The sequence below is a fragment of the Rhodovulum sp. BSW8 genome (assembly GCF_003314725.1).
In the GTDB taxonomy this organism is placed as follows: Bacteria; Pseudomonadota; Alphaproteobacteria; order Rhodobacterales; family Rhodobacteraceae; genus Rhodovulum; species Rhodovulum visakhapatnamense.
In genome coordinates this window covers 171,498-228,300 of record NZ_QNVX01000027.1, presented here as the reverse complement: position 1 = coordinate 228,300, position 56,803 = coordinate 171,498, and the positions used below count along the sequence as shown (strand labels likewise).

Annotated in this window: 45 protein-coding genes and 1 pseudogene; 18 read left to right on the top strand and 28 right to left on the bottom strand. The window is 69.6% G+C overall.

Annotation, left to right across the window (positions count from 1 at the left end):
* From DSD19_RS13145 to DSD19_RS13135, 3 genes and pseudogenes are all read right to left on the bottom strand, one after another.
* Positions 1–191, bottom strand: a pseudogene (locus DSD19_RS13145) (acetyl-CoA carboxylase biotin carboxyl carrier protein subunit); the annotation flags it as partial.
* Positions 188–574 carry an OadG family transporter subunit gene (locus DSD19_RS13140; RefSeq protein ID WP_113669909.1) on the bottom strand — a complete coding sequence of 129 codons (387 nt, stop codon included), beginning with the start codon at positions 572–574 and terminating at the stop codon, positions 188–190. The gene DSD19_RS13140 and the pseudogene DSD19_RS13145, both read right to left, overlap by 4 nt.
* Before the next feature lie 8 nt (positions 575–582).
* The gene (locus tag DSD19_RS13135; protein ID WP_113669908.1) at positions 583–2,136 is read right to left on the bottom strand and encodes an acyl-CoA carboxylase subunit beta; all 1,554 of its coding nucleotides are present in this window, start codon (positions 2,134–2,136) and stop codon (positions 583–585) included.
* Positions 2,137–2,417: 281 nt separating this feature from the next.
* Here DSD19_RS13135 and glgB point away from each other — a divergent pair, with 281 nt between their 5' ends.
* Both glgB and gghA read left to right on the top strand, forming a co-directional pair.
* Complete coding sequence (gene glgB / locus DSD19_RS13130) at positions 2,418–4,628, top strand: 1,4-alpha-glucan branching protein GlgB (RefSeq protein WP_113669907.1); 2,211 nt, start codon at positions 2,418–2,420, stop codon at positions 4,626–4,628.
* Positions 4,625–7,066, top strand: a complete 2,442-nt coding sequence (gghA, locus tag DSD19_RS13125; protein WP_113669906.1) for a glucosylglycerol hydrolase — start codon at positions 4,625–4,627, stop codon at positions 7,064–7,066. Before glgB ends, gghA begins: the two co-directional genes overlap by 4 nt.
* On the opposite strand, the gene uvrB is transcribed toward gghA, so the two are convergent.
* The gene (gene uvrB, locus DSD19_RS13120) at positions 7,063–9,252 is read right to left on the bottom strand and encodes an excinuclease ABC subunit UvrB (protein WP_075787554.1); all 2,190 of its coding nucleotides are present in this window, start codon (positions 9,250–9,252) and stop codon (positions 7,063–7,065) included. The genes gghA and uvrB overlap by 4 nt on opposite strands.
* A 156-nt stretch (positions 9,253–9,408) precedes the next feature.
* On the opposite strand from uvrB, the gene DSD19_RS13115 reads away from it, so the two are divergent.
* Entirely contained in the window at positions 9,409–9,720 is a 312-nt protein-coding gene (locus DSD19_RS13115) for an ETC complex I subunit (RefSeq protein ID WP_075785641.1), read from the top strand.
* 342 nt (positions 9,721–10,062) lie between these two features.
* Here DSD19_RS13115 and arsH read toward each other — a convergent pair whose 3' ends face one another.
* On the bottom strand, positions 10,063–10,773 hold the full coding sequence (gene arsH, locus DSD19_RS13110) for an arsenical resistance protein ArsH (RefSeq protein ID WP_113669905.1): 711 nt from the start codon (positions 10,771–10,773) through the stop codon (positions 10,063–10,065).
* An 809-nt stretch (positions 10,774–11,582) separates the two neighbouring features.
* On the opposite strand from arsH, the gene DSD19_RS13105 reads away from it, so the two are divergent.
* Positions 11,583–12,566, top strand: a complete 984-nt coding sequence (locus DSD19_RS13105; RefSeq protein WP_113669904.1) for an aldo/keto reductase — start codon at positions 11,583–11,585, stop codon at positions 12,564–12,566.
* Here DSD19_RS13105 and DSD19_RS13100 read toward each other — a convergent pair.
* Positions 12,544–14,166: an acetamidase/formamidase family protein gene (locus DSD19_RS13100; protein WP_207802459.1), complete on the bottom strand. Its 1,623-nt coding sequence runs from the start codon at positions 14,164–14,166 to the stop codon at positions 12,544–12,546. The two genes, DSD19_RS13105 and DSD19_RS13100, sit on opposite strands and share 23 nt — an antisense overlap.
* A gap of 663 nt (positions 14,167–14,829) precedes the next feature.
* Positions 14,830–15,345 carry a LysR family transcriptional regulator gene (locus DSD19_RS13090; RefSeq protein ID WP_113669902.1) on the bottom strand — a complete coding sequence of 172 codons (516 nt, stop codon included), beginning with the start codon at positions 15,343–15,345 and terminating at the stop codon, positions 14,830–14,832.
* A gap of 293 nt (positions 15,346–15,638) precedes the next feature.
* Between DSD19_RS13090 and DSD19_RS22365 the strand changes: the two genes are divergently transcribed.
* The gene (locus DSD19_RS22365) at positions 15,639–15,890 is read left to right on the top strand and encodes a hypothetical protein (protein ID WP_243627945.1); all 252 of its coding nucleotides are present in this window, start codon (positions 15,639–15,641) and stop codon (positions 15,888–15,890) included.
* An 818-nt stretch (positions 15,891–16,708) separates the two neighbouring features.
* Here DSD19_RS22365 and DSD19_RS13075 read toward each other — a convergent pair.
* The 5 genes from DSD19_RS13075 to DSD19_RS13055 all read right to left on the bottom strand — a co-directional run bounded on the left by DSD19_RS13075 (position 16,709) and on the right by DSD19_RS13055 (position 21,536).
* Positions 16,709–17,347, bottom strand: a complete 639-nt coding sequence (locus tag DSD19_RS13075; RefSeq protein WP_075786079.1) for an aspartate/glutamate racemase family protein — start codon at positions 17,345–17,347, stop codon at positions 16,709–16,711.
* Positions 17,348–17,350: 3 nt separating this feature from the next.
* Positions 17,351–18,190 carry an ABC transporter permease gene (locus DSD19_RS13070; RefSeq protein WP_113669900.1) on the bottom strand — a complete coding sequence of 280 codons (840 nt, stop codon included), beginning with the start codon at positions 18,188–18,190 and terminating at the stop codon, positions 17,351–17,353.
* Between the two features lies 1 nt (position 18,191).
* Positions 18,192–19,025 (bottom strand): ABC transporter permease, encoded by an 834-nt coding sequence (locus DSD19_RS13065; protein WP_165828128.1) that lies wholly within the window; start codon positions 19,023–19,025, stop codon positions 18,192–18,194.
* Positions 19,026–19,249: 224 nt separating this feature from the next.
* Positions 19,250–20,524 (bottom strand): PotD/PotF family extracellular solute-binding protein, encoded by a 1,275-nt coding sequence (locus DSD19_RS13060; protein ID WP_113669898.1) that lies wholly within the window; start codon positions 20,522–20,524, stop codon positions 19,250–19,252.
* 28 nt (positions 20,525–20,552) lie between these two features.
* Complete coding sequence (locus tag DSD19_RS13055) at positions 20,553–21,536, bottom strand: ABC transporter ATP-binding protein (protein ID WP_113669897.1); 984 nt, start codon at positions 21,534–21,536, stop codon at positions 20,553–20,555.
* Between the two features lie 253 nt (positions 21,537–21,789).
* On the opposite strand from DSD19_RS13055, the gene DSD19_RS13050 reads away from it, so the two are divergent.
* Both DSD19_RS13050 and DSD19_RS13045 read left to right on the top strand, forming a co-directional pair.
* Positions 21,790–22,488: a GntR family transcriptional regulator gene (locus DSD19_RS13050; protein ID WP_371412601.1), complete on the top strand. Its 699-nt coding sequence runs from the start codon at positions 21,790–21,792 to the stop codon at positions 22,486–22,488.
* Positions 22,485–23,312, top strand: a complete 828-nt coding sequence (locus DSD19_RS13045) for a GNAT family N-acetyltransferase (RefSeq protein ID WP_113669896.1) — start codon at positions 22,485–22,487, stop codon at positions 23,310–23,312. The genes DSD19_RS13050 and DSD19_RS13045 overlap by 4 nt, the downstream gene beginning before the upstream one ends.
* A gap of 9 nt (positions 23,313–23,321) precedes the next feature.
* On the opposite strand, the gene DSD19_RS13040 is transcribed toward DSD19_RS13045, so the two are convergent.
* The 10 genes from DSD19_RS13040 to DSD19_RS12995 form a co-directional block, all read right to left on the bottom strand.
* A complete protein-coding gene (locus DSD19_RS13040) occupies positions 23,322–24,410 on the bottom strand; it encodes a DUF1513 domain-containing protein (RefSeq protein WP_113669895.1) in 1,089 nt (362 codons plus the stop codon).
* Between the two features lies 1 nt (position 24,411).
* Positions 24,412–25,422, bottom strand: a complete 1,011-nt coding sequence (locus DSD19_RS13035; protein WP_207802458.1) for an imelysin family protein — start codon at positions 25,420–25,422, stop codon at positions 24,412–24,414.
* Positions 25,419–26,837, bottom strand: a complete 1,419-nt coding sequence (locus DSD19_RS13030; RefSeq protein ID WP_113669894.1) for a di-heme oxidoredictase family protein — start codon at positions 26,835–26,837, stop codon at positions 25,419–25,421. The genes DSD19_RS13035 and DSD19_RS13030 overlap by 4 nt, the downstream gene beginning before the upstream one ends.
* 52 nt (positions 26,838–26,889) lie before the next feature.
* Positions 26,890–27,375 carry a bacterioferritin gene (bfr, locus tag DSD19_RS13025; protein WP_075786072.1) on the bottom strand — a complete coding sequence of 162 codons (486 nt, stop codon included), beginning with the start codon at positions 27,373–27,375 and terminating at the stop codon, positions 26,890–26,892.
* Positions 27,342–27,617: a bacterioferritin-associated ferredoxin gene (locus DSD19_RS22090; RefSeq protein WP_075786071.1), complete on the bottom strand. Its 276-nt coding sequence runs from the start codon at positions 27,615–27,617 to the stop codon at positions 27,342–27,344. The genes bfr and DSD19_RS22090 overlap by 34 nt, the downstream gene beginning before the upstream one ends.
* A gap of 62 nt (positions 27,618–27,679) precedes the next feature.
* Complete coding sequence (locus tag DSD19_RS13015) at positions 27,680–28,951, bottom strand: imelysin family protein (protein ID WP_113669893.1); 1,272 nt, start codon at positions 28,949–28,951, stop codon at positions 27,680–27,682.
* 14 nt (positions 28,952–28,965) lie between these two features.
* Complete coding sequence (locus DSD19_RS13010; RefSeq protein ID WP_075786069.1) at positions 28,966–29,439, bottom strand: hypothetical protein; 474 nt, start codon at positions 29,437–29,439, stop codon at positions 28,966–28,968.
* 300 nt (positions 29,440–29,739) lie between these two features.
* Positions 29,740–30,843, bottom strand: coding sequence for an S-methyl-5-thioribose-1-phosphate isomerase (mtnA, locus tag DSD19_RS13005; protein ID WP_075786068.1), 1,104 nt, complete (start codon positions 30,841–30,843; stop codon positions 29,740–29,742).
* Positions 30,844–30,927: 84 nt separating this feature from the next.
* Positions 30,928–31,869, bottom strand: a complete 942-nt coding sequence (locus DSD19_RS13000; protein WP_075786067.1) for a glucokinase — start codon at positions 31,867–31,869, stop codon at positions 30,928–30,930.
* Positions 31,866–33,203: a GH1 family beta-glucosidase gene (locus DSD19_RS12995; RefSeq protein ID WP_113669891.1), complete on the bottom strand. Its 1,338-nt coding sequence runs from the start codon at positions 33,201–33,203 to the stop codon at positions 31,866–31,868. Before DSD19_RS12995 ends, DSD19_RS13000 begins: the two co-directional genes overlap by 4 nt.
* Before the next feature lie 300 nt (positions 33,204–33,503).
* Between DSD19_RS12995 and DSD19_RS12990 the strand changes: the two genes are divergently transcribed.
* From DSD19_RS12990 to DSD19_RS12960, 7 genes are all read left to right on the top strand, one after another.
* Positions 33,504–34,868 (top strand): ABC transporter substrate-binding protein, encoded by a 1,365-nt coding sequence (locus DSD19_RS12990; protein WP_113669890.1) that lies wholly within the window; start codon positions 33,504–33,506, stop codon positions 34,866–34,868.
* 75 nt (positions 34,869–34,943) lie between these two features.
* The gene (locus DSD19_RS12985; protein ID WP_113669889.1) at positions 34,944–35,924 is read left to right on the top strand and encodes a carbohydrate ABC transporter permease; all 981 of its coding nucleotides are present in this window, start codon (positions 34,944–34,946) and stop codon (positions 35,922–35,924) included.
* The gene (locus DSD19_RS12980) at positions 35,924–37,063 is read left to right on the top strand and encodes an ABC transporter permease subunit (RefSeq protein WP_113669888.1); all 1,140 of its coding nucleotides are present in this window, start codon (positions 35,924–35,926) and stop codon (positions 37,061–37,063) included. The genes DSD19_RS12985 and DSD19_RS12980 overlap by 1 nt, the downstream gene beginning before the upstream one ends.
* Positions 37,064–37,079: 16 nt before the next feature.
* Positions 37,080–38,708, top strand: a complete 1,629-nt coding sequence (locus tag DSD19_RS12975; RefSeq protein ID WP_113669915.1) for an alpha-amylase family glycosyl hydrolase — start codon at positions 37,080–37,082, stop codon at positions 38,706–38,708.
* Positions 38,708–39,802, top strand: a complete 1,095-nt coding sequence (locus DSD19_RS12970; protein ID WP_113669887.1) for an ABC transporter ATP-binding protein — start codon at positions 38,708–38,710, stop codon at positions 39,800–39,802. Before DSD19_RS12975 ends, DSD19_RS12970 begins: the two co-directional genes overlap by 1 nt.
* A gap of 120 nt (positions 39,803–39,922) precedes the next feature.
* Positions 39,923–40,477: a hypothetical protein gene (locus tag DSD19_RS12965; protein WP_113669886.1), complete on the top strand. Its 555-nt coding sequence runs from the start codon at positions 39,923–39,925 to the stop codon at positions 40,475–40,477.
* A gap of 108 nt (positions 40,478–40,585) precedes the next feature.
* Positions 40,586–41,131, top strand: coding sequence for a hypothetical protein (locus DSD19_RS12960; protein WP_113669885.1), 546 nt, complete (start codon positions 40,586–40,588; stop codon positions 41,129–41,131).
* 9 nt (positions 41,132–41,140) lie between these two features.
* On the opposite strand, the gene DSD19_RS12955 is transcribed toward DSD19_RS12960, so the two are convergent.
* The 3 genes from DSD19_RS12955 to dctP form a co-directional block, all read right to left on the bottom strand.
* The gene (locus DSD19_RS12955) at positions 41,141–42,541 is read right to left on the bottom strand and encodes a TRAP transporter large permease (protein ID WP_113669884.1); all 1,401 of its coding nucleotides are present in this window, start codon (positions 42,539–42,541) and stop codon (positions 41,141–41,143) included.
* A 9-nt stretch (positions 42,542–42,550) separates the two neighbouring features.
* A complete protein-coding gene (locus tag DSD19_RS12950) occupies positions 42,551–43,183 on the bottom strand; it encodes a TRAP transporter small permease subunit (protein WP_075786058.1) in 633 nt (210 codons plus the stop codon).
* Between the two features lie 127 nt (positions 43,184–43,310).
* Positions 43,311–44,315: a TRAP transporter substrate-binding protein DctP gene (dctP, locus tag DSD19_RS12945; RefSeq protein WP_113669883.1), complete on the bottom strand. Its 1,005-nt coding sequence runs from the start codon at positions 44,313–44,315 to the stop codon at positions 43,311–43,313.
* 141 nt (positions 44,316–44,456) lie between these two features.
* Here dctP and DSD19_RS12940 point away from each other — a divergent pair, with 141 nt between their 5' ends.
* The 4 genes from DSD19_RS12940 (at position 44,457) to guaB (ending at position 48,123) form a co-directional block, all read left to right on the top strand.
* Entirely contained in the window at positions 44,457–45,434 is a 978-nt protein-coding gene (locus DSD19_RS12940; RefSeq protein WP_113669882.1) for a tellurium resistance protein, read from the top strand.
* A 43-nt stretch (positions 45,435–45,477) separates the two neighbouring features.
* Positions 45,478–46,107: a Crp/Fnr family transcriptional regulator gene (locus tag DSD19_RS12935; RefSeq protein WP_075786055.1), complete on the top strand. Its 630-nt coding sequence runs from the start codon at positions 45,478–45,480 to the stop codon at positions 46,105–46,107.
* Between the two features lie 74 nt (positions 46,108–46,181).
* Positions 46,182–46,460: a N(2)-fixation sustaining protein CowN gene (cowN, locus tag DSD19_RS12930; RefSeq protein WP_075787587.1), complete on the top strand. Its 279-nt coding sequence runs from the start codon at positions 46,182–46,184 to the stop codon at positions 46,458–46,460.
* 214 nt (positions 46,461–46,674) lie between these two features.
* Positions 46,675–48,123 (top strand): IMP dehydrogenase, encoded by a 1,449-nt coding sequence (gene guaB / locus DSD19_RS12925; RefSeq protein WP_113669881.1) that lies wholly within the window; start codon positions 46,675–46,677, stop codon positions 48,121–48,123.
* A 70-nt stretch (positions 48,124–48,193) separates the two neighbouring features.
* On the opposite strand, the gene DSD19_RS12920 is transcribed toward guaB, so the two are convergent.
* From DSD19_RS12920 to DSD19_RS21480, 3 genes are read right to left on the bottom strand one after another with little or no spacing between them, the layout of a single operon-like run.
* Complete coding sequence (locus tag DSD19_RS12920; RefSeq protein ID WP_113669880.1) at positions 48,194–51,478, bottom strand: hypothetical protein; 3,285 nt, start codon at positions 51,476–51,478, stop codon at positions 48,194–48,196.
* Entirely contained in the window at positions 51,475–52,833 is a 1,359-nt protein-coding gene (locus DSD19_RS12915; protein WP_113669879.1) for an ATP-binding protein, read from the bottom strand. The genes DSD19_RS12920 and DSD19_RS12915 overlap by 4 nt, the downstream gene beginning before the upstream one ends.
* Complete coding sequence (locus DSD19_RS21480) at positions 52,826–53,803, bottom strand: contractile injection system tape measure protein (protein ID WP_133260431.1); 978 nt, start codon at positions 53,801–53,803, stop codon at positions 52,826–52,828. Before DSD19_RS21480 ends, DSD19_RS12915 begins: the two co-directional genes overlap by 8 nt.
* Between the last annotated feature and the right edge of the window lie 3,000 nt (positions 53,804–56,803).

Sequence of the window (56,803 nt, the reverse complement as noted above, 5' to 3'; positions counted from 1 at the left end):
GGCTCGGCCGGGGCTGCGGGGGCGGCGGCGGCGGCCGGGGCGGTCGCGCGCGGGGCGGCTGCGGGGGCCGTGGCCGGACGGGCAGTGGCAGGAGGGGCCGGGGCCGCCGGGGTTTCGGCCGCGCCGGTTTCGATCTCTTCCACCGTCACGTCATAGGCGGTGCCGTCCACGGTGATCCGCAGGCGCTTCATGGCTTGGGTCCTCTCATGATGTCCGGGGTCTCGCCGCCCAGCCGCGGCAGGGTCGGGCCCCATCCGGTGCGGATGCGATGGGCGGCGAAGGTCTCGATCCGGCCTTCCAGCGGCCAGCCATCGACAAGATGGGCGGGGGCGGCGACGCGGGTGATGCGATGGCCGGGCCCGAGGGTTTCGGCCACCGCCGCCGCGATGGCCGCGAGGTGATGGGGGGGCACGCCCGGCGCGACGGGCGGCTCTGGCGCCACAACGGGCCTCTCGGCCTTGCGCGCGGCCAGGATGAAGGCCCGCCCGATCAGCGCGCAGGCGCCCCAAAGCGAGGCCAGGACCAGCAGCACCACCGCAAAGCCGGTTCCGATCAGGGACAGGTTTTCCAGCATGATCGGACCTAAAGCGGGATGTTGCCGTGTTTCTTGGGCGGCCGGGTCTCGCGTTTCGACAACAGCCCGCGCAGGGTCAGCGCGATGGCGCTGCGGGTCTGGCGCGGCTGGACGATATCCGACACGAAGAGCCGCCCGGCCGACAGATAGGGCGAGGCGAATTCGGCGCGGTATTCGGCGGCCAGCTCGCGGGCGCGCGCGGCGCGGTCCTCGGCCTCGGCCAGATCCTTGCGGTAGAGGATGTTGACCGCGCCCTCGGCCCCCATCACCGCGATCTCGGCGGTGGGCCAGGCGATCACCCGGTCGGCCCCCATGTCCTGGCTGCACATCGCCAGATAGGCGCCGCCATAGGCCTTGCGCATGATGACGGTGATCTTCGGCACCGTCGCCGAGGCATAGGCGAACAGCATCTTGGCGCCATGCCGGATGATGCCACGCCGCTCCTCGGCGACGCCCGGCAGAAAGCCCGGCACGTCGACCAGCGTCACCAGCGGAATGTTGAAGACGTTGCAAAGCCGCACGAAACGCGCGCCCTTGTCCGAGGCGTCGATGTCAAGCGCGCCCGCCTTGACCATGGGCTGGTTGGCGACAAAGCCCACCACCACGCCGCCGATCCGGCCGAAGCCTACCACGATATTGGCGGCAAAGCCTGCCATCACCTCGAGGAAATCGTCCTCGTCGGCGAGCCGCGCGATCACCTCGCGCACGTCATAGGCCGATTTCGGGTCTTCGGGGATCAGCGCGTCAAGCGCGGGGTCGTCCTCGACCGTCAGGTCCGGCTCGATCCGGTGCGGCGGGTCCATCATGTTGTTCGAAGGCAGGAAGGACAAGAGCCGGTGGACCAGCGCCACCGCATGGGCGTCGTCCTCGGCGATGAAATGGATGTTGCCCGCGACCGAGGCATGGGCCTCGGCCGAGCCGATCTCGTCCATGGTCGTGGCCTGTCCGGTGACCGCGCGGATCACCTCGGGGCCGCAGATGAACATCTGGGCATGTTCGCGCGTCATGATCACGAAATCGGTCAGGGCGGGGCTGTAGGCCGCGCCGCCCGCGCAGGGTCCGGCAATGACCGAGATCTGCGGCACCACGCCCGACAGCTGCACGTTGCGGTAGAAGACCTGGCCATAGGCCGAAAGCGCGCCCACGCCCTCCTGGATCCGCGCGCCGCCGGAATCGTTGAAGCCCACGACCGGCACGCCCGCCTTCAGCGCATGGTCCAGAACGAGGCAGATCTTGCGCGAATGCATCTCGCCCAGCGTGCCGCCCACGACGCCGAAATCCTGGCTGAAGGCCGCGACCGGGCGGCCGTCGACAAAGCCCGTGCCGGTGATGACGCCATCGGCCGGGATCGACTTCTTCTCCATGCCGAAATGGCGGGTGGCGTGCTGGGCGTGCAGCCCGGTTTCCTGGAACGTCCCGGGAGAATAGAGCGCCTCGATCCGTTCGCGCGCGGTCAGCCGTCCCTTGGCGTGACGATCCTCGGCCTTGGCAGGCCCGCCGCCCTCCATCGCGGCCGCGCGCCGCTTGTCCAGTTCATCCGCAAGGGATCGGGAAATCGCCATGGCACCCTTCCGCTTCGGGGCCGTGCCGGGGACCGGCGCGGCCTGTTTCAGGACCGCGGCCCGGCCCTCCTGCCGGGTATACCGGAAGGTCTTCCGGCACGCCACAGGCGACCGGACGGAAGGCGGGCGCGGGGCAGGCGGCGTGGGGTCGCCCCCCGAACCCCCGGATAAAAGCCCAAAATCGGGGCAGATGCCCCCGCATTGGGCGCCGACCCCCGCCGTGACGGCGGGATTTCGCCCCGGCGGTTGAAGAATGGCCGAGCGTCCCTAGGGTTTAGGACATGCTTTCCGATATCCAATCCCGAACGGGGCCCGTCGCCCCGCAGGACGTCTTGCACCGGATCGCGTCGGGCACCTTCGGCGATCCGTTCGCCGTTCTGGGCCCGCATGCCGTTGCCGGCGTCCGCCATGTCACCGCCCTGATCCCCGGGGCCGAAACCGTCGAGGCGCTGGCCGACCCGGGCGGTGCCCACCTGTTGTCCCCGGTGCCGGGCTGCGCCGGTCTTTTCACGGGGCCGGTACCGGGTGAGGGCGCCTACCGGCTGCGCGCCGCTGCCAAAGGCACGGTCTGGGAGACCGACGATCCCTACCGCTTCGGCCCGGTTCTGGGCGCGCTCGACGAGCATCTGATCGGGCGGGGCGACCATCACCGGCTTTGGGAGGCGCTGGGCGCCCATGCGATGACCCATGAGGGCGTGGCGGGCACCCATTTCGCGGTCTGGGCGCCCAATGCCCGCCGCGTCTCGGTGGTGGGGCCGTTCAACCAGTGGGACGGGCGGCGCCATGTGATGCGCCGCCGCGGGGTCAGCGGTGTCTGGGAAATCTTCCTGCCGGGCATCGGTGAGAACGCCAGCTACAAGTACGAAATTCTGGGGCCGGACGGGGCATTGCAGCCGCTGAAGGCCGACCCCGTGGGGTTCGGGTCCGAACATCCGCCCGCCAATGCCTCGGTCGTGCACGATCTGCGCGGCTATGGCTGGTCGGACGACGCCTGGATGCAGGACCGCGCGGGCCGCAATGCCCGCAGCGCGCCGATCTCGATCTACGAGGTGCATCTGGCCTCGTGGAAGCGCCGCGCCGATGGCCGCGAGATTTCCTATGTCGAGGCGGCCGAGGAACTGGTGGATTACGTCGCCGCGATGGGGTTCACCCATATCGAGCTGATGCCGGTCAGCGAATATCCGTTCGACGGGTCCTGGGGCTATCAGCCGGTCGGGCTGTTCGCGCCCACCGTGCGCCACGGGCCGCCGCACGAATTCCGCGATCTGGTCGATGCGGCGCACAGGAAGGGGCTGGGCGTGATCCTCGACTGGGTCGCCGCGCATTTCCCGGTCGATGCGCATGGGCTGGGCCGGTTCGACGGCACCGCGCTTTACGAATATGCCGACCCGCGCGAGGGGTTCCATCAGGACTGGAACACGCTGATCTACAATTTCGGCCGGACCGAAGTCGCCAACTACCTGATCGCGAACGCGCTTTACTGGCTGGAGGAATACCATATCGACGGGCTGAGGGCCGATGCCGTCGCCTCGATGCTGTATCGCGACTATTCGCGGAAAGATGGCGAATGGGTCCCGAACAAGGATGGCGGGCGCGAGAATTACGAAGCCATCGCGCTGTTGCAGCAGATGAACACGCTGGCCTACGGCACCCATCCCGGCACGCTGACCGCGGCCGAGGAAAGCACGGCCTATCCCGGCGTGACCCGGCCTGTCGATCAGGGGGGCCTGGGCTTTGGCTACAAGTGGAACATGGGCTGGATGCACGACACGCTGGGCTACATGGCCGAGGACCCGGTGCATCGGCGCCATCACCACAACAAGATGACCTTCGGGCTGACCTACGCGTTTTCCGAGAATTTCATCCTGCCGATCAGCCATGACGAGGTGGTCTACGGCAAGGGCTCGATGCTGACCAAGATGCCCGGCGACCGCGCGGAGCAATTCGCCAATCTGCGCGCCTTCTACGGGTTCATGTGGGCGCAGCCGGGCAAGAAGCTGCTGTTCATGGGGCAGGACTTCGCCCAGGAGGCCGAATGGGCCTATGCGGGCAGTCTCGACTGGGCGGCGCTGGAACGGCCCGACCATGCCGGGATGCAGCGGCTGGTGCGCGATCTGAACACGCTTTACCGGGGCACGCCCGCGCTCCATGCGCTGGATTTCAGCCCCGAGGGGTTCCAGTGGATCGAGGCCGACGATGCCGACCGCTCGGTCTATGCCTGGCTCCGGCGCGGCGGGCCTCAGGACCCGAACGCGGTCGTTGTCTGCAACTTCTCGCCGGTCGAGCAACCGGCCTACCGGCTGGGCCTGCCTGCGCCCGGGCGCTGGCGCGAGGCGCTGAACACCGATGCCGGGATCTATGGCGGGCAGGGGCGCGGCAACATGGGCGGCGTCACCGCCGAGGCCCGGCCCTGTCACGGACAGGCAGCCAGCGCCCGGCTTTGCCTGCCGCCGCTTTCGACCGTCATCCTCGTGCACGAGCCGGGCGCATGAGGGACGATGCCACAGACTGCGACGGCCCGATCGACAGCCCCTTCGACGGAAAGGACGACCACGTGGCCCTGAGGGACCGGATCGAATTCGACGAGGCCGCCGCGCGGGCGGAAGCCGAGGCCGCGACCCATGCGCTGACCACGGCCGAGACCGCCTTCGAGGCGCAATGCCGGATCGCCCGCCGGCTGGGCGGCCGGGTCGAGGAAGGGCGCGCCTGTTTCGGCTTCTGGACGCCCGAATTGCAGGATGCGCGGGTGCCCTCGGGCGACATCTTCCTCGAAGTGCTGACCCCGGTCGAGCCCCTGGACCTGACCCGGGCGCATCAGGATGTGCGCTTCGAACGCGCCTGGGTGCCGGTCATTCGCGAGGATGCGCATTGCTTCACCGCCGTCACCGGCATGCGCGCGGGCACGCGCGAGGTTTTGGGCGATTTCTATGCGCTGGCCTGGCGCGATGCCGAGGGCGGCTGGCACCGCATCCTCGACCCGCTGGCGATGTCGCTGCCCTTCGGCGCCATGGCCCCGGCCGAGTTGTACGATGTCGAGGCGATGCTGGCGGCGCGGGGCGATGCCGAGTATTTCCGGGCCTTCGCGGGCGAGGCGCCGCACAAGTTCGGCCCGCCCGCGAACATCCTGCAGGTCCATGTGCCGACCGCGACGGCGGGGGGCACGCTGGCGAGCCTGACCCGCCATTACCATCGCCTCGCGGAACGCGTCGCGCGCGAGCTGCCGTTGGAACCCGCGGACAAGCTGTTCCTTGGCTATGACGCCGTGCAGCTTTTGCCGGTGGAACCGACGACGGTGCATGAGGCGGGGCCCGATTTCTGGCAGGAGGTCGGTGGCGACGAAGACGGCGTGACGGTTTCGCTTTTGCGCCCCGATACGACGAACTGGGGCTATGACATCGTCATTTCCGGCATGGCCACGGTCAATCCGGTGCTGCTGGAAACCGGCCGCCCCGACGAGCTGGTCGATTTCGCGGCCGAGCTGCACAACTTCCCCGGCTCGCCGAAAAAGCTGATCCTCGATGTGGTCTTCGGCCATGCCGACAATCAGGGGCTTCTGGCGCTGAACAGCCATTTCTTCGCCGGGCCGAACATGTATGGCCAGAACCTCGACTATCCGAATCCGGCGGTGCGGGCGATCTTGCTGGAAATGCAGCGGCGCAAGGTGAATTTCGGTGCCGACGGGGTGCGGGTCGACGGGGCGCAGGACTTCAAGTGGTGGGATACCGCGACCCAGACCATGCGCCATGACGACGACTATCTGCAATCCATGGCCGATCTGGTGCAGGAGGCGGCAGGCACCCGCTACCGGCCCTGGTTCATCTTCGAGGACGGGCGCCCCTGGCCCGAGGAAGACTGGGAACTGTCCTCGGATTACCGCGCGGTGATCGAGGCGCAGACCGATGACGACGTGTTCCAGTGGGGGCCGCTGACCTTCGCCCATAACACGCCCTTTCTCTACACCTTCTGGATGTCGAAGTTCTGGCGCATCCGCGAGATCCTCGAGGTCGGCGCCAACTGGATTTCCGGCACCTCGAACCATGACACGCTCAGGCGCGGCACCCAGGTCAGCCCCAAGCTGAACGTCAATACAAGGCTGGGCCGCACCCGGATGGAGATCCTCGACAAGGCCTATGACAACCCGGCCAACCATGTGCTGACCTATGTCGCATTGCCCGGTGTGCCGATGGATTTCCTCAATGCCATGGCGCGGGCCTCCTGGGGCTTCATCCGCAACCAGGACGACCGCTATGGCGTCAAGGTCGTGGCCGAAGAGGCGATCAGCCTGAAATGGCAGGTCGACGAATACAGCTATTCGGTGCCCGCCAATTTCCGCCGCCTGAAAGAGATGGGCTTCGAGACCCGGGCCGATCTGGTGCGGTTCTTCGAATTCCTGCCCGCGCTGGTCGAGGTCACCGAATACGATCTCGATGAAATCGCCCGGCTGCTGAACAAGGCCGAACCGCCGCTGGCCGGCCCCGAGGTCTATACCGTGGCCGCGCTCAAGCACATGGCGCGGGCCTGGATGGACGACATGCACGAATATTGCAACGTGTCGAACTCGCTGCCGACGCTCGATGCCGATCAGGCGGCCTTCTGTCTGTCGCTGCGCGGGTTCCGCCGCAAGCGGCCCTGGCTGGCCGCGAATTACGGGCCGCGCGACCGGTTCGACTATCAGCGGCCGATTGCCGGGCGGACGCTCTTCACCGCGCTCCGGCACGGGCCCGAGGGCGAACAGATCTTCGCGGTCATGCATATGGAGGGCAAGCCCACGGCCGAGATCGACCCGCTGAGCCTGCCGGTGCCGGGGATCGAGGGCGCGGGCTGGGAACTGGCCCTGCGCACGCCCTCGATCGGGGCCGATTATCTGGGCGGGCCGATCACGCTGACCGATTCCATGGCGCTGGTCTTCTCGCGGCGGGTGCCGGGCTAGCGGCCCCGCCTGCGGGCGACCCCGCCGCGTTGCCCGGGGCGCCCGGCGGTCGAGCGGCCCTTGGCCCGGGTCGAGGCCTCGACCGCCTCTTCGACGGCCGATTGCCGCGCCAGCGGATCGTCGGCGATGGCCAGATCGACCGCCTCGAGCCGCTTGATCTCGTCGCGCAGCCGCGCGGCCTCTTCGAATTCAAGGTTCTCGGCGGCCTTGCGCATGCTGGCCCGAAGCCCGTCCAGATGGGCCTCGAGATTGCCGCCATGCATCGGCTTGTCGACCGTCGCGGTGACGCGGGACATGTCGGTATCGCCCTGATAAAGCCCGGCCAGAATGTCCTCGACATTCTTCTTCACCGTCGCGGGGGTGATGCCGTGTTCGGTATTATAGGCGATCTGCTTCTCGCGCCGCCGCTCGGTCTCGCGCAGCGCGCGTTCCATCGACCCGGTGATGCGGTCGGCATACATGATGACCCGCCCTTCGGCATTCCGCGCCGCCCGGCCGATGGTCTGGATCAGCGAGGTTTCCGAGCGCAGGAACCCTTCCTTGTCGGCATCGAGGATTGCGACCAGGCCGCATTCGGGAATATCCAGACCCTCGCGCAGCAGGTTGATGCCGACCAGCACGTCGAAGGCGCCAAGGCGCAGGTCGCGCAGGATCTCGATCCGCTCGATGGTGTCGATGTCGGAATGCATGTAGCGCACCCGGATGCCCTGTTCGTGCAGGTATTCGGTCAGATCCTCGGCCATCCGCTTGGTCAGCGTGGTGCAGAGCGTGCGGAAGCCCTTGGCCGCGACCTTGCGGACCTCGTCCAGCAGGTCGTCGACCTGCATCTCGACCGGACGGATCTCGACCTGCGGGTCCAGAAGCCCGGTCGGCCGGATCACCTGTTCGGTGAAGACCCCGCCGGTCTGGTCCAATTCCCAGGCGCTGGGCGTGGCCGAGACAAAGACCGATTGCGGCCGCATCGCGTCCCATTCCTCGAATTTCAGCGGGCGGTTGTCCATGCAGGAGGGCAGGCGGAAGCCATGTTCGGCCAGCGTGAACTTGCGCCGGTAGTCGCCCCTGTACATGCCGCCGATCTGCGGCACGGTGACGTGGGATTCGTCGGCGAAGACGATGGCATTGTCGGGAATGAACTCGAACAGCGTCGGCGGCGGCTCGCCCGGGGCACGGCCCGTGAGGTAGCGCGAATAGTTCTCGATGCCGTTGCAGACGCCGGTCGCCTCCAGCATCTCGATGTCGAAATTGGTGCGCTGTTCCAGCCGCTGGGCCTCCAGCAGCTTGCCCTCCTGCACCAGCTGGTCAAGCCGCTGGCGCAGCTCTTTCTTGATGCTCTGCACCGCCTGCTGCATCGTCGGCTTGGGCGTGACGTAGTGGGAATTCGCATAGACCCGGATGCGGTCGAAGCTATTGGTCTTCTGCCCGGTCAGCGGGTCGAATTCGGTGATCGATTCCAGTTCCTCGCCAAAGAACGACATCCGCCACGCCCGGTCTTCGAGGTGGGCGGGCCAGAGTTCCAGCACATCGCCCCGGACCCGGAAGCTGCCGCGCTGAAAGCCCTGATCGTTGCGGCGGTATTGCTGCGCCACCAGATCGGCGATCACCTTGCGCTGGTCGTAATCGGCCCCGACCATCAGATCCTGAGTCATCGCGCCATAGGTTTCGACCGACCCGATGCCGTAGATGCACGAGACCGAGGCCACGATGATGACGTCGTCGCGTTCCAGCAGCGCCCGGGTGGCCGAGTGGCGCATCCGGTCGATCTGCTCGTTGATCTGGGATTCCTTCTCGATATAGGTATCCGAGCGCGGCACATAGGCCTCGGGCTGGTAGTAGTCGTAATAGCTGACGAAATACTCGACCGCGTTTTCGGGAAAGAAGCCCTTGAACTCGCCGTAAAGCTGGGCCGCCAGCGTCTTGTTGGGGGCCAGGACGATGGCCGGGCGCTGGGTCTCCTCGATCACCTTGGCCATGGTGAAGGTCTTGCCGGTGCCGGTCGCGCCCAGCAGCACCTGATCGCGGTCGCCCTGAAGCACCCCGCCCGCCAGTTCGGCGATGGCGGTGGGCTGGTCGCCCGCGGGGGCGAAGTCCGAATGCATCACGAAGCGCTTGCCGCCTTCCAGCTTTTCGCGCGGACGGATCTCGGCGGCGGGGGCGTCAAGCGCATGGGGCTCGGTCGAATAGGGCATGGCGGCGATTCCCGGGAACTGGCTTCCCAGATTTGTCCCGGGCCGGGCGGGGATCAAGGGGGCAGGGCGGTATCCTGCGGTATGCAGGCTCTTGCAAGGCGCCGTCCGAGCCCCCATAACAGCAACGAAGAGAGAACCCGGAAGGGAGACATGCCGATGCGTGCCCGCATTTATCAGCCCGCCAAGACCGCGATGCAGTCGGGTCAGGCCAAAACCCATCACTGGGTGCTGGATTTCGGCCCGCAAAGCCCGCGCGAGCTCGATCCGCTGATGGGCTGGACCAGTTCGGACGACACCCAGTCGCAGGTGCGCCTGCGCTTCGAGACCCGCGGGGCCGCCGAGGATTACGCCCGCCGCCATGGCATCGACGCGGTGGTGCTGCGCCCGAAGAAGCGTGCGCCGAATGTCCGGCCGATGGGCTATTCCGAGAATTTCGCGGTCAACCGCCGCGGCGCCTGGACCCACTGAGGCCGCAAGGGCTTTCGGGATCTTGCATCGGGCCGTCTCGGCGAACGGCACTGCGGTTGCCCGTTGAATGCCTGGCGTCCGATACAACGCCTCTTTGTCCGAAGGCGCCGCGGACCGGCGGATCGCCGAGCGGCGCAGCGGGCGGCTGCCGCGTCGGACCGCACAGATCCCGGGGTCTCTGTCCGCTGGAAGCCCCCGGGGGAAGCCGAGCCATCCGGGGCGCCGGGCCGCCGGGGGGGGGCGCTGGGCCTCGCAGGGGCTCCCGACGCATCGACCCCTTTCCGTCGCGCCTTCGGCCGACCGGCGAACCTGCCGGAACCGACCGTTTCCGCCGGTGCCGGCCTAAAGGGTCTTCAGGTTCACCCGGGCCGACAGCTCGGCATGGCTTTCCTTGCGCTCCGAGTAGCGGTCGGCCAGATGGCCGCGGATGTCGCGCGTCAGAAGCGTGAATTTCATCAGTTCCTCCATCACGTCGACGATGCGGTCGTAATAGGGCGACGGCTTCATCCGTCCGGCCTCATCGAATTCGGCCCAGGCCCTGGCGATGGAGGACTGGTTGGGGATGGTCAGCAGGCGCATCCAACGCCCGAGCACGCGCAGCTGATTGACCGTGTTGAAGCTTTGCGAGCCGCCGGAAACCTGCATCACCGCCAGCGTCTTGCCCTGGGTCGGGCGCACCGAGCCCAGCGACAGCGGAATCCAGTCGATCTGCGCCTTCATGATGGCGGTCATGGCGCCATGGCGTTCGGGCGAGGACCAGACCATGCCCTCGCACCACTCGACCAGGGCGCGCAGCTCTGCGACCTTCGGATGGTCGGCCTCGACGCTGTCGGGCAAGGGCAGGTCGCGCGGGTCGAAGACCCGGATCTCGGCCCCGAAACGTTCGAGAATGCGCGCGGCCTCCTCGGCGGCGAGGCGCGAGTAGCTGCGCTCGCGCAGCGAGCCATAAAGGATCAGGATGCGCGGCGCATGGGAGCTGCGCCTGGCCGGGACCAGCGCGTCGGGATCGGGCAGGCGCAACAGCGCGTCAACGAGGTTCGGCGTTTCAGGCATGCCGGTCGTCTTTGGTCCTGAGGATGGTGTCTCGGTCCTGTCTGTCATGCGGCCCGGCAGGCGGCCCGTCCAGCGGATTTGCAACGTCCCGACGGCAAGCCGGGGCCGTGCCCGCCTTGGCATCCGAGCCGCGGCCGGGACCGCCGCCGTCGGCGCGGCGGCGGGCAGGGCATGTCGGCCCCGGGGCGTCTTTCGGGGCGTTTCAGGCGTTTGGGGGCAGACCTGCGACGCCTGCGGCACGGTCAGGCGGCGTGCAGAGAGGGCGGCCGCGATCAGGGGGCGGGCCGCGGCGGCCGCACCGGCGGCGGGGTTTGTCTCATGGCCGAGATGCGCGGTGACGGTGGCGCCGTCTTTCAGAAGCGGCAGCGGCCGCGCCGAGGCGACCGGATCGGCGGCCCCCGTCACCCCGGCCTGTCCGATCCCGGCCGTTGACCCCGAACCGAAAAGACCCCGCCACCCGTTTGTGCCGGTGCGTGTCGGGCCGCCGCGCGCACCAATGGGCCAGGCGCGCCCGCGCGATCCGCGCGGTGGCGCCGGGAGAGCGGCCCGGATCCTGCACGCTTTCGACCGCGTGGCTCGGCGTGCGGCTTGCGGCCGCGGATCTGCGCTGCCAGCGCCTTGAACGACTTGCGGACCTGGGGCACGCCGACGCCGCGCGGCGTGGCCGCGCGCGGCCGGGGCATTCATGACGCCCGTTCATGGGGAAAAGGAAGGATCCGGGCGTTCCAGGGCGACTTGCGGGCGCTATCTGTTGGCCGGACCGTCCGGGGCCGCGCCCCGGGGCCGACCACCGGATGAAGGGGAAACTCATGCAGAAGCGAACGCTTGGACAGGGGCTGGAAGTATCGGCCCTCGCGCTTGGCGCGATGGGATATGGCAAGAGCCGCGAGATCGAGGATCGCGACCAGATGATCGCGCTGCTGCGGGCGGCGGTCGAGCGCGGCATGGACTTCTTCGACACCGCCGAGGTCTACGGGCCCTGGACCAACGAGGACATGGTCGGCGAGGCGTTCCGGGGCATGCGCGACAAGGTCAAGATCGCGACCAAGTTCGGCTGGGATATCGACCAGCGAACCGGCGAGCATCGCGGCGGCGTCAACAGCAAGCCCGCGCAGATCCGGTCGTCGGTCGAGGGCAGCCTGCGCCGCCTGGGCACCGATTACATCGACCTCTGCTACCAGCACCGGGTCGATCCCGAGGTGCCGATGGAGGATGTGGCGGGCGTCGTGAAGGACCTGATCGCCGAGGGCAAGGTGCGCTGGTTCGGTCTGTCCGAGGCCGGGGCGGGCTCGATCCGCAAGGCCCATGCGGTGCAGCCGGTGGCGGCGCTGCAAAGCGAATACTCGCTCTGGACCCGCGAGCCCGAGGCCGGGATCCTGCCGGTCCTGGAAGAGCTGGGGATCGGGCTCGTGCCGTTCTCGCCGCTGGGCCGGGGGTTTCTGACCGGCAAGATCGACCCGTCCGCCAGCTTTGCCGAGACTGACATGCGGGCGAAGATGCCGCGGTTCCAAGCCGAGGCCCGCGCGGCGAACATGCGGCTCGTCGAGCTGATTTCGGGGATCGGCGCGCGCCACGGCGCGACGCCCGCCCAGGTTGCCCTGGCCTGGCTGCTGGCGCGCAAGCCCTGGATCGTGCCGCTCTTCGGCACCCGGCGTCTGGAGCGGTTCGAGGAAAACTGCGGCGCGCTCGACCTTGCCCTGACCGAGGCCGACATGGCCGAGATCGAGGCCGCCGGGTTCCAACCGCAGGGCAATCGCTATCCCGAGGCCTTTATGAAGCTCTCGGGGCTCTGACAGGGGCCTTGCGGCGGATGCGCGGCATGCCTGGTGCCGCGACCGCCGGGGACCGACCGCTCCGTCCTGCGCCGGGCTTTGGGGACGGGGCTGCAGTCGGGCGGGCAGGGCCTCGCCTGTCGGTCCGCGGGCACAGCAGGCCCGGCATCGGCGACAGGGACGGCCGGCGCATTGCGCGGGCGGCCGAGTATATCGGCCATGTCCCGGGGGCATCCTTGCGGCAGGCGGACCCGCCGCAAGCCCCCCCCCGTGCCGGGCCATCGTTCGGAAAGGGGGGGGGGCGGGCGCCGATCAGGCGCGGCCCGAGAAGGTGTCCTTCTTCACGATGGCATGGCACGATGGCATGGGCGCCCCAGTTGCGGTCTGCCACCGGCGTGATCCCGAAATCGACGCCGACCGACATCGGCGAATGCGCGTCGTCCTCGGTCAGGCCCTTCGTCGTCGTCAGGAACCTGCGCGTCTTCGCGAACGCATCCCGCATCGCGTCATCGACCGAGGGTTTCCCGTAGATGTCGGCCTGCGCGGTCGCGCCGAGCGCGCCCAGGTGGTTCGGTCCCGAGAAACCTTGCACCACCCATTCGACCCGGGTTTCGAGCATCGGGCGATCCATCTCTTGCAGGGGCGTCCCGGCGAGGTCGGCCTTCTTGTGCAGGATCGACTGGAAGGTCCCCGCCAGCGAACATTCGATGGCGGTGCCGCAAAGCTCGCTGTCGCCCTGCGAGGCATGGGGGTCGCCGACCGACACCAGCGCGCCCTCGACCGAGACCGGGGAATACATGATCGCGCCCTTGCCGATGGGCCATTTGTCGACATTGCCGCCGGTATGGCTGGGCGGCACCGAGTCGACGAAATCGGCCTCGGCCGGGGCCACGCCGAGCGTGCCGAAATACGGCCGGATCGGAATGCGGATGCCTTTCAGGACGTTGAAAGTGAAGTCGGTCAGCGCATGGTCGACCGGCCCGCCTGGATAGTCGATGGTCGGACGGGTGACGCGGAACGGGTCGGTCTGGGGACCCCATCTGAAATTGCAGACCGCCTTGGCCCGGCTTTTGTCGCCGGTGGCATCGACCCGATAGATCGTGATGACCTCGCGTTTCGAGCCGCCCGGCATGTCGTTGTAATGATAGCCCCACCAGGCGGCCGCGTTCGACCCGAAGCTCTTGCCCGCGAAATCCGGATTGGCGCCGGGACGCGGCACGCAATCGAGGATGCGGAGCTCGAGAACGTCGCCCGGCTTGGCGCCCCGCCCATGGACCGGGCCGGTAAGGATATGCACGCCCCGACCGTCGCCGGACCCCACCTTGCAGACCGCCGGATCGGTCGATCCCGCGCCCCGGCGGTCGACGCCCTTCCTGTCCGTCGTCCAGAGATAGACGCTTTCCGCGCCCTCATCGCCCTGAACCATGCGTTCCAGGTCGTCGGCCGCGGGATGGGTCAGCGTCTCGATGGTCACGATGCCGGCGCTGTCGATCTCGACCCGGGGCGTCAGCGTCGTGCTGAAACATCCCCAGCGGACCGTATCGGCATTGGCCGGAAGATGGCGATAGGAGGGGGGCGCGGGCACCTTTCCGGCACTCGTCTGCGCCAGCGCGAGCGTCACCAGCGAAAGCCCGCCGGTCGCCTTCGCCGGTCGCCCCCGCCGCGATCGGCCCGCGCGCGCCGAACAGGCCTGCGCCCAGCAGCCCGCGCCGTCCGGGGGTGATCTCTTCCTTGAACTGCCGGAAATGCGCCTTGAAATCGGGGCAGGTCACATCGGCTCCACGACACATGATCGTCTCTCCTGTTGGGGAATGTCTGGCGCGGGCAGGCTCGGTTGGCGGCGGCGGCCCGGTTTTGGCAAGCGCGCCCGGCCGGGGGCAGGGCGCCCGGGCCTTCCGCTCCGGGCGGCGGAAAGCCGCGCCATCGCAGCAGGCATGCGCCCGGCCGATCGGATCGTGAAACGCGCCTGCCGGGCCGTGCCGGGCGCCGCCGGCCGTCGCGGGGCCTGACCCGCGCATTCGTGAAGGCGACCCGCATGAACCCCCGCAAACCCGGTACGATGGACGTCTCGAAGATCGGCTTCGGCACGATCAGCTTGGCCTCGACCGATGGCGCGGCGCCTTCGATCTTGGGTGGACGCATTTCGACACCGCCGAAGTTTACGGACCCTGTCCCGCGCGCCGCCCCCCCCGCGAGCCGCTCTCTTCAATGGGCGGGCCTCTGCGATCCGGCCCGCCTTCCGGCATGTGGCTCGGGAAGGAGGGGCGCTGCTGCGGGGCGGCGATCATGCCTTTCCGGCAAGATCCGCCCTGGCTCTGGTGATGCCATGGCGATGCCCTGGCGATGCCCTGCGTGACCGCGTCGGCGACGGCCCGGACGCGGCCAGATCGGCGTGCGAAACCGGCAAAAGCGGCCTTTCCATCTTCGTTCCGTCCGGCAGAGGCGGGGCCAGCACGCGCAATCCGGGCCGCCGTGCCAGGAAATGCGGCAGCACGCCGGTCCCCGTTCCGTCCCTGACCGCCGCGACCTGCGCCTCGAGAGTGCCGAGCATCAGCCGTCCGTCGCCGCCGGACGCCCGCGCCCAGCTTTGCGGCCGACGAAGGGCCGCGCCCCGATCGGTCAGATCGAGCCCCTGCCGATGCCGCAAGAAAGGCGGCACCTCCATCACCTGTTCCATCCGCTCGATCCGCCGGGACATCGCGACCCCGCCAAGGCCCAGTTGCCGCGCGGCGCCCGACAACGTGCCCTCGCGCGCCAGCGCCAGAAACAGGCGGACATCGTCCCGGTTCAGCCGATCCATGTGCTTTCCGTTTCTGGAAATCGGGTCGGCAGATCTTGCTGTATCCTGGATCGAAATGGAATGGCCGAGCGTCCGCGACATGGAACGGAGCCTGTCGATGACCGACATCGCCAGCTTTTTCCGTCCTCGGGCCGATCGCCGCGCCCTTGGGCTGGGCGCCATGGCCGGGCTTTTCCGGGGCTCGAATTTCGAGGCGATGCGGATCGCTCTCGGGACCTTGCCGCCCTGGACGGCGGTCGCGGGGCGCATTGCCATCGCAGCCTCTGCGACACTGGTCTGGATGTGGCCTGCGGATGGCCCGGGGCTGCGGGCGCTGCGCCGGAACCGGAGGGCGCTGGCCGGGCTCGACCCTGGCCGTCGCCTTCTGGCAGATCGGCATCCGCGTGCGGGGCCCGGGCGCGACATCGGTGCTCTTCAACCTCGTGCCGGTGGCCGCGCTGCTGATCGTCGCGGGCTTCGGACGCATGCCGGCCGTCCCGCAGCTTCTCGGCGTGGCGATCGCTGTCGGAGGGGTGATCTGGGCCAGCCGGGGCGCGCGGCGCTGAGGCGACGGATGGCGGCGGTCGGATCTGGCGCCCGCCGCATCTCATCGGGGGCCGCGCCGGGTCATATGGGGCTTTGCCTCGATGTTTCCCGCGATTGCGACGGTCTTTGGCGGCCCCTCATGTCACGCCATTGCCGTTTGCCCGCGCCGCGTCGCGTCGCGGACCGGGGCGCGAAATGCCGTGACGCCCGCAGAAGGGAGCGCCTGCCGGGACAGTACAGGCCGAAACGGGGTTCAGTCGTCCGGCAGGCGAAGCATCCGGCCTGCGGCGACACCCCCGGCGACGTCCTGCCGGATGAAGACCCCTATGCCCGCGCCGTCCGGTACGGCAGTCCGGGCGATTGCGGTCCGGTCGAGGGGCCGCCGCCCCCTGGCAGCGCGTTGCGCGGTCTCGCCATCACGCCCGGGCGTCTGGCGGAAGAGCGCCCCGTTCGGCAAGCGCGCGCGGACAGGCGTGAGGCGGCAGATCGGCCGGGGTCGGCGGCACCGCACGACGCGCGACCCATCCGGGCGCGGCCACAACCGCATGGCGCTGCGGCGTCCTGCCGCCGCCGAATGGCGCCGATCCCAGACGGGTCGGCATCCCCTCGGTCGGGACGGCATTGCCGCCCCGGAGGCCGCGCGGACCGCCTGTGACCGCGCGGTGGCGGCCGTCGGGCACGACAGGGCACGCACCCCGGACTGCCCGGACCGGACAGGCCGCCCTATCCCGGGGACTGAGCGCGGGTCTTCGGCCTTCGAAAGCGGGGCCGGGCAGCGCCGGGGTCCGGCCTCGATCTGCGGCGCGAGGATCGCGGGCAGGGATCCTTCCTTGGCGCCTCACAGCACCGAGATGAAGCGGGCGGCGGCCTCGACGCCGTCGATCACCGGCACCGGCAGCCGGGTGCGCAGATGTCCGGTGACCCGGGCCATCCCGGCACAGCCGAGGATCACCGCGTCGATGCCATCCTCGGCGACCGCGCGTTCGGCCTCTTCGGCGACGCGGGCGCAGGCGGCCTCGGTGTCTTCTTCCAGCGCCAGAACCGGCACGTTGCTGGCCCGCACCCGGCCCAGATGCTGCGACAGGCCATAGCCCCGGATATTGCCCTCGACCGTCGGGATCGCCGCGGGCAGCGTCGTCACGACGGAAAACCGCCAGCCGCGCAGCGCCGCCTTGTGAAAGGCGGACTGACCGATGCCGATCACGGGGCAGGGCGCGCAGGCCCGCGCCTCGGCCAGCGCCGGGTCGTCGAAACAGGCCACGATCACCCCCTCGGCGCCGCGCCGGGCGGCCTGGGTGACCAGCTCCAGCAGCGGCGGCGTCGCGGCGGCGACATCCGCGGGGCCCTGGATCGCGGGCGGCGCCAGCGTCGAGGTCCAGCCCTCGAAGGCTGCGCCCGGGGCCGCGGCCTGGGCCATGGCGAGGATCGAGTCGGTCATGGCCGCGGTGGAATTGGGGTTGATGACGATGAAGGCCATGGCTCAGACCATCCCCTGACCGGCATCCGAGCCCTGCCGGGCGCGGCGGCGGTTCATCGCCCAGACCGAGGCGAGGAACACGCCGATCACGACCAGCGAAAAGGCGGTGGTCAGCGTGCCGAGCGCGAAGATGACGGGCGTCGTGACATTGGTGGTCATGCCATAGATCTCCAGCGGCAGGGTGTTGTAGCTGCCCGCGGTCAGCAGCGTGCGGGCGAATTCGTCGTAAGAGAGGGTAAAGCCGAACAGCGCCACCCCGATCAGCGAGGGCGCGATGATCGGCAGCACCACATGGCGGATCGTCTGCCAGGCGCTGGCGCCCTGGTCGCGCGCGGCCTCTTCATAGCTTTTGTCGAAGCGGTTGAAGACCGCGAACATGATCAGCAGGCCGAAGGGCAGGGTCCATGTCAACTGCGACCCGAAGCCCGAGGTCGCCCAGTGCACGTCGAGCCCCGACTGGCTGAAGATCAGCCCGACCCCCAGCGAGACCAGGATCGACGGGATCACCAGCGAGGTCACCACCAGGTAGAACAGCACCGCCGACCCGGCAAAGCGCTTGCGGAAGGCAAGCCCGCCCATCACCGAGACGACGACGGTCGTCACCATCACCATCAGGCCCAGCACGAAGGACCGCCCGAAGCTGCCCCAGATGTCGCCGACGGCCTGCTGCTCGAACAGGTCGCGGAACCAGTGCAGCGAGACGCCCCGCATCGGGAAGGTCAGCCCGCCCTCGGGGCCCTGAAAGCTGAGAATGGCGATGGTGAAGGTCGGGCCGTAGAGAAACAGCAGGAACAGCGTGAAGAAGGCGGCCAGCACGTAGAAGGAACGGGGGCGGCGGTCCATGTCAAAGCTCCTTCCGGATGTCGACGAAGCGCAGCAGGATACCGATCACCATCAGCACCGTGATCAGCAGGATGACGGCGGTGGCGGCGGCCGAGGGGTATTGCAGAAGCCCGATATCGTTCGAGATGAGGCGCCCGACATTTGCGGATTGCGATCCCGACATGAAGCGCACGGTGATGAAGTCGCCCATCACCAGCGTGACGACGAAGATCGAGCCGATCATGATGCCGGGCTTGCAGAGCGGGATGATGACATTGGTCAGCGTCTGCCATCCGGTCGCGCCGGAATCGTAGGCCGCCTCGATCAGCGAGCGGTCGATCCGCATCATCGTGTTGAAGATCGGGACCACCATGAACAGCGTGTAGAGATGGACGAAGGCCAGGATCACCGAGAAATCGGAATACAGCAGCCAGTCCAGCGGCTCGTCGATCACCCCCATCGACATCAGCGTCGAATTGGCGATGCCGTTGCGCCCCAGGAACGGGATCCAGGAAATCATCCGGATGATGTTCGAGGTCCAGAACGGAATGGTGCACAGCAGGAACAGCGCGATCTGCCAGGTCAGGCTGCGGACATGGAAGGCCAGGAAATAGGCCACCGTAAAGCCGATGGTCAGCGTGAAAGCCCAGGTCAGCACCGCGTATTTGAAGGTGTTGAGAAAGACCTTGTAGGTGACGGGAGAGGTCAGCAGGAACTGGTAATTGTCCCACTGGAAGGCCGGGTAGATCGAGAACTCGGTCGCGCCCCAGAAGCTGACGATCGCGATCATCACGATGGGCAGCACCAGAAAGACCAGCAGCACCAGCGCCAGCGGCGAGGCCAGCAGCCAGCCCATGAGATGGCGGTTCTTGGTCCGGCCGGTCACGAGCTGCGCCAGTAGCGACGCCGGACGCGATCCCGAAAGGCGGCGGTTCTTCGATAGGGCGGTCATGCAGGGCCTCTCGGCGGGAAAGGGGGCCCTTCCCCCGGGGCGGGGGAAGGGCTGGGGCCGGGCGCCACGGAAGGCGTGAAACCCGCGCCGGCCCCATCTGTGTCGGGCTCAGGCCGTCGCGTCGGACGTCAGGCGGCGATGAACTCGTTCCATTTGCGGACCATGTACTGGTTCTCGTCCATGACCGCGTTCCAGCAGGCGATATGGCCCATGCGTTCCTCGAAGGACCCGCCGTCGCGGGTCTCGCCCGGCTGCGCCATCGCATCGCCATAGGGGTTGGTGATGACCTCGGTCGCGGGCTTGCCCTCGAACCAGTAGCCCCATTCGTTCTCGGTCATGTAATTCTTCGAGGTTTCCGGAACGGCCGAATAATAGCCCTGCCGCATCAGGAAGCCGCCGACCCAGCCGTCGAGATACCAGTTGATGTATTCATAGGCCGCGTCGAGCTCGAGCCCGCTGAGGTTCTTCGACAGACCGATGCCGCCGCCCCAGGCGCGGTAGCCCTCTTTCAGCGGCTGGTAGACGCAGGGAATGCCGCGCGACTTGACCGCGGTGATGGCGGGCGACCACATCGACTGGATCACCACCTCGCCCGAGGCCATCAGGTTGACGCTTTCGTCGAAGGTCTTCCAGAAGGCGCGGAACTGGCCGGCCTTCTTGGCCTCGGTCATGATCGCGAGCGTCCTGTCGATCTCGTCGCGGGTCATGTTGCCCTTGTTGCCATAGGTGATCTCGCCCATCGCCTCGCAGACCATGGCCGCATCCATGATGCCGATGGCCGAAATGTCCAGAAGCGAGGCCTTGCCCTTGAATTCGGGGTTCAGCAGTTCCGCCCAGCTGTCGATCGGACGGCCGATCAGGTCGGGGCGGATGCCCAGCGTGTCGGCATTGTAGATCGTCGGGATCAGGGTCATCCAGCCGGTTTCCTGATCGGCGAACCTGGTCCCGTCCGGGCCGTCGGTGAAGCCCACGCTGTTGGGCGAGGTGCCCTGGGCGATGGTCGAGTCGGGCGTCAGCTTGCCGTCCTTGAAGATACCGACGATCTTGTCGTAGTTCCTGATCCTGCTGACATCCATGCCCTGCAGGTTGCCGGTCGGCCAGACCTTCTTGCAGATCCAGTATTCGATATCGGCGATGTCGAAGGATTTGGGTTGGGTCGCGGCGCGCTGGGTCACCGCGTCGCTGTCAAGCGCGGTCATCTCCAGCGTGAAGCCCAGATCCTCCTTCACCTTCTGCGCCACTTCGTTGATGTTCGAGACCCCGGTGCCGAACTGGCGCAGCGTCACGTCCTTGATGTTCTGCGCCCAGATCATCGGCGCCGGGAAGGCGCTGGCCGCAACGCCCGCGGCGGCACCCTTCAGCAGGCTGCGCCGGCTCAGGCCGGACTTGGTGGCTTCGCTCATCTTTCTCTCCATGATGGACTTTATTGGATCACGCGGTGAGGGCGTGAAGATGGTCTTCGTCCCAGCTCAGCCCCACGCCGTCGCCGGGCTGGATGGGTTGGGCAAAATACCGGTCTTCGGGAACGATCGCGGTGACCTCCTGATCGCCCGCGGTCATCAGCGTCAGCGCGACGCTGGTGCCCTGGTATTCGATGCCGGTGACATGACCGTCGAGCTTGCCCTGCGCGGCCTCGGTCACGGCGATCTGATCGGAGCGGATCGCGAAATGGCCGCGCGGCAGCGCGATGACATTGTGCCCGCCCATGAAACGCGCCACGAATTCGGTGCGCGGGCTGTTGAAGACCTCGCGCGCGGGTCCCGCCTGTTCGATCACCGCGTTGTTCATCACCACGATCTCGTCGGCCAGTGCCAGCGCCTCGTCCTGGCCATGGGTGACATGGACGAAGGTGATGCCCAGTTCGCGCTGCAGCTTCTTCAGTTCCGACCGCATCCGCACGCGCAGGAACGGGTCGAGCGCCGAAAGCGGCTCGTCCAGCAGCAGCACCTGCGGATTGGTGATCAGCGCGCGGGCCAGCGCCACGCGCTGCTGCTGGCCGCCCGAAAGCTGGGCGGGCAGGCGCTCGGCATAGGCCGTCATGTGAACCAGTTCCAGCAGCTCCATCGCGCGCTTGCGGCGGGTCTCGCGGTCGACGCCCTTCATCTTGAGGCTGAAGGCCACGTTATCGGCGACCGACAGATGCGGGAACAGCGCGTAGTTCTGGAACATCATCGCGGTGCCGCGCCGGGCGGGCGGCAGGCGCGAGATGTCCTGGCCCGCCAGCACGATGGCCCCGTCCGAGACCTCTTCATGCCCGGCAATCATCCGCAGCGTCGAGGACTTGCCGCAGCCCGACGGCCCCAGCAGACAGGCATAGGTGCCGCCGCGAAACAGGTGTTGGATGCCATCGACCGCGACGGTTTCGCCGTAGCGTTTCGTCAGGGCCACGAGTTCCAGATCGAGTTCAGTGCGCATTTCGCTCCCCCAGAAGCTGTTGCCTCACCTTTCCGGGCGGGGCCGCCCGCGAAAAGCCCCGGCCGCCGGATCCGCCCCCGGCTTTTCGATACGTGCCGTAAATTTAAGCAGATGTGAACAATATTGTCCGGCACATCATCGCAGATTGTATACGATCAGGTCTGCGATCTCTCGCAACTCTGACGATTCTTGTCCGGCCGCCTGAGTCGCGCGATGACAGGGGGGCAACGAGGAGAGAGCCGTGACCGATCAGATTCCGACAGCGCGCCAGGAGGGCAAGCGGGCGACCCGTGCCCGCGACGTGGTCGAGCATCTGACCCGCGCCATTCACGAGCGCCGGCTGGGGCCGGGGATGAAGCTGTCCGAGGACGAGGTGGGCGAGATCTTCGGGGTCAGCCGGACCATCGTGCGCGCGGCGCTGCAACAGCTGGCCCATGACAGCCTTGTCGCGATCGAGCCCCATCGCGGCGCCTTCGTGGCCCAGCCCACCGTGCGCGAGGCGCGCGAGGTGTTCGAGGCGCGCGCACTTCTGGAACCGCGCACCGCGCGCTCGGCCGCGCTGCGCGCCACGCCCCGCGACATCGGCCTGCTCAAGCGTCACATGGACCAGGAGCACGAGGCGCTGGCGGCGGGCCAGAACGGTCTGGCGCTCAGGCTCTCGGGGCAGTTCCATCTGGAAATCGCGCGGATCGCCGATCAGGCCACCATCGAAGGGTTCATCGCGCAGCTGGTTTCGCGCTCGTCGCTGGTGATCGCGCTGTACTGGCGGCGGCCGCAGGCGATGTGCGAAAGTCATGCCCATCACGCGCTCATGCGCGCGATGGAGGACCGCGACGGCGACCGGGCCGAAGAGGTGATGAAGGGCCATCTGCTGGACCTGCTGTCGCTTCTCGATCTGCAGGACCCGGTGCCGGTGCCGCAATCGCTGAAGGAGGCTCTGACAGGCCGATGAAACTGCGCAGCATGACGGCCGAAGAACTGCCCGCGGTGCTGGACTGGGCCGCGGACGAAGGCTGGAACCCGGGCCTCGACGATGCGGTATCCTTCCATGCCGCCGACCCCGAGGGCTTTTTCGTGGCCGAGGCCGAGGGCCGGATCGTGGCGGCAATCTCGGTCGTGAACCATACCGATGACGTTGCCTTTCTGGGCCTCTATCTCTGCCGCCCGGACTGGCGCGGGCGGGGCATCGGCTATGCGCTCTGGACCCATGCGCTGGACCATGCGGGGGCGCGGACGGTGGGGCTCGACGGGGTCGAGGCGCAGCAGGACAATTACCGCAAGAGCGGGTTCGCGCTGGCCGGGCGGACGGTGCGCTATGCGGGCGTGCTGCCCGGCCGCGCCCATCCCGGCATCGGGCCGGTGCTGAAGGACGATATCGGGACGCTGATCGCGATGGAGGCCGAGGCCACGGGCTATGAGAAACGCGCGTTCCTCGCGGCCTGGACGCGCGATTGCGAGACCCGGCGCACGCTGGTCTGCCGCGCGGCGGGCGAGATCGCGGGCTTTGCGACGATCCGGGCCTGCCGCGAGGGCTGGAAGATCGGGCCGCTGGTGGCCGGGGACGGGGCGGTCGCGGCGGCGCTGATCGAGACCTGCGGCAGCGTCGCCCATGGCGCGCCGGCGATGATCGACGTGCCCGGGACCAGCCCCTGGCTGGCCGGGCATTGCACGGGGTTGGGCCTGAGCCCGGTCTTCGGCACGGCGCGGATGTATCGCGGACCCGCGCCGCAGCCCGGCCCGCTCATCTCGGCGGTGGCGACGCTGGAACTGGGCTGAGCGGCGGGCTCAGGCGGCGCCCACCGTCACCAGATGGTTGTCGAAGGCGCGGCCGTGCCGGGCCGTCCAGACCGGGCGCAGGCCCTGCAGCCCCAGCACGTCGCCGGTGCCGGTCGTGGCGACGAAGCCGCCGCCCGCCGCCGGGGCAAGGCCGCAGACGTCCCGGGCCTCGATGGCGCCCGCAAACCGCGCGCCCGCGATGTCGAAGACATGCACCCGCCCGCCGCGCGGCGACGAGATCGCGGCCTCGGCCCCGTCCTGCGAGATCGCGACCGACCCCGCATAGCCCTGCATCGCCGCATGTTCGGCGCCCGGCGCGTCCAGCCAGACCGGCGCCGCGCCGCGCCGGTGCAGACCCAGAAGCGGCGGCGCCTCGGCCTCGGGGCCTTCCCATTGCATGGCAAAGGCGACGGTGCCGCCCGGTCCCAGCGCCAGATGCCGGATCGAGTTCATGTGCCACTCGGCGGGCGGCGCGACGGTTTCCAGCAGCGTGCCTTCGGCGCCGAGATAGGCGAGGTTCGGCGCCATGAAGGGGATGTTCAGCTTGGCCCGGCCGCTGTCGGGATGGGTCTCGATCCCGCCATTGGCGATGACGAAGCTTTTCCCGTCGGGCATCAGCTTGATGTCATGCGGGCCGATGCCGTGGCTGTCGAATTCGCCGACCCGCAGATAGCCTGCCTCGGTGTCCCAGACCCCGATCACGCCCCGCGCCGCGTCATAGTCGTTTTCGGGTGTGTACATGTGGCGCCCGTCGGCGGAATAGGCGCCATGGCCGTAGAAATGCCGACCCTCGGGCGCGTCCAGCACGGCAGTCACCCGGCCCTCGCGGCAGTCGATCACCAGCGCGAAGGTGCCCGGGCGGCGGGCAAACGCGGTGGCCTCGGGGCGGATGGGATGGGCGGCGGCGGCATGCCCGCGCTGGGGCAGGGGCAGGCGGAACCGTTCGGCCCCCTGGGCATCGAGCCCGACCAGAGACTGGCTGCCGTCGCGGTCCTGGGCGGCGCTGAGAAAGGCCGGGCTGCCCGCATCGGCCCAGCCGATCCGGGGGGAAAGCGAGGCGGCCAGCGCCCCGGCAAGGAAGCTGCGGCGGTCGGTCATGTCAGTCTCCGTCTCTCGAATTGAACCCGGCGGCGACGCCAAGCGCGGGGCCGAGGCTGGCGCGGGTTTCCTCGGCGATCTCGTGGATCGCCTGTTGCAGGATCTCGACCCTTAGCCGCCCTTGCGGCGTCGCGACCCCGGCGAAGACCGGATCGTCGAGGTCCGCGGCAAGCCGGTCGGCCCGGTCGAAATCGGCGCTCAGCGCGGCGGCGCTGGCCGGGTCCTCGGCCGCCATCAGCATCGCCAGCTCGCGCAGCGCCGTCAGCGTCACCGTCACATTGTGCAGCGACCGGCCCGACCGCCAGCTTTCGGCGCGGGTCGGGCGCGGACGCTCGAAGGTGCCAAGCGGGCGGCCGAGCCGCAGGTCGACATCGACCTGCAGCCCTTCGTGAAGCGCGGTGAAGAGGGCTTTCAGCACCTCGCGCTCGTCCTTGTAGGGGGCCTCGGGGCCGGGTTGGCGCATCAGATCGGCATAACCGTCCTGCCAGTCGGCGAGGATCGCGGCGGCAAGGGCGTGGATGTCGCGCGTCTCGGCCCGGATCAGGGCGCAGCCATAGGGCGTGGGGGGCGTGAATTGCGGATCGTACAGCAGGTATTCGAGCGCGTAGAAGCCCCGCGCTGCGACCGAGACGGTGGCGAACCCGGCCTGGCTTTCGACCACCGGGTCGGCCTCGGCGATCAGGCCTGCCAGCGCCTTCGGGGTCATCCCGCGCGGGTCGGGCCAGAAGGCCAGCGCGAAAGCGCGGTTGTCGGTCTCGGTCGGCCCGAGCCGCAGATGACTGACGCCAAGCCAGGCATCGAAGGCGGCCCCCCAGGCGGCGCGGAGCGGGTCCGATCCGGGGTCGCAATCGGCTTCGGCCGCAGCCTGAAGATCGGCGGCCGCCGCCTCGAACCGGGCGAAACCGGGCAGCACATGGCGGTCGATCACCGCCTCGGCGATATCTGCGGGGGCCGCGGCAAGGGGGGCGGCGCCCAGCGCCAGGGCGAGGGCAAGGACGGATCTTCGGATCATAGGCTCTCCAGGAAGCGGATCAGGGCGGCGCGGTCGGCCGCGGGCATCGTCGCCACGCGGTCGCGGGCGGGGGCGGCTTCGCCGCCATGCCAGAGCACGGCCTCCAGCAGGGTCCGGGCGCGGCCGTCATGCAGATAGCCCGCCTGCGGTTCCAGCGCGCGGGCGAGGCCCAGCCCCCAAAGCGGGGGCGTGCGCCATTCGCGCCCCTCGGCCCCGGCGCCGCCGTCGCCCAGCGCCGCGCCCATGTCGTGCAGCAGCAGGTCGCTATAGGGCCAGATCAGCTGAAAGCTCAGCGCGGGCGCCTCGGGCAGGCGGCGGGTGACGAAGGCGGGGCGGTGGCAGGCGGCGCAGCCGGTGTCGTGAAACACCCGCTTGCCGGCCAGCACCTCGGGGGCGTCCGCGTCGCGGCGGGCGGGCACGGCGGTGTGGCGCGCATGGCGCGTCACCAGATCGAGCGCGGTGGCCGAGATCTCGACCCCGTCCTGTTCCGGATTGCCGCCATCGGGCGCGGCGCGGCAGGCGGTCTGGGCCTCGGTGCAGTCGCCATGACCTTCGGGATAAAGCGGCGAGCTGAGCCCGATGTCATGGGCAAAGGCATGGGCGATCTGGGCCTCCAGCGTCGGCTGCGCGGCGGTCCAGCCGAAGCGGCCCAGAACCGGGCGCCCCTCGGGGCCGGGCAACAGGCGCGCCCGGCCGGAAATGCCGTCGCCATCGGCGTCGTCGGGGTCGGCCAGCGCCAGGATCGCCTCTTCGGGGATCGCCTCGATCAGCCCGAGCCCCGCCAGCCCCGGCGCGAGGCGCGGGCTTAGGACCGTGTGCGGGTCCAGCGGGCCATAGCCCGGATCGGCCAGCGCGTAGCGGGGCTGGCGCAGGGTGACGCTTTCCCCTTCGGACAGAGCGAACTCGACCGCGTCATAGGCGACCGTCGGGCGGCCCTCGGCGGTCAGGCCCGGCAGGCTCGCGGGCTGGATCTGGCGGCCATAGACCGGATCGGGCTGAGAAAGATAGCCCTCGATGGTGGATGGATCGGGGACCGCAAGCTGCAGCATCAGCGCGACCGGCAGATCGCCGGGGCCTGCGGGCGCCGCGCCGCGCCCGCCGCCCGGATGGCAGGCCAAGCAAGACCGCGCGTTGAAGAGCGGCCCGAGCCCGTCAGAGGCGATGGTCGAGGACGGGGCCGAGACCCAGGTCCGGTCGAAAAGCGCCTGCCCGCCGCGAAAATCGAGCCCCTCGGCGCGGGGCAGGTTCGCCAGCGGCGCCGAGAAGGCGGCCGCGCCCGCGACGGTGCCCGCGCCGCCTGCCAGCGCCTCGAAAGGCTGCGGTCGGGTGAAATCGCGCGGCAGGGCGGTCGCCTCCGCGATGCGGGCCTCTTCGGCGGGGGTGAAGGGCAGGGCGGCGGCGCCCGGGCCTGTCATGGGGCCGGCGGCGGCCGCCGACCCCAGACACAGTCCCAGAAAAAGGGCGGCCTTACTCGGCCTCGTCCATCTTCGAGGCGTTGAGCAGCGCGTAATTCTCGGCGCCGACGCGGTCGTAGAGGTCAAGCTGGGTTTCGAGGAAGTCGATATGGCCCTCTTCGTCGGCCAGAAGCTCATCGAACAGCTCCTTGGTGACGTGATCCCCGGCGCCCGCGCAGTATTCCCGCGCTTCCTTGTACAGCGCACGGGCATCCTGTTCGGCGGCCAGGTCGCATTCGAGGGTCTCCTTGGGGGTCTGCCCGATGCGGAGCGGGTCGAGCTTCTGCAGGTTCGGGTGGCCCTCGAGGAACAGGATCCGCGCCATCAGCTTGTCGGCGTGGGTCATCTCCTCGATGCTTTCCTCGCGGCTCTTCTTGGCCATGTGGCCGAGCCCCCAGTCGTCCTGCAGGCGATAATGCAGCCAGTACTGGCTGATGGCGGTCAATTCGCTGCGAAGCGCGCTGTTCAGGTAGTCGATGACCTTGGGGTCGCCTTGCATGAGGTCTTGTCCTTTCTGTGCTGGGGCCTGAGGTTCTGTAGGTCCGATGGAACCTCAAGATTAGCGTTCGCGCGCATCGTGTCTAGAAAGAGTGTCATGCAATCTCCACAATCTGCGCGCTTGCCCAGCGAGCGAAAGACCTTTCCGGGGGTAACGATGGTCGCCGGGTCCGCTGCGCGCATCCAGTCGATGGCGGCGTGGATGTCGCGGTCGGTGATGCACTGGCAGTGGCAGACGATCATGCGGGACCCTCCTTCCGGAAAGCGTGGAGCCCCGGTGCTGACGGGGCTCCGGGTTCAGGACATCATTGGAAAACGGCGGCCGGGTTGTCGAGGCTGTCGGACCCCTCGACCGAGACATCGCCCACCCCGAGCGTGTCGACGACCCGCTCGATGCTTGCGGTTTGGGCAACAAGCCCGTTCACGCCGCCCATGATCAACGCCTCGCCGGCGGCGTTGCCGCGCGCGAGCATCTGGTCATAGGCGAATCCCGCCTCGGCGGCGGTCTTCAGCCGGGCGAGCGCGGCCATGGTGGCGTCGAGCCTGGTCTTCATCTCGGTATCGAGACCCGCATCCTTCGCCGCCACCAGATCCGAGACCGACGGCCCCGCGACCTCGGTGCCGTCGATCCGGGTATAGCTGCCCAGATAGACGTTCCGGATGCCGAGCCCGTCATAGTAATGGCTGTTATGGGTGTTGTCCGAGAAGCAGTCATGCTCTTCCTCGGGGTCGTTCAGCATCAGCCCCAGCCGCATCCGCTCGCCCGCCTGTTCGCCGTAGGACAGGCTCCCCATGCCGGTCAGGATCGCCGACAGCCCGGCCGAACCGTCGGCCATCACCGCCGCGCGGGCCTCGCCGTCCTCGGCCCATTGCGCGGCCATCCAGCCCAGATCCGACACCAGCAGGTCGGTCGCGGCCTTCAGATAGGCGCCGCGCCGGTCGCAATTGTCGTTGGTGCAGGCCTCGCCTGTCGCATAGTCGGTCCAGGGCCGGGTGCCCGCGCCCGGCCCGGTGCCGTTCAGATCCTGGCCCCAAAGCAGGAATTCGATGGCGTGATAGCCGGTCGCGACATTGGTCTCGATCCCGTCGGCCTCGTGCAGCGTCTCGGCCAGGAAGTCGGGCGTGATCTCGGTGGCATCGACGGTCGCGCCGGAGATTTCGAACTGCGGCGAGGCAATCACGTTGACCGCGGCCAGCGGGTTCTCGTCGGTCGGCCCGCCATAGCCCGCATCGACATAGTCGATCAGCCCCTCGTCCAGCGGCCAGGCATTCACCTTGCCTTCCCAGTCGTCGACGATCGGGTTGCCGAAGCGGAACACCTCGCTTTGCTGATAGGGCACGCGGGCGGCCAGCCAGGCGCGGCGCGCGGCGTCGAGCGCCTGCGGCGAGGGCTCGGCCACCAGCGCGTCGACCGCCGCCTGCAGGCGTTCGGCCCCGGTCAGCGCGTCGCCATAGGTGGCGGCCGCGATGTCGGCATAGGTGGTCAGCACCGCATCGGCGGCCGGAGCCTCGGCCAAAGCGGCGGTCCCGGCCATCCCGAGGGCCAGCGAGCAGGTGGCGAGCGTTGGTTTCATCATGCGTTCCCGTCCTTTCAGTGTAGTTTTTCCGCGGGCGGTCGCGACGGCTGCGGCGCCACGCCCGTCGCAAGGCGCCGGAGCGCCAGCCCCAGCCGGGTGGCCGGATCGACCAGACCGGGCGCCAGATCGGCCCGGACCAGCATCGCCGCCATCAGCATCGCGTCCTCGCGATCTCCCGCGCCGGCGGCGGCGACGAAGGTTGCAAAACAGGATTCGTCCGCCCCGAGGCAGGGGCAGGAGGCCGAATGGCGCATCAGCGGGCGCCGCCCGTACATGGCGCAGAGCGTGCAGATCGTGTTCAGGCTTTCGGCCGCGGCGCGCCCCTGCAGCGGCCCCAGACGGTCGGTCAGCTCGCGCCGCAGTTCGCGCTGCGCGGCGTCGCCATCGGCCCAGAGCCGAAGGCAGCGCACCGCCCCGGCCTCGACCGGATCGAGATCGGTCAGATAGCCCACGGCGGTTCCGCCACGTCGATTGGGATCGGCAGTCATCTCTCGGGTCTCCTTGGCATCCGGCCATGGCGGACGGGGGCCAAGCCCCGTCGTCGATGCCGTCTTGAACTGGTCGGTCAGAATGCCCGGGCCTTCCGGCAGGTGGGTTCGGGTCGTGTTCGCGTCGCGCCAAAGCTGACGAAAATGCTCGGATAAGTCAACCTGAGTTTTTTGGTCGGATACGCGTCCGGCGGGCGTGGCCGGGCCGAAAATCGCGCGCCCGGGAGCGGCCCGTCTGCAAAGGAAAAAAGGGCGCGCCCGGCAGGCACGCCCCTTGAAGATGCGTCGCGATGCAGGTGCTCAGTCGGCCGCGACGGTCGCGCGGTCCGGGAACAGGCGCGCCAGGCCCTCGGGGCTGGCCTCGGCCACGCCGCGTTCGGTGATGAGCCCGGTCACCAGCCGCGCGGGCGTCACGTCGAAGGCGGGGTTGCGCGCGGGCGTGCCGTCGGGCGAGATCTGCACCAGCCCGACCACGCCGCTGGGCATCCGGCCCTGCACATGGGTCACCTCGCCGCCGTCGCGTTCCTCGATCGGGATTTCCTTCACCCCGTCCCGCACCGTCCAGTCGATGGTGGGCGAGGGCAGGGCCACATAGAACGGCACGCCGTTATCCTTGGCGGCCAGCGCCTTCAGATAGGTGCCGATCTTGTTGCAGACATCGCCTTGCGCCGTGGTGCGGTCGGTGCCGACGATGCACAGGTCGATCTCGCCATGCTGCATCAGATGGCCGCCCGCGTTGTCCACGATCAGGTCGTGGCTGACGCCGTGATGGTTCATCTCCCAGGCGGTCAGCTGGGCGCCCTGGTTGCGCGGCCGGGTCTCGTCGACGAAGACATGCACGTCGATCCCGGCCTCGATCGCGTGATAGATCGGCGAGGTCGCCGTGCCCCAGTCGACGGTCGCCAGCCAGCCCGCATTGCAATGGGTCAGCACATTGACCCGCTTGCCGCCCTTCCGCGCAGAGATGGCGCGGATCAGCTCGAGCCCGTTCAGCCCGATCCGGCGGTTGATCTCGACATCCTCGTCGCAGATCTCGGCGGCGCGGCGGAAGGCGGCGGCGGCGCGTTCGGACGGCGGCAGCGGCTTCAGCACCCGGGTCATCTCGTCCAGCGCCCAGCGCAGGTTGATCGCGGTCGGCCGGGTGGCGTGCAGCACCTCCCAGGTTTCCGCCAGCGCCGCGTCGGACGCGTCATGGGCCATCTGCACCGCCACCCCATAGGCGGCCGTGGCCCCGATCAGGGGCGCGCCCCTGACCCACATGTCGCGGATCGCCGAGGCGAAGTCGCGCCGGTTGGTCAGCGCGACGATCCGCAGCTCGTGCGGCAGCCAGCGCTGGTCGATGATCTTCACCGCTCCATCGGACTCGCGCCAGATGGACCGAAAATGGGTCCCGTCGATCTTCATGGCCCCTGGATCCTTTCCTTCACCCTTCCACCCCGGTTGCGTTTTGGCCTGCCCGCAGGCCGTCGGCAAACGCGGTCAGTCGTCTCACTCGGCACTTGCCAGATATCCCGCGCAGCCCGTCAGGGCGGCTGAATCGTCGGTCACGGTTAACACCCGAAAGGCGCGCATCAGCTCCGCGAACCGGCCCTTGCGTCGGAACGCCTCGGCAAACCCCATGGGGTCTGCAAGCGGCGTGACCGCACAGGCCATGCCGCCGATCAGGTAGATCCCGCCATAGGGCAGGTGATTGAGCGCCAGATCCCCCGCCACCGTCCCCAGAAGCCGCACGAAAGTCTCGGCCGCCCGGCGTGCCTCGGGATCGGTGTCCAGCGCGGCCAGAACGCCGTGGCCGTCCAGCCGGCGGGGCGCGCCCGCCTCGGCCGTCGCCCAGTCGTAAAGCCGGCCCAGCCCGCGCCCCGACAGCGCCTCCTCGACCGGGGCGAAGCCGTCGGGTTCGGCGAGGAAGCGCGCCAGCGACAGCGTTTCGGCATCGCCGACCGGCAGCGACACCTGCCCGGCCTCGGCCTCGGTGACGAGGGTGCCATGGGGCAGGGCATGGACGGCGGCCGCGTTGAAGCCGGTGCCGATCCCGATCACCAGACGCGGGCCGCCGGGCTGCGCCGGGCCCTCCAGCACCGTTTCCAGCGCCGCGGGCGCGATATGGTCCAGCGCATGGCCCTGTGCGGCCATGTCGTTCAGCAGCTTGACCCGCCCGGTCCCGGCGACCCGGGCGATGGCCGCTTCCTCGATGATCCAGTCGAGATTGGTCAGCTTGCCGCGCCCGTGCCGCACCGGCCCGGCCAGTGCCGCGCAGGCGCCGTCGATCTCGGGCGAGCCCGCCTCGGCCAGATAGGCCGCCAGCACATCGGTCAGGTCCGGGTGGTCGGCATTGCGAAAGCGCCGGACCGAGCCCGGCACCGGCACCGGCCCCTCGGCCAGCGCGACACGGGTATTGGTGCCTCCGATATCGGCGACGAGCGCGGTCACGGCCTTCGGTCCTCCAGCATGCATTTCAGCGCGTGGTAAGACGCCTTGGGGGTGCGCTGCAAGCTCTCGAAATCGACATGTACGAGGCCAAAGCGCTTGCCGTAGCCGAAGGCCCATTCGAAATTGTCCAGCAGCGACCAGACGATATAGCCCTTCAGCGGCACGCCCTCGGCAATGGCCTCGCGCGCGGCGGCCAGATGGCTGGACAGAAAGGCGATGCGGTCCTCGTCATGGATCTCGGGGCCGGTCGCGCCCGCGACCGGCGTATCGGGCGCGGCCATCCCGTTTTCGGTGACGTAAAGCGGCAGATCGCCGGTGTGGCTGCCGCTGATCCAGCGCAACAGATCGGGCAGGGCCATCGGCGCGATTTCCCAGCCCATGTCGGTCTTGCGGCCGGGGCCGGGCACCTCGGCCCAGTTGGGCCAGAGGCCGGGGGCATGGGTGATACGCTTGACGGTGTAATAGTTGACGCCGAGCCAGTCGATCGGCGCCCCTATGGCGTCGAGATCGGCCTGCCAGCCGCGCGGCAGATGCGGGCCGAGCCCCTCGAGCGCCAGTTCGGGATAGGCCCCGCGCGCCACGCCCCCGAGGAAGAACCGGTTGAAGACCGCGTCATAGCGCAGCGTCGCGGCGCGCGCCGCCTCGCCGGGTTCGGCCGGGAAGGCGGGCTCGAAATTCAGCACGATCCCGATCTGGCCGACGCCTGCGGCCCGAAGCGCTGCCAGGCCCAGCCCGTGGCCCAGCGCCAGATGGTGCATCGCCCGGGCGGTGGCGCGGATGTCGCGCAGGCCGGGCGCATGGACACCCGCGAAATGCCCGAGCCACCCGGCGCACCAGGGCTCGTTCAGCGTGGCCCAGGACCAGACCCGGTCGCCCAGCCTCTCGGCCATCAGCGCCGCGAAATCGCCAAAGCGCAGCGCCGTGTCGCGATTGGTCCAGCCGCCCAGATCGCCCAGCGCGGACGGAAGCTCCCAGTGATACAGCGTCAGCGCCGGTTTCAGTCCGCGCGCCAGCGTCGCGTCGACCAGCCGGTCGTAGAAATCGAGCCCCTCGGGATCGGGCGCCCCCGCGCCCTCGGGCAGGACCCGCGCCCAGGAGGTCGAGAACCGGTAGATGTCGAACCCGGCCGCCGCGACCAGATCGAGATCCTCGGTGCAGCGGTCGAGATGGCCGCAGGCGCGCCGCCCGTCGGCGGCCCCCGCGACATTGCCGGGCGTCGCGGCAAAGCTGTCCCAATGGCAGGGCCCGGCGCCGCCCGTGCCCTCGATCTGATAGGCGGAGGTCGCCGTTCCGAACAGGAAGCCGGGCGGAAAATCGGCGCGGGTGGGCGGCATGGGCTCCTCCGGGGCGGGATCGGTCGCGGCGGGCGGGGCTATTCGGGCGGGGCTGACCCCATGCTTGCGTGAGAGGGCCAAGGCGTCAAGCATCCGTCCCGAACGGCGGTTTCGGGGGTGCGCAGAGGCCCTGCCTCGCGCCTCGGTTGACAGCCCGGCAGCCATCGGCCACCGTTCGAGGACGACTCCCCCGGGGGCGTGCCTGCCCCCGGACGGGTGCACCACGACGACAGAGAACGTCGGAAGAATGACTGGACAACGACTGGGCCGGCCGGCGGGCGGGTCCGAGGGGAGGTCGACATGCAACTTATCAGGATGGCCGGTGCCACGGCCGCCGCGCTGGCCCTGTTCGCGGGTACGGCCGGGGCGCAGGCGCTGAAATTCACGCCGGGCGAGGATGCGCGGTTTTCGTGGGACAGCTACGAGGCGTTTGCCGACAGCCACGATCTGAGCGGCCAGATCCTGGACATTTCGGGGGTCTGGATCGGCCCCGACAAGGATCTGGTCGAAAGCGTGCTGGCCTATTTCGAGGCCGCGACCGGCGCGCGCGTGCGCTATTCGGGGTCCGACAGTTTCGAACAGGATATCGTCATCGCCGCCCAGGCGGGGTCTGCGCCCAATATCGCGGTGTTCCCGCAGCCGGGGCTGGCCGCCGACATGGCGCGGCGCGGGTTTCTCACGCCGCTGGGCCCCGAGACCGCCGACTGGGTGCGCGAGAACTACGCCGCGGGCGACAGCTGGGTCGATCTCGGAACCTATGCCGATGAAGGCGGCACCGAGGCGCTATATGGCTTCTTCTACAAGGTCGACGTGAAGTCCCTGGTCTGGTACGCGCCCGATGCCTTCGCCGAGGCAGGCTACGAGATCCCCGGGACGCTGGAGGATCTGAAGGCGCTGACCGAACGGATCGCGGACGACGGCGGCACGCCCTGGTGCATCGGGCTCGGGTCCGGCGCGGCCACGGGCTGGCCCGCCACCGACTGGGTCGAGGACCTGATGCTGCGCCGCGAGCCGCCCGAAACCTACGATGCCTGGGTCAGCCACCAGATCCCCTTCGACGACCCGGCCGTGGTCGGGGCGATCGAGGCCTATGGCTGGTTCGCGCGGAACGACGCCTTCGTCGAGGGCGGGTCGCAGGCGGTCGCGACCACCGATTTCCGCGAAAGCCCGGCCGGGCTCTTCAGCTTTCCGCCGGGCTGCTACATGCACCGGCAGGCCAGCTTCATCGACACCTATTTCCCCGCTGGCACCGAAATCGGGCTCGATGTCGATTTCTTCTACTTCCCGGCCTCGGCCGAGCGCGATCTGGGCACACCGGTTCTGGGGGCGGGCACGCTCTGGGCGATCACCCGCGACAGCGAGGCGGCGCATGCCTTCATCGACTTCCTGAAGACGCCCATCGCCCATGAGGTCTGGATGGCGCAGTCGGGCTTTCTGACGCCCTTCACCGGCGCCAGTCCCGAGGCCTACGCGACCGACAGCATGCGCGCCCAGGGCGAGATCCTCACCAGCGCCACGACCTTCCGCTTCGACGGGTCCGACCTGATGCCGGGCGAAGTCGGGGCGGATGCGTTCTGGAAGGGCATGGTCGATTACACGACCGGCCGGAAGGACGCCGAGACCGCGGCGCATGACATCGAGCAACGCTGGAGCTCGATCCGCTAGCGCGCCGGAGGAGGGCACGCCGGGGCCGGGCGAAGATCCGGCCCCGACGATCGGGCCGGAACGGGAGGACCGCCAATGTCGCCCTTGCTGCAGGGGATGGTGACGATCCTGATCGGGGTCGGGGGCTGCGTGGGGTATTTCTACGCGGCGAACCTGCTGCTCGACCGGGTGATCTTTCCGCCCTCGGGCCGCGACCCGGGGCGCAACATCTCGCGCGCCAATGCGGTCCGGCCCTGGCTGTTCCTCGCGCCCGCGATGGCGGCGCTGGGGCTTTACCTCGTCTACCCGGTCGTGGGCTCGTTCTGGCGCTCGCTTTACAACCGCGATGGCGGCAGCTTCATCGGGCTGGGCAACTACACCGATCTGGCGGCCGATCCGGCCTTCCGCACCGCGCTTTTCAACAATCTTCTGTGGGTGCTGGTGGTGCCCGCGGCCTCGACCTTCCTGGGGCTGATCGCGGCGCAGCTGACCGACCGCATCCGCTGGGGCAACATCGCCAAGTCGATGATCTTCATGCCGATGGCAATCTCCTTCGTCGGTGCCTCGCTGATCTGGAAATTCGTCTACGCGAACGAGGCCGATATCGGGCTGATCAACGCGATCCGGGCCGGGCTCGGGTTTCAGGACCCCATCGACGTGATCCAGATCCCGTTCTGGAACACCTTCTTCCTGATGGCGATCCTGATCTGGATCCAGACCGGCTTTGCCATGGTGATCCTGTCGGCGGCGCTGCGCGGCATTCCCGACGAGACCATCGAGGCCGCGATCCTCGACGGCGCCAATCCGTTCCAGATCTTCTTCCGGGTGATGGTGCCGCAGATCACCGGCACCATCGTCGTGGTCTGGACCACCATCACCATCCTCGTGCTGAAGGTCTTCGACATCGTCTACACCATGACGGGCGGCAATTTCGGCACCCAGATCCTGCCCAGCTACATGATGAGCTACATGTTCAAGGATGACGGGCGCGCCACCGCCGTGGCCTTCGTCATCATGCTGATCGTGCTGCCGGTGATGGTCTGGAACATCCTTCAGGCCCGCAAGGAGATGCGCTGATGGACGGCCATGCCGGAGCGAAATCGCGGCTGACCTGGGCGGTGCATCTGACGGTGGCGGCGCTGGTCGTGCTGTGGCTGGTGCCGACCGTGGGGCTTCTGGTGTCGTCCTTCCGCGACCGCGACCAGATCTCGGCCTCGGGCTGGTGGGAGGCGCCTTTGCCGGTCGAACAGACCTACCGGGTGCGCACCGATCCGGACGCGGCGGTCGAACGCCACGGGCGGTTCGTCCTCAGCGGCAATGTCTTCGACAGCGGGGACAGCGCCGGGACGGGCACGGTCACGGGCTTTGGCGTCACGGGCCGCGCGCCGGCCGAATTCGCGCCGGGTGCGACCGCCGATCTGCGCGGCGGCGGCCGGCTGACGGTGGCGGCCGATGGCAGCTTCACGGCGCAGGCGGACGCGCCCTTCGGCCGGCGCGGCCCCACGATCTATTTCGAGGCCGAGACCCCGCCCAAGGTCACGCTCGACAATTACCGCATGGTTCTGGGCGCCGACGGCATGGACCGGGCCTTCGTCAACACGCTGACGGTGACGATCCCGGCCACGGTCATTCCGATCCTGATCGCGGCCTTCGCGGCCTATGCGCTGGCCTGGATGGAGTTCCCGGGCCGGGGCCTGCTGATCGCGGCGGTGGTGGGGCTGCTGGTGGTGCCGCTGCAACTGGCGCTGGTGCCGCTTCTGCGGCTGCATGAGGCGGTGGGGATCGGCCAGAGCTTCATGGGCATCTGGTTCGCCCATACCGGGTTCGGCCTGCCGCTGGCGGTCTATCTTCTGCGCAACTACATGGCCGGGCTGCCGCGCGACATCATCGAAAGCGCCAAGGTCGACGGCGCCACCGATTTCCAGGTCTTCACCCGGATCGTGCTGCCGCTGAGCTTTCCGGCACTGGCGAGCTTCGCGATCTTCCAGTTCCTCTGGACCTGGAACGACCTGCTGGTCGCCAAGGTCTTCCTGCCCGCCGCCTCGGAAACCAAGGTGATGACGGTCAAGATCGCCGACGACCTTCTGGGCTCGCACGGGGGCGACTGGGGCATCCTGGCGGCCGCGGCCTTCATCTCGATGGCGGTGCCGCTGGCGGTCTTCTTCGCGCTGCAACGGTATCTGGTGCGCGGCCTTCTGGCCGGGTCGGTGAAATGAGGAGGTGGCTTTGGCCCTGAGCGACGATCCCGACTGGTGGCGCGGCGCGGTGATCTACCAGATCTACCCGCGCAGCTTTCAGGATTCGAATGGCGACGGGGTGGGCGATCTGCCGGGCATCATCCGGCGGCTGCCGCATGTCGCCTCGCTGGGGGTGGACGCGATCTGGATCTCGCCCTTCTTTCCCTCTCCGATGAAGGATTTCGGCTACGACATCTCGGAATATTGCGATGTCGATCCGCTGTTCGGCAGCCTTGCCGATTTCGACGCGCTGGTCGCGGCCGCCCATGGCTGCGGGTTGCGGGTGATGATCGACCTCGTTCTGTCGCATTCCTCGGACCGCCACCCCTGGTTCGTCGAAAGCCGGTCGAGCCGCACCAACCCGAAGGCCGACTGGTATGTCTGGTCGGACCCCAGGCCCGACGGCACGCCGCCCAACAACTGGCTGTCGATCTTCGGCGGCCCGGCCTGGGCCTGGGACCCGGGGCGCGAGCAGTATTTCCTGCACAATTTCCTGGCCTCGCAGCCCGATCTGAACCTGCATTGCAAGGCGGTGCAGCAGGCCATCTTCGACACCGCGCGGTTCTGGCTGGATCGGGGCGTCGACGGGTTTCGCCTGGACACCATCAATTTCTACTTTTGCGACAAGGAGTTACGGTCCAATCCTCCGCTGCCGGTCGAAGAGCGCAACGACAATATCGCGCCCCGGGTGAACCCCTACAATCACCAGCTTCATCTTTACGACAAGAACCAGCCGGAAAATATTGATTTCCTGAGAAAATTCAGAGCCGCGCTTGACGAGTACGGCGCTGTTGCGCTGGGCGAGGTGGGCGATGCGCAAAGCGATCTGGAAATCCTCGGGCAATATACCTCGGGCGGCGACAAGGTGCAGATGTGCTATGCCTTCGATTTTCTCGGCAGCGCGCCGCTGACCGCCGCGCGCATCGCCGCGGTCTATGCGCGGCTCGACCGGGTCGCGGCCGAGGGCTGGGTCTGCTGGGCACTGTCCAACCACGATGTCGTGCGCCACCCGACCCGCTGGGGCCTGTCGCCTGCGGCATTGCGCGGGTTTCTGACGCTGACGCTCTGCCTCAAGGGCTCGGTCTGTCTCTATCAGGGCGAGGAGCTGGGCCTGCCCGAGGCCGATGTGCCCTTCGAGGCGCTGCAGGACCCGTACGGCATCGCCTTCTGGCCCGAATTCAAGGGACGTGACGGCTGTCGCACGCCGATGGTCTGGGCCGCCGAGGACCTGCATGCGGGGTTTTCCGGGGCGCCGCGCACCTGGCTGCCGATCCCCGAGACCCATATCGGGCTGGCCGTGGCGGCGCAGGAGCATGCGCCCGAGGCGCCGATCCACCATTACCGCCGCGCCATCGCCTTTCGCCATGCCAATCCGGTGCTGGCGCGCGGCGCGATGGACACGGTGCGCGCCGAGGGCAATGTGCTGTCCTTCCGGCGCCGCGACGCGACGGCCGAGATGTTCGTGGCGATCAATCTGGGCGAGACGCCCGCCGCGCTGGTCCCGCCCGGGGGCGACTGGCTGCCGCTGGGTGCCGAAATCAACGCAGCCCGGCCGGGGGCCGACGGGCTGGTGCATCTGGGACCGTGGCAGCCCTCGCTGATGCTGCGGCGGAAGGGGGCGTGATGGCGGGTCTGACACTCAGCGGCGTGGGCAAGAGCTATGGCGCGGTCGAGGTGCTGAAGGGGATCGACCTCGAGATCGAGACCGGCGAGCTGGTGGTCTTCGTGGGCCCCTCGGGCTGCGGCAAGTCCACGCTTCTGCGGATGATCGCGGGGCTCGAACGGATCACCGCGGGGGCGCTGACCATCGACGGGGTGCGGGTGAACGACGTGCCGCCTGCCCAGCGCGGCATCGCCATGGTGTTCCAGTCCTACGCGCTTTACCCGCATATGAGCGTGCGCGACAACATGGCCTTCGCGCTGAAGATCGCGGGGCGCTCGCGCGACGAGATCGACGCCGCCGTGACGCGCGCCGCGCGCAGGCTGCAGATCGAGCCCTATCTCGACCGGCTGCCCAAGGCGCTGTCGGGCGGGCAGCGCCAGCGCGTGGCCATCGGCCGGGCCATCGTGCGCGACCCCAAGGTCTATCTCTTCGACGAGCCGCTCTCGAACCTCGACGCGGCGCTGCGCGTGGCCACGCGCATCGAGATCGCCCAGCTTAAGGAGGCGATGCCCGACAGCACGATGATTTATGTCACCCATGATCAGGTCGAGGCGATGACGCTGGCCAGCCGCATCGTGGTTCTGGCCGACAAGGGCGTGGCGCAGGTCGGCCCGCCGCTCGAGCTTTACGAGAAGCCGCGCTCGGAATTCGTGGCGCAGTTCATCGGCAGCCCGGCGATGAACCTGCTGGAGGGTGCGATTTCAGGCACCGGCGAGACGACGGAGGTGCGGCTGGCGGCGGGCGGCGGCACCATTGCCTCGAAGGTGCCGACCGAGCCCGGCGACAAGGGGCGCAAGGTCCGGGTCGGCATCCGCCCCGAGGACATGGAGGCGACCGATGGCGAGGATTACGCCTTCGAGGGCCGGGTCGAGATCCTAGAGGCCCTGGGCGAGGTCACCCAGCTCTATTTCGAGCGCGCAGACCCCGAGGCCGATCCGGTGATCGCCAAGCTGGCCGGGGTCCATGCCGGGCTGCGCGGCAAGACCCTCAGGATGACCGCCGATCCGGGCCGGGTGCATCTCTTCGCCGGGGGGCGGTCGCTGCTCTGGCGATAGCCCGCCGGGGCGCGCGGGCGGCGCTTGACGGGGCGCGGGGCAGGGCCGAGAAAGGCGCCACAGCCCTCCGGGTGCCGGTTCTGCCCGGGACGGGCGCCCATGAAGGAAGGATGCCCTCCGATGCCGCGTTCGATGGCCCGCCGGTCCCTGCTTGTCGCGCTTCCGCTGTTGTTTCTGGGGGCCTGTGTCCAGACCGGGCCGATGGGCTCGATGGCGCCCGGCGTGATCGGCCCGGTCGCGCCCGGCAGCGCCTGGGCGAATGCGGTCGGCACCGTCACCGGCACCGACGGTCTGGTTGCGAACCCGATGTGGAACGCCGAATTCTCGGGGCCGGGCTTCCGGTCCGATCTGGCGCAGTCGCTGAGCCGGGCGGGGATCCTGACCGCGGGCGGGACCTACCGGCTGAATGCCGATGTGCAAAGCGTGACCCAGCCGCAGACCGGCACCAGGGTGCAGGTGGCGATGGTGGTGCATTACACCATCCACGACGCGACCGGCCGCGCGGTCTTCGACCAGACCGTGACGACCTCTTACACCTCGCCGCTGGGCCAGGCGGTGCGGGGCGTGGACCGGCTGCGGATCGCCAGCGAAAACGCCGCCAAGGACAATATCGCGCTGCTGCTTCGCAGCCTCGGCGCCAGCGCCGAGGGCGCGCCGACCGGCGGGCCGCTCTGAGCCGGGGCGGTTGCGGCAACGGGTCGCCCTGCGGGACCGCGAAGGTCTGGCATGCTTCCCGGGACGCCGCCCGGCGCCGCCGCTCTGGGAGCCTTTGGGAGGATGACCATGCCGATGCCCCGCCCGTTCGGCGCACTCGCGCTTTGCGCGCTGCTTTCTGCCTGCGCCCATGGGGCGGACGAAACGGCGATGATCCCGGCCGCCATCGCGCCGCTGCCCGCAGGCAACCCTCATCGCGGCGCGATTTCCGGCATCGAGACCGCTGGCGGCAAGGATACCAATCCGGCGCTGGCCTCGCAGATTGCCGATGCCGATTTCAAGGCTGCGCTGCGCAGTGCGCTTCTGCTGTCTGGGGCCTATTCCGCCTCGGGCCGCTATGTGCTGAGGGCCGAGATCGAGGAGATCACCCAGCCGCTGTTCGGGCTCGACATGCAGGTCGGGCTGACCGTGCGCTACCGGCTGCAGGACCGCGCCGGAAAGACCCGATGGGAACGGCGGATCGTCACCCGCCATACCGCGCGGCTGGGCGAGTCGTTTCTCGGCTCCGAGCGGCTGCGCTATGCCAATGAGGGCGCCGCGCGCGAGAACATCGCGGCCTTCCTGCGCGCGCTTGGCGCCGAGGCCCGGGCCGGGGGTGTCGCGGACGTTTCCTAGCCGCCCCGTTCAGGCGAAGCTTGGCAGCCACAGGACGATCCCGGGCACCGCGATCAGCACGGCGATGGTGATGGCGTCGGCCACGAAGAAGGGGGCGACGCCGCGAAACACGTCCTGCACCGTCAGGTCGTCGCGCACGCCGGCCACCACGAAGCAGTTCAGCCCGATGGGCGGCGTGATCAGGCACAGTTCGGCCATCTTGACGACGAGGATCCCGAACCAGATCGCGCACATCGGTCCCGACATGCCGAAGGCGCTGTCCGCGGCCGAGACATACTCGCCCCCGTTCAGCGCCATCACCGCCGGATAGACCACAGGCAGGGTCAACAGCAGCATGCCGATCGCGTCCATGAACATGCCCAGCACCGCATAGGCCAGCAGGATCATGACGAGCGTCAGCATCGGCGGGTGGTTCAGCCCGGTGATCCAGTCCGAGAACGCGCCCGGCAGATCGGCGAAGCCCAGGAAGCGGACGTAGATCAGCACGCCCCAGATGATGGTGAAGATCATCGCCGACAGCTTGGCGGTCTCCAGCAGCGCGTCCTTGAATTGCGGCCAGCGCATGCCGTGCCAGATCGCCATCAGGAAGATCACGAAGGCGCCGATGGCCCCGCCCTCGGTCGGTGTGCCCCAGGCGTCTCCGCCGAAGGGGTTGTAGACGAAGAAGACGATGGTCCAGACCACGAAGAGGATCGGCAGCGCCTTGGGCAGGGCGCGGAACCGCTGACCCCAGGTGAAGCCCCGGACGGCCGGGCCGAACCGGGGCAGGGCCAGTGCCATCGCAACGATCAGAAGCGCATAGATGCAGGCCGAGACCATGCCCGGCACGAAGCCCGCCAGCAGCAGCTTGCCCACATCCTGCTCGACGATGATGGCGTAGATGACAAGGATCGCCGAGGGCGGGATCAGGCTGGCCAGCGTGCCCCCCGCCGCGACGACGCCCGCGGCAAAGCGCTTGTCATAGCCGATCTTCAGCATCTCGGGGATGGCGATCCGGGCGAAGACCGCCGAGGTCGCGACCGAGGCGCCCGAAACGGCGGCAAAGCCCGCCGTGGCAAAGACGGTCGAGACCGCGAGTCCGCCCGGCAGCCAGCCGAACCATTTCTTCGCCGCGTCGAACAGCGCGCGGGTGAGCCCAGCGTAATAGGCCAGATAGCCGATCAGGATGAAGGTGGGGATCAGGCTCAGCGCCTGGCTGGCCACCTTCGAATGCGGCACCTGACCGGCGGTCTTGACCGCGACCGTCAGCGCCCAGCCGAAGGCCTCCGGGTCATAGCCCTTCTTCGACCAGAAGATCCAGATCAGCCCCAAAAGCCCCGCCAGCGCCGCGGCAAAGGCCACCCGCATGCCCAGCAGGACGGTGACGAAAAGAACAGCCGTGACCGCAAGGCCGATGTCGATCGGTTCCATTCCCGCCCCCTAGTCGTCCGCGCCCGAGACATGGCCCGCCTCGGCCGCCGCCTGATCGGCCACCGACACCACCAGCGGCACCGCGACGGGCGCCGCCAGCCCCAGAACGAAGGCCCGGCCATAGCCCCAGAGCTGGACCGCAAGCCGCAGGCACAGGACCGAGAAGGCGACCGGCGCCAGAAGCTTGGCGGGCCAGAGCGGCAGGTTGATGTCGATCGAGCTGTCCCGGCTGAACAGCGGCGCGCCCCAGTCGAAGCTGCGCTGGAAATGGGCGAAGCTGCCCCAGACCAGAAGCGCCATCACGATCAGCATGGCCAGCGTCGTCACCGCCTCGGCCGCCCACAAGGCCCGGCCCGACAGCCGGGCCACCAGAATGTCCATCCGGATATGGCCGCCATCCCGCTGGGTATAGGCGATGCCCAGAAAGGCGATCAGCGGCATGCCCTGCTGGATCCAGTCGACATAGCCCGCCAGCGGCTGGTTGAAGACCTGCCGCCCGCCGACCGACACCACGGCCAGCAGCATCAGGGCAAAGACCGCCAGCCCCGCCAGCAGCGCCAGCTGGCGTTCAAGCCGGTAAAGCCCGCGGTCAAGCCGCGAGAGCGGGCTGTCATCCTCCAGCACCGGGGCATGGATGGCCATGGGGCTCTCCTTGGCTTGGGGGGACGGTTCGGGCGCAGGCCCGGACGGTCAGGCGGCGGTGCAAGGCACACCGGGCCGGGCAGGGTGCGCCGCCCGGCCCGGACCGCGCCCCGGGCAGGTCTTCGGGCTACTGCCCGATCTGCCCGGTCACGGTGTCGTAAAGCTCCTGCGCGGGCAGGCCGCGGGCGCTCATCTCTTCGATCCAGGCCGCGCCCACGGGGCCTGCCGCTGCCGCGCGGAACTCGGCCATCGCCTCGGGCGCGAAGGTGATCCGCTCGATCCCGCGCTCGTCGAGCGCCGGTCCCCAGCGCGCCATGGTCTCGCTGTTGTAATAGGCGATGTAATGCGCCAGCGCCTCGTCGACGGACCCCAGCAGCGCCTCGCGATGCGCGTCCGACAGCGCCGCCAGCGCGTCGCTGTTGACCACCACCGGGCAGTTCACCGTGCCGGGGTTCAGGTTCGTCGTCCACCAGGTACCGGTGTCGATGGTGCCGAAGGACATATGCGCATGGGGCGCGAAGGACACCGCCTTGACCACGCCGGAATCCAGCGCCTGGCGCACCTCGGTCGCGTCCATCGAGGTCGGCACCGCGCCGATGATCTGCATCGCCTCGCCGATGCCGCCGGTCGCGCGCACGGTCATGCCGTTGAAATCGGCCAGCTTGCGGGGCGGCTCGCCGACACCCACGAAATTGTATTGCGGCATCGGCGTCGGCATCAGAAGCGTCGCGTTCCAGCGCGCCAGATCCGCGACCACCGCCGGGTGCCGATACAGCGCCATCGACAGGTCGCGTTCCTGTTCCAGGCTGTCGACGCCCAGGAAGGGCAGTTCCAGTACGGTCAGCGTCGGGTTCTTGTCGCGGTGATAGCCCGCGCAGATCTGGGCCATCTCGAAGGCGCCGATCTGGATGCCGTCAAGGTTCTCGGTGTTCTTCGACAGCCCCCCATAGGACAGCGACAGCGTGAACTCGCCCCCGGTCTTCTCGCTGACCAGCTCGGCCAGTTTCTCGACATTCTCGGTAAAGGCGCGCCGCTTGCCCCAAAGCGAGACATTCCAGGTCTCGGCCAGCGCTTCGCCCGCAAGACAGCAGCCGAAGGCGGCCAGCGCCACGGCGCCGATCGCGGTTTTCATCGGTGGATCCTCCCTGATCTCCCCGGCTCAGAGTAACGGGCGCGGCGCGCCGGTAAAGCAAAAACTCGCGCGGCGGCGTTCGGCTTGCCGGGGCGGCGGAGGCATGGCACACCGGGACCGAGCCGCCAGGAGAGACCCGATATGTTCACCCCGCGCCCGCGTTTCGCCACCCAGACCCCGCCCGCAATCTTCCCGCCGGTTCTCGGCGCGCTGGGGCTGGGGCTGGCCTGGCGCCGGGCGGTCGATCCCTTCGGGGTGCCGGGCGCCGCGGGCGATCTGATCCTGGGGGCGGTCACGCTTCTTTTTCTTTTCATGGTGATAGCTTACGCGCTGAAGTTCGGGCGCCGTCCGGGCGTTCTGGCCGAGGATCTGCGGGTGCTTCCGGGGCGCGCCGGGCTGTCTGCGGCGGTGCTGTCGGTCTATGTTCTGTCGGCCGCGCTGGTGCCGCTGGCCCGCCCGCTGGCCGAGGCGCTGCTCTGGGCCGGGCTCGGGCTGCATCTGGCGCTTTTGGCGGTTCTGATCCGGGGGCTGGCCACCGGCCCGGCCGAGCAACGCCGCGTCACGCCGGTCTGGCATCTGCATTTCGTGGGCTTCATCGTCGCCTGCCTGCCCGCCGTGCCGCTGGGCCATGCCGGGCTTGCGACCGTCCTGCTTTACGGCACGATCGGGGCCGCGCTGGCGATCTGGGCGGCCAGCCTCGTGCAGGCGCGGCGCCTGACCGTGCCCGCGCCGCTGCGTCCGCTTTTGGCGATCCATCTGGCGCCCGCCTGCCTGATCGGCACCGTGGCCGCGTCGCTTGGCCTGATGCCGCTGGCGCTGGCCGCCTCTGCGCTGGCCGCGGCTCTGCTGGTGGTCATGCTGGCGCGCGCGCGCTGGATCCTGGCTGCGGGGATCTCGCCGCTCTGGGGGGCCTTCACCTTCCCGATGGCGGCCTTCGCGAGCCTGATGCTGGCACTGGCCGGGACGGCCGGGCCCGGGGCGCCGGGCGATCTTTTCCGCATCGCGGGCGGCGTCAGCCTGGTTGCGGCGACGCTTGCGATTCCGCCGATCCTTCTGTGGGTGATGCAGGCCTGGGCAAAGGGCATGCTCGGCGCGCAGACCAATGCCGCGCGGGTCTGAGCCTCTCTGGCCACGCGCCGCCCGCCCGCGCTAGGCTCCTGTCATGACCGAGTCCGCGCCCTTTCCCCATTCCGCCTGGCTGGCCGAACTGCCCGGCGGGCTGCGCCGCCGGTTCCAGCCGGGCGAGGCCATCGCGCGCCCGGGCGACGGGCCCGACCGGCTGTTCGTGCTGGATGCGGGGCTGGCGCGGATCTGCCTGAACGGTGCGGCGCGCGAGCTGACCATCGGCTATCTGCGCCCGGGCGGGATCTATGTCACCCATACCCGCGCCTGGATCGAGGCGCTGGCGCCCAGCACGGTGGTCTCCTGGCCGGTCAGCGAGATGCTGGCGCTGGTCACCCGCCAGCCCGCGCTGGGGCTCGCGGCCTTCCGCGAGGTGGGCCAGCTTCTGCACGGCGCCATGAACCTGATCGAGGATCTGGCCTTCCGCCCGGTCGAATCCCGGCTCGCGCGGTTTCTGCTGGGCGAACGGCGGCTGCAGGACAGCGACCGGATCCGGCTGATCGACAGCACCGAATCCCTCGCCTCGGCGCTGGGCACCTCGCGCCAGACGCTCTCGACCCTGATCAACAAGCTGATCCGCGAGGGGGTTCTGGCGCGTCCCGACCGCCGCCATCTGACGCTGTGCGACATCGCCCGGCTGGAAGAGCTGGCCGAACTGTCGGCTGGCTGACAGAACTGCGGCCCGCGCTCGCCTATCAGCACCCGGTCCCCCAAGTTCCGGCCCCGGAAGAGGAGCGCATGGCCATGACCGACCAGACCCCCGACCGCTACGTGACCTTCTGCGGCATCGATTGCGACCGCAAGGCCGACCGCCTGCTGGCGATGCTGGCCGCGCATATGGCGACCAGCCAGTCCCGCTGGGTCGGCTATTTCGAAAAGAAGCTGGCCGAAAAGGCCCGCATGGGCAATGACAACCTGCATTTCGTCGGCAGCCAGGTGAACAGCCTCTACGCCTTCTTCGAGGAACTGGGCGACAGCGCCGCCGAAGAGCTTCTGTACGATCTCGAACAGAACTGCTGCTGACCCGGCCCGCCACACGCCGCCCCTGCATTTTCTTCTTGGTGGAAATACCCCCGCCGGAGGCACCGCGCCCGCCAGGGCGCGGCCAGTCGGGCGCGGCCAGTCGGTCTCAGCCAGTCGAGGACGAGCCCGGTGTGCCCTGGCGATTGCCCCTTTTCTTTTCTTCCCTTGCGTGAAATAGGGAAGCGCCAAACGAAAACTCCCCCAGGAGACCCCCATGGAGATTCGCGAGGCCCTCACCTTCGACGACGTCCTTCTCGTTCCCGCCGCCAGCTCCGTGCTGCCCAGCCAGGCCGATACCTCGACCCGGGTCAGCCGCACGATCCGGCTCAACATCCCGCTTCTGTCCTCGGCGATGGATACAGTCACCGAGGGCCGGATGGCCATCGCCATGGCCCAGGCGGGCGGGATCGGCGTGATCCACCGCAACCTGACGGTGGAGGAACAGGCGCGCGAGGTCAGCCGGGTCAAGCGGTTCGAATCCGGGGTCGTCTACAGCCCGATCACGCTGCGCCCGGACCAGACGCTGGGCGACGCCAAGGCACTGATCGAGCGCTATAACTTCACCGGCTTCCCGGTCGTCGACGCACGTGGCCATGTGGTCGGCATCGTCACCAACCGCGACATGCGCTTTGCCGCCAGCGATGCGACCCCGGTCAGCGCGATGATGACCTGCAAGGATCTTGCCGTGCTGCGCGAGCCCGTCGACCGGGCCGAGGCGCTGAACCTGATGAAGGCGCGCCGGATCGAAAAGCTTCTGATCACCGACGCGGCGGGCAAGCTGACCGGGCTGCTGACGCTGAAAGATACCGAGACATCGGTGCTGAACCCGCAGGCGGTCAAGGACGAGCTTGGTCGGCTGCGCGTCGCGGCAGCGACCACTGTGGGGGATGCGGGCTTCGAACGCTCGCTGGCGCTGGTCGAGGCGGGCGTCGACATGATCGTGATCGACACCGCGCATGGCCATTCCGAGGGCGTCGCGAAGGCGGTCGAGCGGCTCAGGAAGGCCACCAACAGCGTTCAGATCATGGCCGGCAACGTCGCGACCGGCGAGGCGACCAGGGCCCTGATCGACGCGGGCGCGGATGCGGTCAAGGTCGGCATCGGCCCGGGCTCGATCTGCACCACGCGGATGGTGGCGGGCGTGGGCGTACCCCAGCTGACCGCGATCATGGATTGTGCGGCCGCGGCGGGCGACGTGCCGGTGATCGCCGATGGCGGCATCAAGTATTCGGGCGATTTCGCCAAGGCGATCGCGGCGGGCGCCTCCTGCGCCATGGTCGGCTCGATGATCGCGGGCACCGACGAATCCCCGGGCGAGGTCGTGCTCTATCAGGGCCGGTCCTTCAAGGAATACCGGGGCATGGGATCTTTGGGCGCGATGGCGCGGGGCTCGGCCGACCGGTATTTCCAGAAGGATGCCGCCTCGGACAAGCTGGTGCCCGAAGGGATCGAGGGGCAGGTGCCCTACAAGGGGCCGGCCAGCGCCGTCGTTCACCAGCTGGTGGGGGGGCTCCGCGCCGCGATGGGCTATACCGGCTGCGCCACCGTCGAGGAGATGCGCAAGAATTGCAGCTTCGTGCGGATCACCGGCGCGGGGCTGAAGGAAAGCCATGTGCACGACGTGCAGATCACCCGCGAAAGCCCGAACTACCGGATCATGTGACCGCTGCGGCGGCCTGACACTCTGACCCGACACGCCCGGCCACTCTGGCCGGGCGTTTTGCGTTTCGGGCTCAGGGCTTCGGTCCGTTCCGCGCCCGCTGATAGGCGGTGAAGCCGATCAGCAGCGCCAGACCCAGAAGCGTCGCCGCCAGTCCCGTGGGCGCCACCACCGCGTCGGGGTCGCAGACCGTCAGCGCCGTCAGGATCAGGATCACCAGCGCGACGCCGATCCAGGCCAGCTTCCAGCGGAAGGCCAGCCGGTCGGCGACACCGCTGTAGAAGGACCGCCAGACCAGCCCCGCCGTCGCCAGCGCGATCAGCGCCGCGCCGGTCAGCAGTACCGCGCGGTGCGGGCAGATCCAGGCGCAAAGCACGCTCAGCGAGGCCAGGAAGCCCGGCAGCACCGGCTCGATCCAGAGCTCGTTGAAGATCCGCCGCAGCGCCGCGCTTTCCCCCGCGGTCGGGTCGGGCGCGGGCCAGAAGCCGATGCCGCCGAAATTGTCCTGGAAATAGACAAGATCGTCCCGGAACTGGCTGAAATCCTCGGGATGGTCGTTGGGGTCGAGATCGCTGCGCGGCTGGCGCTCGACCTCGCGGTGGCCGGTCGGTGGCAGCACCGGCACGATCCGGCGCAGCACCTCGGTGCGTTCGGGGCCGCGAAAATCGCCATGCTCCAGCCGCGCGCGCAGCGTCTTCTTGGCGTCCGAGGTCGGGCGTTCCATGAAGATCAGGATGCGCTCGACCGGCGGCTTGGGGCCGCGCGCGGCGCTGGCGGCGGACTCGGCGCCGTCATCGGGGTCGTCGGGTTCCGCGACCGGCGTCGGCGGCACCAGGATCGCGCGCAGGTCGTTCATCAGCGGCGTGTCGATGCCGCTGCCGATCAGGTCCAGATCGAGCCCCAGATTGACGCCTTGCCCGCGCGCCGCGAGGCCCTCATGGGCCCGCGACACGATCTGCTGCAGCCGCCCGGCCGCCGGGTCGTTGTCCTTGCTGCCGGAATAGCCGCGAAAGATCAGCGTCACCCCGTCGGGGCGCGGCGCGTCGAAGATCGTGGGAAAGCCCTCGGCCAGCGCCTTGAAGGTATTGTCGGCGACCCGGGGAAACGGCGCCGAGAAGCGCAGGATCTGCTGCACCGCGGTCTCGATCTGGAAATCGGTCCAGTCCTGCCAGCCGGTCAGGGTGATCGCCAGATCGGCTCGGGCACGGTGGCGATGCGCGGCCTGGACGAAGTCGCGCCGCATCGCGCTCCATTCGGACTCGTCGGGAAAGTCGGCCCGCCGGGACCCCTCGCCATAGGCGATCTCGTAGCCGTAAAGCGCGACCCGGCTGACCAGACCGAAATCGACCTGGTTCAGCGGGTCGGGTGCGGCGGGCGCGCTGTCTGCCTCCGCCGTCTTGGGGGCGGCGGGCGTCCGGGGCAGCATCCAGAACGGGTAGAAGGCATAGACCTCGGCATGATCGAGCCGCGGCTCGACGCAGCCGCAGCCCGGCAGCGCCAGCGCCTCGGCCGAGCGCGCGGCCTGCGCCTCGGCGCGGGTCACGGTGCGGAAGGCGGCCTGCCGCGCCTGCCGCTTGACCGCCTCGAACTGGCCATAAGGGACGGGCGGCGGCACCGCCTCGACCGCCGCCGCGAAGAGCCGCTGATTGGGGTAGGTCAGACCGACCAGCTGTTCCAGCGCCAGCGCCGTCGCCTCGGGAATGTCGAGGCTTTGTGCGGCGGCAACCGCGTCGAGCCCGAGGATTGCGGCGCTCAGGTCGGGGGTCAGAAGCCAGCGCGCGTCGATCGCGGCCTCGACCTCGGTCATCGCGGTCCTGACGATCTCTTCGACCTTGCGCGCGGCGATCGGGTCCAGCAACCGGCGCACATCGCCCTTCAGCACCTCGGCATTGGGGGCGGGCGCGTACTCGGCATTCAGCAGCGCCTGCTGGAAATCGGTGTCCTTGACCGCGGCCTGCACCGCGCTGTCGGTGGCGTCGGTCACGCCCAGCGGCGCGCCCAGGGGAAGCTCGGGAAATTCCGGCACGCCCTCGGGCCGGGTGTCGAGCCCGGGCACGATCTCTTCGGCGGCGCCCGCCAGCGTGTCTGCGGCCAGCTCGATCTCGACCTCGAACTCGGCGCGGACGGCCTTGCGGATCGCGGCCTCGGCGGCCGCCTCGAGCGTCTTGCGCACCGGGGTCGAGAGCCCGACCAAGGGCGCCACCGCGCCCGAGGCCGCGACCAGATCTGGGTTCAGCGCCATGTTCGCGGCCGCCGCCGGATCGAGCCCGAAGCGCAGGCCCAGATGCGAGGACCCGGTGACCAGCGCGCGGATCTCGTCCAGCGCGCAGCGCGTGAGCTGTCCGCCAAGCGCCGCGTCGATGGCGGCACCGAGGTCCTCGGCGCTGGCGAAGGTCTTGCCGTCGAGCCCGGCCAGCGCCGTCTTGACGTCAACGGGCGCGATCAGCGTCTGGTAATCGGCCGCGTCGAAGGCGGTATAGTCCAGCACGGTGCGGCTGACCGGCTCGGCGCAAGAGGCCGGTTCGTCCGCCTCGACGGTCTCATCGGCCTGGGTGGCGGGCGAGAGGCTCGGCCGGTATTCGGCGATCAGCGCCACCGCCGCCGCGTCCGAGCCCATCAGGCGCGGCACCCGCGTCGCCTGTCCGGCCACCAGCCAGTCGGAAAATCCGGGCGAGACCAGCCGCGCGACGGCGCCGGGAAGTCCCGCCTCGATCCGGCCATAGGCGGCCAGCGCCGCGGCCACCGCCCGATCGCCCAGCGCATTCGGGACCGGGGTCAGCCCGGTGCAAAGCGCATCGGTGTCGGGCCAGGCCCCGACCGCGGTCAGCGCGGCCAGCCCGGCGCGGGCCTCGTCCGACAGGGCGGCCTCGGACAGGCCTGCGCAGGCCGCACCCTTCTGCCAGTCCTCAAGCGCGCTGATGGCCAGCGCGGGCGGCCCGGCCAGTTGCAGCGCCAGCCGGTTCGCGCCGGTTTCGGGGATCGCGCCCAGCCGTGCGGCCAGCGCCGGGGCCACCGCGCGCGGCTGCCAATGCGCGTCGGACCGCGCCAGCGCGCCATAATCGGCCGCCAGTTCCAGCGTGCCCGCGACGCTGTCGCGCCCCAGCCCCAGCGGTACCGCCCGGCAGAGCCGCACCAGCGCCTGTTTGGTATAGGGACCAAGCTTGCCGTCACGCAGGTATCTGCTGGGGTCGCGCAGCGCGCTGCGCAGCCCGCGCTGGATCTGGTCGATGCTGCCCGCTTCGGGCGGCAGCTCGGTCAGGGCCGCAAGATCGGTGCAATCGGCCCGCGCCGCGCCGGGCGCCGCCCAGGCTAGCGTGGCCATCAGGGCCAGACGGCAAAGAAGCGGGGCTTTGGTCATGCGGTGCGTCCTTCCTTGCGCATCTCGGTCGAGATCGCCTGCGCGAGATCGTGCGCGCTGACCGTATCGGCGCCGCGCCGGAGCGCGCTGATCGTGGCGTGATGCACGACATTGGTGATCGCGCCCCCCGCCATCTCGTGGCCGCGCGCCAGCGCATCGAGATCGACATCGTGCGCCAGCGGCACCCGGTCGAGGATGCTGGCCCAGAGCGCGCGGCGCAGTCCCGCATCGGGGCGGGGAAAGCCCACAACCGTCTGGAACCGGCGGAAGAAGGCGTCGTCGATATTGTTGCGCAGGTTGGTGGCCAGGATCACCAGACCGGGGCAGTCCTCGATCCGCTGCAGCAGATAGGCCACTTCCTGATTGGCATAGCGGTCATTGGCCGAACCGGACGGGCCCCTTGTGCCGAACAACGCGTCGGCCTCGTCGAAGAACAGGATCCAGTCGTTCATCTCGGCCATGTCGAAGACCTGGGCGAGGTTCTTTTCGGTCTCGCCGATATATTTCGACACGACCATCGACAGGTCGATCCGGTAGACATCGAGCCCGGTACGCTTGCCCAGCATCGCCGCCGTCAGCGTCTTGCCGGTGCCGGGGGGGCCGTAGAACAGCGCCTTGAACCCGGCGCCGACGCGGCGCGCGAGCCCCCACTCCTCGCGGATCAGGTGGCGATGGGCGTACCAGGCGACCAGATGCTCGATGCTGTGCTTGACGCCTGGCGGCAGGATCAGTTCGTCCCAGTCAAGCCGGGTGGTCAGGCGCCTGGCCGGAAAGCCCGGCGCATAATCGGGCCGGGGCGGGCGCCCCGCGCACAGCGTCAGCACCCGGTGCGGCGGCAGGGTCAGCGGCCCCGACAGAAGCGTGGCGCCGCCGGGCTCTGCGACCGCGCCGACGGTCAGCCCGGCCGCCGCGCGCAGCGGGTGGTCGGGCGCGAACAGCGCCATCGCCGAGATCCGCGCCGCGGCATCGGTCCCGCCCAGCAGGAACAGGGCTGTGACAGCGCTTGGGGCAAAGCCCGGGCCGCCTGCCTGCGCCTCGCCCCGCGCGGCACCGAATTCGGAAAAGACCCGGTCGATGGCCGAATTCTTGACGAAGAACGGGTCAAGCGCCGCGGGTGCCAGATGCGGTGCCAGCGCCAGCGCCAGAACCAGCCGCGCGGGCGCATCGAGCCCCGCGCTGTCGATCAGCCGCGCCAGTGCCGAGTCTCCGGGCAGCGCGGGCGGGTCGGGCAGGACGAAGGGCGTGGCGGTGCCCTCGAAGAAATGGGTCAGCCGCGCGGTGACGGTCTCGGCCAGCCAGCCCAGTTCGGCCTTCAGCGCCTCGGCATGGGGATCGGTCGGGCGCGGCTCAGTCATCGGCGTTTCTCCAGATCACGCTCAGCGCCTCGGGCATCCAGGGCAGCCGGATCGGCCCCAGCGCCCAGGGCAGCCCGTCCAGCAGCATGTCGAAGGGTCCCGGCGCGACCGTCAGCCGGGGCGCGCCGCGCGCGTCGGTCCCGATCAGCCCGCGGCGGCGGATGAAGGTGGCGCGCAGGCCCTCGGGCGAGGTCTTGCCCAGCCGGGTCCATTGCCCGATGACGCTGCGGATCAGGCTGTCGATCAGGGCGATTTCCGCGGGGGCCAGCGTGTGGCAAGGCTCGGGCCGGGTGCCGTCGGGCAGCCCCAGCAGCAGCCGTTCCAGCGGGTCGGGCAGGCGCGGGGCGGGCGTGGCCTCGGCCAGGGCGGCCAGCAGGGCAGCGGCGCGGGGCAGGCCATCGGCGCGGATCTGCCGGGCCTCGATCAGCCCGAGCCGGTCGAAGAGCATCCGCAGATAGGGGTGAAACAGCACAAGTCCGGCGCGCTCGGTGAGGCTGTGCGTGGCCGCCTCGCGGGCGATCCCGGCCGGCGGCGCGGCGCGGGCCGGTGCGGGGGCGGGCGTGGCCCCGGCGGCCCTCAACAGATCCTCGACCGCCGCCCGGGCGGTTCGGCGCAGCGTGCCCTGCGGTCCGGGCGCGGGTGCGGCATAGCCAAGCCGGGCGGCCAGACCGCGCAACAGCACGATCCGCTCTGCCTCGTCGGAGGCGAGCGCCTCAAGGAAGGCCCCGGCCGCCCGCCCGGCCGCGCCCGGCCCCGGCCCGGCGACCGCGGCAGCGGCCAGCTTGGCGGCGTCGAGGCCATCGCGGTCCAGAGGACCCTTGAGGCTTGCGGGCAGCGCTTCGGCGATCTGGTCCAGCATGCCGCGCACCGTTGCGGCCGCATCGCCAAGCGCCGCCTCGTAAAGCCCGGCCAGCGCCACCTCCCGCGCGCCCGGCTGCGGGGGCGATTCTGCCGATCTGGCTGTGCCCATCGCGGCCTCGGCGGGGCTGTCCCGGTCTGCCCCCTCCGGATCGGGACGGTCGGGGTCTGGGGGAGCGTCTGCCCGGGGCAGGGCGGCGTTCTCCGCCTCGGCGGGGGCCTTGCCGGTCTTGCCTGGCGCGCGATCGGTCGCCGGACCCGGCGCTGCGGTTTCGGCCGCCCCCGGCGCGGCCGGATCGGTCGGTCCGGCATGCAGTTTGTCTGAGGGCGATCCGGCAAGATCCGGTGCGGTGGAGATCTCGGTCCGAGACGGGTCCGCTTCGCCGCCCCCCCGCAGGGATCCGGAGGCGGTTCCTTGCGGCGGGGCGGACGGCCGATCCTCCGCAGGGGCGTGTCCGGCCGGTCCGGCCGGAGCGGACCGGGCATCGCCACCGGGCCGGTGGCCGGGCCATCCGTCGGGTGCCGCGCCAACGGGCGGCGCTGTCCGGTCGGTCCCGGAGCTGCCGTCCGGGCGATGCCGGGGCATGTCTCCCTCGGGCTCAAGCGCGTGAGTTACCACATCGGGGCCGCTCTCCGGCCCGGGCGATGCAGCACTGCCGGGGCTGGTTCCGGTCGCGCGCCCTGCGCGTTCCGTAGCGGTGGCCGGCATCCGATCGGGCGGTTCCCTGCCGCCAAGCTCCACGGTGCCTGCGCCGGCCCCGGTGTTGTCGCTGACCGCCTTGCGCGGCGCCCGTCCACCCGGCGGGGGGACGAGGTCTGTCGTGACGCCCGTCACGCCCGGCGCGGCGCCATCCGGTGCCCCCATCGCCTCGCGGGGCCTCGGGCCAGCCCGGTCGGTCTGCGGTGCATGCGGGCGTTGGTCCGGATGCTCGGCTGCGTCCATGCCACCGGCTGGGCTGGCCCTGGATGCCGCGCGGTCCGAGACAGCCTGCCGCGCCGCTTCGGGAGGCGCCTCAAGCGGCGCCTCCACGGCTGGCCCGGACGCAGGCGGTTCGGGGCGCATGTCTGCGGCAGCCTTCGCCCGCCTGGGGGAGCCGGCTTGCGGCGCGGAGGCCTCGGGGGCGGCTGTGCCGTGCCGCGTCTCTGGCACCCGGCCGGACTGTGCCGCATCGGGGGGCGTGCGAGGGAAGGCGCCGGCAGGTGCGGCGCGGTCGCGGCCAGATGCCGTGGGCGCGTCGGTCTCTGGCAAGGCCGGGGGGGGCGGGGCCGCCCGGCGCGGCGACGCGTCGGCCAGCGCCACAAGGTCGACCAGGGCGCGGGTTCTCTCATCCATTGGGGCAAGCGCCCGGGCCGCCTCGAGATCGACCGGCCGGGCCTCAAGGAGGGCGCGCGCCACGGCGCGCCGGGCCGAGACCGGATCGCGCGCGGTGCGCTCGAGTGCCGCGACCGCGTCCGACAGGGCCTGCGCCCCCTCTGGCAGAAGCGCCGCGATCAGCCGCGCGATGTCCTCCGGCGCGAGCCCGGCCAGTATCTGAGCGGTCCCGCCCGGATGGTCGAGCGCAGCCTGCCGCAGCCCCTGCGCCGCGGCCCGGGCGGCCCCGCCCCCGGAGGCAAGTGCGGCCGATATCTCGGGCGGCGGGACGGATGTCAGCTGCGCCGCGATCCGGTCAAGCGTTTCAGGCGTGACCCGGGCGCTGTCGCTGCCGCCGATGCGGGTCCCGACAAGAGCGGGAACCAGCCGCCGGGCCGCGCTTTGGCGCGCGGCCGTCCGGGGCGTTGCCGATGCGGCGGGGGCGGTTTTGTCCGGTGCCGCGGGGGCATCGGAGGCGGCCTCCGCGAAGGCAGGCTGCGACGGTCTTTCCGATGCGTCCTCGGCGTCCGCCTCACGGTCTTGCCGATGGCGGGCCTGCGGGATCGGCCCGCCCTCGCGCGGTGCTTCGCGGGACTGGGCTTCGTTGGGCGGTGCTTCGCGGGGCGGGGCTGCCGGTTCGGCGCGGCCGACGGGGTCCGGGATTTCGGTTTGCTGCCCGGTGCCCGTCGTCGCCTCTGTCGCGGGGGCGGTGCCGATGCCGTCTGCCCCATCGGGGGCCGGACCCGGGGCGGCGGCCCACATGTCGCGCGCCGCAACGGTCGTCGGGGCGCGGGGGGCCACCGGAGACCGGAAAGCCTCCTGCGCCGCGGGGCTGGCGGCGGATTGCCCGCCGCTTCCGGCCTGCGCCTGCGCGGTCGCGGCGCCCGTCGACGGTTTCGGCGAGGTCGCCGCCGCAAGACCGGCCGTCTCCGCGCCGTCGATCCGCATTGCGTCGTCCTGCTCCGGCCGCTCCGGCGGCGCCTGCCGCGGCGGCGCGGATCGGTCCCCGGGCAGATTTCTCGGCCCGGTTGTGTCAGGCCGGTCCGGCACGGGGCTTTTCGTGGGCGCAGGAGGGTCCGGGCTTTCGCGGCTCAGGGATCGGCTGTCCGGTGGCGGTCCCCCAAGCCGAGCGCCGGACGACAGCAGGTCGGGCGGTGCCGAGGCGCCTTCGGGCGGATGCCCCCCGAGGGCGCTTGCCGAACCGCTTTCCGTTTGCGTCGCAGAAGTCTGGGGGGCTGCGCCTGTCGCCTCTGGCGTGGTCTCGGGGGCTTCCGACAGGGGATTTGCCGTTGGGATCGCCCCGGCCGAGGGGCCGGACGGCGCCCGGTTCTGGCCCGGCTCGGCCGGTCGGGTGACAGCGGCCGGGCCTTCGATCGAGGCTGCGCCGGAGACGTCGCCGGACGGGGCGGTTCGAGCCATCGGCACCTTGGCTGCGGCTTTGGCCGAGGTCGGGATGTCCCGGCCGACAGCGTCTGGCGATGCCGCGGACCCTGATGGCGCGGGGGCGTCCGGACTGCCGGCGCGGGGCGGGCCCGGGATTGCGTCGGCCGGGCCGCCGGTCTTTGCCTCAAGGACGGTGGCTGTCCGGTCTGCCCTCTGGCCCGCGGCCCTTGCCCGGGCATCGCCCCTGCCGGTCGATGAGGTCGAGGCGGTGCCCCCCCCAGGGACGTTGCGCGAAGAGGGGGCGGGGTCGGGCGTCGATGGCACCGACGGGGCGAGGACGGGGACGCGGCTGGTGCCGGGGAGTGCGACAAGACCGTT

Bases quoted from the DNA above. Each gene is read 5' to 3' on its own strand.
- DSD19_RS13140 (WP_113669909.1), bottom strand. From the start codon at position 574: ATGCTGGAAAACCTGTCCCTGATCGGAACCGGCTTTGCGGTGGTGCTG.
- DSD19_RS13135 (WP_113669908.1), bottom strand. From the start codon at position 2,136: ATGGCGATTTCCCGATCCCTTGCGGATGAACTGGACAAGCGGCGCGCG.
- glgB (WP_113669907.1), top strand. From the start codon at position 2,418: ATGCTTTCCGATATCCAATCCCGAACGGGGCCCGTCGCCCCGCAGGAC.
- gghA (WP_113669906.1), top strand. From the start codon at position 4,625: ATGAGGGACGATGCCACAGACTGCGACGGCCCGATCGACAGCCCCTTC.
- uvrB (WP_075787554.1), bottom strand. From the start codon at position 9,252: ATGCCCTATTCGACCGAGCCCCATGCGCTTGACGCCCCCGCCGCCGAG.
- DSD19_RS13115 (WP_075785641.1), top strand. From the start codon at position 9,409: ATGCGTGCCCGCATTTATCAGCCCGCCAAGACCGCGATGCAGTCGGGT.
- arsH (WP_113669905.1), bottom strand. From the start codon at position 10,773: ATGCCTGAAACGCCGAACCTCGTTGACGCGCTGTTGCGCCTGCCCGAT.
- DSD19_RS13105 (WP_113669904.1), top strand. From the start codon at position 11,583: ATGCAGAAGCGAACGCTTGGACAGGGGCTGGAAGTATCGGCCCTCGCG.
- DSD19_RS13090 (WP_113669902.1), bottom strand. From the start codon at position 15,345: ATGGATCGGCTGAACCGGGACGATGTCCGCCTGTTTCTGGCGCTGGCG.
- DSD19_RS22365 (WP_243627945.1), top strand. From the start codon at position 15,639: ATGGCCCGGGGCTGCGGGCGCTGCGCCGGAACCGGAGGGCGCTGGCCG.
- DSD19_RS13075 (WP_075786079.1), bottom strand. From the start codon at position 17,347: ATGGCCTTCATCGTCATCAACCCCAATTCCACCGCGGCCATGACCGAC.
- DSD19_RS13070 (WP_113669900.1), bottom strand. From the start codon at position 18,190: ATGGACCGCCGCCCCCGTTCCTTCTACGTGCTGGCCGCCTTCTTCACG.
- DSD19_RS13065 (WP_165828128.1), bottom strand. From the start codon at position 19,025: ATGGGCTGGCTGCTGGCCTCGCCGCTGGCGCTGGTGCTGCTGGTCTTT.
- DSD19_RS13060 (WP_113669898.1), bottom strand. From the start codon at position 20,524: ATGAGCGAAGCCACCAAGTCCGGCCTGAGCCGGCGCAGCCTGCTGAAG.
- DSD19_RS13055 (WP_113669897.1), bottom strand. From the start codon at position 21,536: ATGCGCACTGAACTCGATCTGGAACTCGTGGCCCTGACGAAACGCTAC.
- DSD19_RS13045 (WP_113669896.1), top strand. From the start codon at position 22,485: ATGAAACTGCGCAGCATGACGGCCGAAGAACTGCCCGCGGTGCTGGAC.
- DSD19_RS13040 (WP_113669895.1), bottom strand. From the start codon at position 24,410: ATGACCGACCGCCGCAGCTTCCTTGCCGGGGCGCTGGCCGCCTCGCTT.
- DSD19_RS13035 (WP_207802458.1), bottom strand. From the start codon at position 25,422: ATGATCCGAAGATCCGTCCTTGCCCTCGCCCTGGCGCTGGGCGCCGCC.
- DSD19_RS13030 (WP_113669894.1), bottom strand. From the start codon at position 26,837: ATGACAGGCCCGGGCGCCGCCGCCCTGCCCTTCACCCCCGCCGAAGAG.
- bfr (WP_075786072.1), bottom strand. From the start codon at position 27,375: ATGCAAGGCGACCCCAAGGTCATCGACTACCTGAACAGCGCGCTTCGC.
- DSD19_RS22090 (WP_075786071.1), bottom strand. From the start codon at position 27,617: ATGATCGTCTGCCACTGCCAGTGCATCACCGACCGCGACATCCACGCC.
- DSD19_RS13015 (WP_113669893.1), bottom strand. From the start codon at position 28,951: ATGATGAAACCAACGCTCGCCACCTGCTCGCTGGCCCTCGGGATGGCC.
- DSD19_RS13010 (WP_075786069.1), bottom strand. From the start codon at position 29,439: ATGACTGCCGATCCCAATCGACGTGGCGGAACCGCCGTGGGCTATCTG.
- mtnA (WP_075786068.1), bottom strand. From the start codon at position 30,843: ATGAAGATCGACGGGACCCATTTTCGGTCCATCTGGCGCGAGTCCGAT.
- DSD19_RS12995 (WP_113669891.1), bottom strand. From the start codon at position 33,203: ATGCCGCCCACCCGCGCCGATTTTCCGCCCGGCTTCCTGTTCGGAACG.
- DSD19_RS12990 (WP_113669890.1), top strand. From the start codon at position 33,504: ATGCAACTTATCAGGATGGCCGGTGCCACGGCCGCCGCGCTGGCCCTG.
- DSD19_RS12985 (WP_113669889.1), top strand. From the start codon at position 34,944: ATGTCGCCCTTGCTGCAGGGGATGGTGACGATCCTGATCGGGGTCGGG.
- DSD19_RS12980 (WP_113669888.1), top strand. From the start codon at position 35,924: ATGGACGGCCATGCCGGAGCGAAATCGCGGCTGACCTGGGCGGTGCAT.
- DSD19_RS12970 (WP_113669887.1), top strand. From the start codon at position 38,708: ATGGCGGGTCTGACACTCAGCGGCGTGGGCAAGAGCTATGGCGCGGTC.
- DSD19_RS12965 (WP_113669886.1), top strand. From the start codon at position 39,923: ATGCCGCGTTCGATGGCCCGCCGGTCCCTGCTTGTCGCGCTTCCGCTG.
- DSD19_RS12960 (WP_113669885.1), top strand. From the start codon at position 40,586: ATGCCGATGCCCCGCCCGTTCGGCGCACTCGCGCTTTGCGCGCTGCTT.
- DSD19_RS12955 (WP_113669884.1), bottom strand. From the start codon at position 42,541: ATGGAACCGATCGACATCGGCCTTGCGGTCACGGCTGTTCTTTTCGTC.
- DSD19_RS12950 (WP_075786058.1), bottom strand. From the start codon at position 43,183: ATGGCCATCCATGCCCCGGTGCTGGAGGATGACAGCCCGCTCTCGCGG.
- dctP (WP_113669883.1), bottom strand. From the start codon at position 44,315: ATGAAAACCGCGATCGGCGCCGTGGCGCTGGCCGCCTTCGGCTGCTGT.
- DSD19_RS12940 (WP_113669882.1), top strand. From the start codon at position 44,457: ATGTTCACCCCGCGCCCGCGTTTCGCCACCCAGACCCCGCCCGCAATC.
- DSD19_RS12935 (WP_075786055.1), top strand. From the start codon at position 45,478: ATGACCGAGTCCGCGCCCTTTCCCCATTCCGCCTGGCTGGCCGAACTG.
- cowN (WP_075787587.1), top strand. From the start codon at position 46,182: ATGACCGACCAGACCCCCGACCGCTACGTGACCTTCTGCGGCATCGAT.
- guaB (WP_113669881.1), top strand. From the start codon at position 46,675: ATGGAGATTCGCGAGGCCCTCACCTTCGACGACGTCCTTCTCGTTCCC.
- DSD19_RS12920 (WP_113669880.1), bottom strand. From the start codon at position 51,478: ATGACCAAAGCCCCGCTTCTTTGCCGTCTGGCCCTGATGGCCACGCTA.
- DSD19_RS12915 (WP_113669879.1), bottom strand. From the start codon at position 52,833: ATGACTGAGCCGCGCCCGACCGATCCCCATGCCGAGGCGCTGAAGGCC.
- DSD19_RS21480 (WP_133260431.1), bottom strand. From the start codon at position 53,803: ATGGGCACAGCCAGATCGGCAGAATCGCCCCCGCAGCCGGGCGCGCGG.